Source organism: Paenibacillus sp. Marseille-P2973 (assembly GCF_018101095.1).
Taxonomy (GTDB): domain Bacteria; phylum Bacillota; class Bacilli; order Paenibacillales; family Paenibacillaceae; genus Fontibacillus; species Fontibacillus vini.
In genome coordinates this window covers 1-49,239 of sequence record NZ_JAGQEH010000024.1, presented here as the reverse complement: position 1 = coordinate 49,239, position 49,239 = coordinate 1, and the positions used below count along the sequence as shown (strand labels likewise).

Sequence of the window (49,239 nt, the reverse complement as noted above, 5' to 3'; positions counted from 1 at the left end):
CCTCTCCTTTTCGAATGGTTGCTCGACACTTCCATTTTACCAAGGATTGGTTTCTTTTTGTTTGATTTGAATGAAAAAAAAGGGGCGTCCCTCAGTCATCTAGGATGACTTTTGGGACAGCCCCTTTAAGTTGAAATTAATGCGGGATCATCAGTCGCAAACTTCCGGACGGCCCTCTTCGTTACGCATACGGAACGATTGACCGCAGCCGCAGGAAGCGATGGCGTTCGGGTTGTTGATCGTAAAGCCGCCGGACATGCCCGACTCCTGGAAGTCAATTTCAAGCCCGTTCAGATAACGGACGCTCTCCTTGTCGACCACGACCTTAATACCTTTAATATCCTGGTAAATGTCGCCTTCGCCTTCCTGATCATCAAGTCCCATGCTATATGAAAAGCCGCTGCAACCGCCGGGATTCACTCCGAGACGGAGAAACATATCCGGCGTTTCCTCTCCGGCAATCATGTCCTTAATCCGCTGTACAGCACTATCAGAGATTTCAATCATCGTAACCCCTCCTTTATATACAAAGTATACTCCACATCCTCGTTCCCCTCAAGCGAGTGTGATTTTTATAGCAGCGTCTTTCTTTTACGCCTGTTCCATGTGTTGTCCCTTTTCAAAACGGGGTTTATAATAGGAAAGTGGTTTAATATGCCTGTAACGATGGATCCGGATGGATCCTCCAAAGGAAACGGAGGTATCGTCATGTTCACGACCGCAACAACGAACATCGATAGAAGAATGGCTGAAATTGTTGAGAAAGTAAAGCAAGGGGAACGCTTGACCCTCGAGGACGGGGTATACTTATATGAGAGCGACGATTTGTTGACCATTGGACAGTTAGCCAATGAGGTCAATTTAAGAAAGAATGGGAAAAAAGTTTACTTTATCGAAAACATGAGTCTCTACTTCACCAATATTTGCGAATCGCATTGCGCGTTCTGCAATTTCCGCAAAGACCAGGGCGAAGAAGGCTCTTACACCTTATCCGGCGAGGAAATGATCGCCTACGTGGAGCAGCATATTACTCCGGGCGTACGCGAATTCCATATCGTGGGCGGACATAACCAGCACGTACCGTTCCAATACTATGTAGACTCTCTGAAGGCGCTCAACGATCGTTTCCCCGACATTACGCTCAAAGCGTATACGGCGGCGGAAATCGAATTTTTCACACGGATCAGCGGGCTTAGCACGAAGGAAGTCTTAACGGAACTGCAAAAGGCCGGGCTGAAATCCTTGACCGGAGGCGGCGCGGAGATCTTGTCCGACCAGTACCGGGAAAAGATGAAAGTGGAAAAAGCGAACGTGGACCAGTATCTGGATGTCCATCGCACAGCCCACAAGCTGGGGATGAAGACGCATACGACCATGCTCTACGGCTCGATCGAGTCCCATGAAGACCGGATCCGCCACATGATCCAGATTCGCGAGCTTCAGGACGAAACCGGCGGGTTCATGGTATTCATTCCGTTGTCGATGCAGCCGCGCAACAAAAATGCGGGGATCATGCGCCGGAACTCGGCATACGAGGATCTCAAGACGATCGCGATCAGCCGGTTGATGCTGGACAATATTCAGCATATCAAAGCTTACTTTATCAACATCGGGGTCCAGTTGACCCAGGTAGCTCTGACCTTCGGCGCTTCCGATGTGCATGGCACGATTTTGAAAGAGCAGATCAGCCACGCCGCGGGCGCACTGACGCCGGACGGATTAACCCGGAAAGAGCTTGTTTGGCTGGTTAAAGGGGCCGGACGGATTCCGGTCGAGCGCGACACCTTCTATAACGAAGTCCAGGTATATGAATAAAGCATAGCGGGCTCCCAAAGCAGCCCCTGCAGAAAGGAATACGAGGAGATGAAACAATTCGTTATTCTGGGTGGAGGCTATGGCGGAACCACCATCATTCATGAACTTTTTAAAGGACATATTCCTGCGGATATTCAAATTACACTGATCGACCGGATGCCGTTTCAAAGCCTGAAGACCGAGTACTACGCTTTAGCCGCGGGCACGGCGTCCGATCACGAGCTAAGGGTCCCTTTTCCTCATTATCATGGACTAAATATTAAGTATGGCGAGGCCGTCTCCGTCGATCTGGAGAACCGGAGGATCCATTTCTCGGAAGAGGGGGAACCCCCTCTGGAATACGATCAACTTGTCATTGCTTTGGGCTGTACCGATAATTATCACAATATTCCAGGGGCGAAGGAGTTCTCCTGCAGCATCCAATCGTTCTCGGCGGTACGCGAAACTTATATGAAGCTGAACAATGCCAAGCCTAACAGCAAAATCAACATTGTCGGCGGAGGACTCAGCGGGGTCGAGATTGCAGCCGAGCTCCGGGAGAGCCGTCCTGATTTGAACATAGCGCTCATCGACCGCGGATCTCGCCTGCTATCGGCTTTCCCGCCGAAAGTGTCCACCTATGTTACGAAATGGTTCCACGAGCACGACGTGGAGACGCTGTCCCATATCTCGATTCACTCCCTGGAGCCGGGAGTTATCCATCATGAGAACGGGAATCTGCTTTCGGATGTCACCGTATGGACGGCGGGAATCCGGCCGGTGGACCTTGTACAAAACCTGAACGTTGCCAAGGACCGTCAAGGGCGCGTGCTTCTCGATGAGTATTATCAAATCCCGGATTACCCGGAAGTTTTCGTCTGCGGAGACTGTGCCAGCCTGCCTTTTGCACCGAGCGCTCAGGCTGCCGAAGGTCAGGGGCACCAAATTGCGCATATTGTGTCCGCACAGTGGCGCGGCGAAACACCGAAGCTCCAACCTATCAAGCTCAAGGGAACCCTAGGCTCCCTCGGCAAAAAAGCCGGATTCGGCTTAATGGGCAAAGCCCAGGTTACCGGCCGGGTACCCCGCTTGCTAAAGAGCGGTGTGCTGTGGATGTCGAAGCACCATCTTGGATAAGCCGGAGCGGAATCATAGCAGGGCTATTCTAACGCCTCAATCTCCTTGATGAGTTTCAGAATGGTCTCATACAACTGTTCGGCGGTTTCTGCCGCTACCGTTTCTCCATTGACCAAGGCGTAGGGAGACATGTAGCACATGCCGCAGCCCGTAAGGCAACCGTACTCGATAACTTCGCAACCGTGCTGTTCTTTTAATCGGTTCAATATCGTATCGGTTCCAAACCCGGCATTGTTTGCACAAAATTCAATAATCGGTTTCAACCGTATCTCTCCCGTCATTGAAGCATTTAAATTTAAAGGTTTTTGTAATATAATATATAGGAAAGGAAAGGAGTTGAAAACAATGAGTGAAAACGTACAAGATAAATTGTATGACGAGGTGCTGGAAGTTTTGGACAAACTTCGTCCCTTCCTGCAACGTGACGGCGGCGACGTCGAATTGGTCGACGTGGAAGACGGAATCGTCAAATTGAGATTGATGGGTGCCTGCGGCAGCTGCCCAAGCTCCACCATCACCCTCAAAGCCGGTATCGAACGCGCACTGTTTGAAGAAGTAGAAGGCGTTCAAGAGGTCGTACAAGTATTTTAAGATATACAGCAGCACAAATAACACGGTCCTCCGGCATCGCCGGAAGGCCGTGTTTTTATTTTGTAGATCTACCGATAGTTAAGAGGGCTTGACCCATGGACGAATCGGATCGAGCCCACCGGAAATGTCCATAATGTTGCCGGTAATAAAGTCGGAATCCGTATGACAGAGGAACGAAATCACACGGGCGATGTCTTCCCCGCTCCCCGGACGGCCCAAAGGCGTTTCTCCGTCGGATAGCTCGCGCGCTTCAGCGATGGAAATCTCTTTGTTCCGGCCGCGTATATCTCCCGGGCATACCATATTCACCGTTATTCCGTAAGAGGCCTCTTCCACCGCCAAGGTTTTCGTAAATGAGACAAGCCCGGTTTTGGCTGCGGCATACACCGCGCGATGCGGCCAAGCCCGGGATTCCGACGCATGGCCGAACCCGAAATGAATAATCCGTCCCCAGCCTTTGTCCCGCATACCCGGAAGGACCAGATGATCCAGCAGCATCGTGCCTACCAGGTTGCCGTCAATCATCGCCAGAATATCTCCCTGACTGTAGTCGGTGAACAACCTGCGCTCCCGGATGAACGGCCCGGCATTGTTCACAAGGATATCGATCGTCCCGAGGCTATCCTGGACTTGATTTGCGAGCGTCTCAATTTCTTCCCGCCGAGAAATATCTGCCCGGACGGCGATGCACCGGACGCCGAGCTTTTCAATTTCGGATTGAAGAGCGTGCGCTTCCGATTCACTATGTACATAATTCAGTGCGATATGACAGCCTTGTTCCGCCAGCGTCAACGCGGTTTTCTTGCCCAAGCCTTTGGCGCTTCCCGTAATCAGGGCGACTTTTCCCACCAACGTCCTTCTCCTCCTCACCAGTACCTTCTTTTCAAGTATAAAAGATTTAAGACATTCCCACAAACGGGTTGCTGAGGAAAGACAACGACGTCCTTCTGAGACTGTTCCTGTATATAACAAATGTCCCGCTGCATAGATGCAGCGGGATGGTCAAGCGTTTAAGGCTAATTAGTTATTTATTAAAATGCCGGTACCAAAGCACCTTTATAGGTATCTTGGATAAATGTCTTAACCTCTTCGGAAGTCAACGCTTTAGCCAGCTTTTGGATCGCTTCGGAATCTTTGTTGTCCGGACGGGATACCAAAATGTTGGTGTATGGCGAATCAGCATCCTCGATGAACAGCGCATCTTCAACCGGGTTGAGGTCGGCTTCAAGCGCATAGTTCGTATTGATCAGCGCCAGGTCCACTTCTTCCAATTGACGAGGAAGCATTGCGGCATCAGCTTCGATGAATTTCAGGTTTTTCGGATTTTCGGTAACATCCGCTTTAGTAGCCATGATTCCTGCATCTTCTTTAAGCTTGATCAGGCCTTGTTTTTCAAGCAGCAGCAGAGCGCGTCCGCCGTTCGTTGCATCGTTCGGGATCGCTACTTTCGCGCCGTCAGCAATTTCGTCAGCCGATTTCAGCTTCTTGGAGTATGCACCCATCGGTTCTACGTGCACGCCGACAACGGATACCAGATCAAATTTGTTTTGAGCGTTTTGCTCGTCAAGGTATGGCTGATGTTGGAAGTAGTTTGCATCCAGTTGTTTTTCGAATACTTGAACGTTCGGCTGTACATAGTCTGTAAATTCTCTGACTTCCAGCTCTACGCCCTCTTCCTTCAGCTTCGGAGCAATAAACTTGAGAATATCCGCATGCGGTACGGTTGCGCCAACGACCAGTTTAACCGGTTCGGTTGCAGCCGGAGTATTCGCGGCATCGTTCCCTGCAGCCGGCGTATTGCCTGCCGCGGAGTTGTCGTTCTTTGCATTGTTGCCGCAAGCGGCGAGTACCAGAACCAAAGCCAGCGTCAATAACGAAAAAGTCCATTTCTTCATAACAGTATGACCTCCTAATAGTTTTTGAATAAGGATTTAATCTATATAAGGTTTCCTTATTTCCTCGTAAAATGAATCACCAGCCGGTCACCAAGCATTTGCAGCACTTGCACCAGGATGACCATGAAAATAACGGAGACAATCATAACTTCCTTCTCGTAGCGGTAATACCCGTAACGAATCGCCAAGTCGCCGAGTCCGCCGCCGCCGACCATACCCGACATCGCGGTGTAAGATACCAGGGTAACTGCGGTAATGGTCATGCCTGCGATTAGGCCGGGCAACGATTCCGGCAGCAGCACCTTGCGGATGACCTGAAAGGTCGTAGCTCCCATCGCGTGCGAAGCTTCAATGACCCCGCGATCCACCTCGCGCAGCGCCGTCTCGACGAGACGGGCAAAGAACGGAGCGGCTCCGATCACGAGCGGCGGAATGGTTCCTTCCACTCCGGAAGATACCCCCATAATCGCCCGGGTAACAGGGATTAGAGCAACGATCAGAATGATGAACGGTACGGAACGGATAATGTTGACGATGAGGGACAGAATCCGATAGACCCACCCAAGAACCGGCGAACTGGAACGGGAAAAGGTATATAAGAGCACGCCCAGCGGCAATCCGATCAGAAACGTGAACAGGGTGGCATAGCCCATCATTTGCAGCGTATCCGTAGAAGCTGTGCCCATTTCGGCCCAGTCGATTTTAGAAAAGTCCAACCCCCACATTACCCGATCACCTCCACATCAAGATCCCGTTCTCTTAACAAAGCAAGCGTCCGCTCCACTTTCTCGTCGTCTCCTTCAAAGGAAACCGTCAGTTTGCCGTACGGCACGTCCTTGATCGTTGAGATCGTCCCCTGCAGAATCGCGAAGTTTACGCCGGTTTCCCGGACCACCTGGGACAACACCGATTCATAGGTCTTGGCGCCGAGGAATGTGATCTTCACCAGTCTCGCCCATTCCGGATGAGGCACCGATGCCGCCAGCTTCAAGCCTTCTTCGCCGGCCGAGCCGGCTGCGTCACGGTTGATGAACTCCCGTGTTACGAAATGACGTGGTTTCAGGAATACCTCGGTAACCGGCCCTTCTTCCACGATGCCTCCTTCATGAATGACTGCAACGCGGTCGCAAATGCTCTGGATGACATGCATCTCATGCGTGATCAGCAGAATCGTCAGATTGAACTTCCGATTGATATCAAGCAAGAGCTTCAGAATGGAATCCGTGGTTTGCGGATCCAGGGCCGACGTAGCTTCATCGCACAGCAGCACATCTGGATCGCTGGCCAAGGCCCGTGCAATGCCTACCCGCTGCTTCTGTCCGCCGGACAGCTGAGCGGGATACTTCCCGCGGTGCTCTTCCAGCCCGACCAGAGCAAGCAGCTCATTCACCTTGGCTTGAATCTGAGCCTTGGGAGTTCCGGTCAGCGTCAGCGGAAACGCGACATTATCATACACCGTAGCCGAAGACAGCAAGTTGAAATGCTGGAATATCATTCCGATCTTCCGGCGGTGCTGTTGCAGCTCCCGCTTGCCCAGCTTGGTGAGATCCGTACCGCCGACCCAAACCTCGCCCTGGGAAGGTCTTTCCAGCAAATTGATGCAGCGGATGAGCGTGCTTTTACCCGCGCCGGAGTGGCCGATCACTCCGAAGATTTCCCCCTTGTTGACCTTTAGATTAAGCCCGGATAATGCGGTGGTCATCTTCTTTTTGCTGCCGTATATTTTAGTGAGCTGTTTGAGTTCAATCAAACTTATAGCCTCCTGTTTGCGCAATTTTCCCAAGTAAATCCAATAAAACAGAAAAGAGCCCCACAGATTCAAAGGGCTCTCTTTACGTAAAGACAATGCCTTCTCATCTGTCAAAACCTGCGATGACTGTGCAACGCGATTTTGAAGGAATTAGCACCATGACATTCGGTATCGGCATGACGGAGCCGTAGCTCCCTACCTGATTCGAATCGGTTGCTGGGCTTCATCGGGCCTTTCCCTCCGCCTCTCTCGATAAGAAAAATATGAAATTATTTCTGAAACTAGTTTAGAGTATAGGAGTTTTGCCCTGTTTTGTCAAAGGAAAAAATACGTAGCCCGATCGGAAATATATTCTATCTCCCCGAAACCTTTTTCCAGCGCTGATTTGCATAGGAAAAGGACGCTTCCAGCGTTTCGCAAACCATAAGATAACCTTGCTCCAGATCGTGCAGATGACGGTCCAGATCCTCAAGCTCTATTTTCCCGTGCAATGTCTGATGCCGCTGCCAAAGATCGTCCTTCATTTCCGAATTCATGTAGTGGATCTCCGTATTCCGGCGCTGTCTCAGGACGGCGAGCGGTTCTTTGTATTTTTCTTTAATGGCAACCAGCCGATCTCCCAGCTCCATATGTACCTTCATGTACCGGAATTGCCGAAGCACCGTGAAGTAAGAGAAATGCGCTTTTACTTTGGAGGTTTTGAGATCAAACAGCTCGTTCAACACCGTACCTAGCTTGTCCAGCGTGGCAAACACGCGAATGAATCCGTCCTTGTAAAAAAATACGTATCGCGCATAATCGCCCCGCTCGGCCGGATCCATATCCTGCTCCGAATCGTGGACAACCTTTTTCCGGAAAAAGGAGGCCGCATGCAGACACTGCTCCAATTCATCCAGCGAAGCGATCAGACCAAGCGTCCAAATTTCGAGCTTCCGAAAATCATGGGTCGGATCTTTATGGAGCTCCGTTTCTTTTTGCAGCAGCTTCGTCAATTGTACCATGGCGTCGATAGCGTCCTTCAGCAGACCTTCATTTTCTCTTGGCGGTTCGCCAAGCAAGCTTCGCAGCATATTGTTTCCTCGCTTCCGTCAATGAATCCGGGTATCCGTTCTCCCTGCCTATTGTATAACACTTCCCGAATGTCTCTAAGCTCATTCCTGCACAATGTTATTGAGCACGTCCGTCCTTGTTTCTGCTTAACTGCCAAGTTCTGACGCTCATATAACAAAGTACCCCGAACAAGGCCGCCAAAACAATGATATGGGCAAGAGAGGTAAACAAATACACTTCATAATTGTTCAGCGTGAACACAATACTTGCGCCGGTGAATACCTGCACCAATATCAGCACGGTGGCCGCTACGCCGAGTGAACGGATTTCCCGGTTCCCCGGATGTTTACGATAGGCAAAATGACCGACCGTGGCTACCAGGATTAACAGCAGCGCAGCCGCAACCCGGTGAATGAAAGCGATGCCGACACCGCCCGAAAGTTCCGGGATGAGTTCCCGGTTACAGAGCGGCCAGCCTGTACAGCCGCCGGCGGAATCGGTATGACTCACATAGGCGCCGATATATACCACGATGTATGTGTAGGCTGTAGCGAACCAGGTCAAATTACGGAATCCGCGGGAAACATACAGTTTGGTCGGCGCGGGCTGCTTCCCGTTCTCCCTGGCTTCATCTTCGCGAATGCCAAGGACGAGCATCACCGAGCTGGCAAAAGCTATCAGTGAAAAGCCGAAGTGCAGCGCCATGACGGCCGAAGACGTAGGAAATATGACCGCCATCGCGCCCATGACGGCTTGAACCATGACAAATACAAGCGCAAGAAAAGAATAAATCTGCAGATCCCGGCGTTGCTTCCGGTACATCCAAAACGCCACAAAGGCCGCCAATGACAACAAGCCCGCGGCTCCGCTGACTGCCCGGTGCGAGTATTCGATCAAGGAGGCGATCGTGTGGGCCGGTACGAATTTCCCGTGGCACAGAGGCCAATCATTGCCGCAGCCGAGGCCCGATTCGGTCTTGGTAACCACGCTTCCGCCCAGTGTTGCCAAGAACATGACTAAGCAAGAAATATAGCTAAGCCATTTCAATTGCTTCGTATTCAAAATGCTCACCCGCTATATCAGTGTAAGGAGATACAAACATCCATAAATCATAATCATTATACCTGATCGAATAGAGCTAATCATAGAGAAACTGTGACAAAATGTTCACAAATACAAACATCGCCGCCTGTACGAGCCAGGGGCGATGTGATTTTTGTCGTTTGAATAATGTGAAATACGTGTTCAAAAAGTCGGGTTTTCAGCTGGGCCGATTATCCGTCTTTTCGTTCCGGCGTATCGTGTAATGTATGGTAAACATCAAGCGCCTTGTTCAGGAAATCCTCGATCTCCTCGCGCGATTTGCGAAGCTTGTTGACGAAACGGATCAGTTCACGGCCGTCCGCATAAGCGACAAAGCTGGGGATTCCCAAAATGTTCTGTTCCTGGCTAACGTCCCCTACCTTGTCCACGTCCACCTCGATCAATGCTATTCTGTCACCGTATTTCTCTTCAATTTCAGGCATAAACGGATCGATAAATTTGCAGTCTACGCACCAGTCCGCTTTAAAGACCGCTACTACGAGATTGCTGGATTGAATACTTACATTAAATTCAGCTGCGCTTTGCACCTGTTTCATTAGCTTCATTCCTTTCTGCCTGTAGTTTATGAACTCCTTTACTTAGTCAACCAAAACCCGGAGTGGAAGTCAAATTTTTGGCCATACTTATAATGGATGTTCAAAGTAAAATACGTGATGCATAAAGTCTCTACAAAGAAAGCGGGGATACCATGAAGCAAAGCCCACGTAATCCGGACGGTCCGGCTTCGGCCCCCGGCCTCAAGGATTTTTTGCGGCGGCTGCCTTCCGTGATCGGGGAGGCGGTAAAGGGCAAAGCCGCCGGAATTGCCGAATCCAGCCGGCTGCGCGAAGAGCGGCTTTCCCTCGAATGGAATGAAGCCTCCGCCCGGACGGTGGCGACGGAGCTTGAAGATTTGCTGCGCCGGGGTCCCGCGGCCAGAGCGGCCCGGGAAGATGCCTGGAGTGAGGCGGACCGGGAGCTGGCGGAGGAAATCGCCTTGGCAACCGGCCGGGCGGGGGCAAGTAATATTACCCGCACGGAGGCTTATCTGGCATGTTATCAGGCCTACCCGGAGCTCCATTGGGCGTTCCTAGCCCATATGGTATCCAGAAATGCCGGTTGGAATATGACCGATCTGCGCGGAAGGTTGGCCGATCTCCTGGACGAGAGCGAGAAAAAGGCGTACTACCGCTTTTTGGAGCGCAGCAATGCGCTAATCTTCCAGGACGCCTATCCGCAGCTTCTTCTATATATTAAGAGCCGGGAGCTCGGGTCCAGCCGGTTTCATCTGCTCCCCTATTTCCACGTATCCGAGTTTATGCGCCCATTCTGGGAGCGCTTCTGGATCGACCGGGGGAGCGCGTTGCTGACGGTAGGGCTAATTATCAATGAGCAGAATTATATCGAGAAGCGGGTGATCCGCCATCCTTATTACCAGAAGCATATTACCGACAAGCTGCCCTTCCACCTGAACAGTCTGGCCGGACTGAATCAGGTGGTGTTCCCGCTGCTTGAGGCGGAATCTGATCATGCGGACGGGAATGAACAAGCAGTGAAGGACAAAGCCGCGGATGTATCAGGGAGTGAGGATCACGGGGGCGGAAGTGATCCTGCCTTGGTGGAGGGAGGCCGTGCCAGGTACGAAGTGCGCCGCCTGGCGGGGCGCGTCGTATCCGACTTCGGCAGCCTCCCGGATCGCATCGCGCTCGGCAAGAGCCTGTACGCGATGCTCATGGGCCTCCGCGCCGTGCGCAGCGGCGCGGAGCGCTTCGCCGTCAGCGTGCCGCACAGCGGCTCGCGCGGCGACTATTGGCCGGAATTGTTCACGGCCAATAGCAAAGAAGCACTGACCTCTGCGATGCAGGGGTCAGTGCTTCTGGAGGGCGAGACGCTGCCGCCGGGCATGCGTCTCTTCAGCCCCAAGCTGCTGGACGCTTGGGGCGACACCCCCTATGAGCCAATCTCCAGGGAGGATTGGCTCAAGGACCATAGCGCGCTGGATGGTATCAGCGCGCCGCAGCCGCCGTATTTGTGCGACATCAGTCGCGAGCATCGCGGCGGCATCCTCAAAGCCGCGCTCGCCCACGATGTCGCGGGCGATTAGGACGGCGGGCAGCCTTAGTACGCGGCCTGCCCTATTTCGCTACGCCCGATTGTCCCGAGCGCTGCAGCCGCATCAGCGGGGACAGCAATTTACGCAATGGCGCCGGATAACCGGACAGCTCGTCTTTGCGCACGACGCGCAGCAGCACGAGCATTACCGGATAGAGCGCCACAACGGCTACACCGACGATACAGCAGGTCAGGAAAAAGGCGATCCGTGCTGGCATGATCGAAACCATTTGAATTCCGGCCTGATTCAGTCCGTATCCAGCCCCCATCAACACGATGACCGTCAACAGGAAGCCGACCCAACGGTTCCCCATCAGGGAGAACGGCACGATCTTTTTCATTGTCCACAAATTCAGCAGCGTAATGACCAGGAAACACAACCCCGTAGCGGCGATGATTCCGTAAATGCCCCAAACCGGTGCAAGCGCGAAGCTGGCCGCCAGTTTTACGACGATCCCGACCATTACGTTCACCATAGACAAATAAGGCTTGCCCACTCCTAACAGGATTGAGTTGCTGGTCATCATCGTGATCTGGAAAATCGTCATTAACGTTAAAAATCCGACGATCCCGTACCCGTCAAGCGATTTGAACAATAGACCATTGACCGAGTATGCTGCGGTTCCCAGAACGATAACAAGCGGCAAGCCGGAGAGAATCGAGATCCGCATGGCAAGCGTAACCTGATTCTTCAGATGCACCTCATCCTTCTTGACGAAGGCCGCCGAAATGACCGGAATCAAAGAGGTACTAAGGGCGATCGCAAGAATCGGAGGAATCCCTGCCACCATTTGCGCTCTGGAAGTCAGAAATGCTAAAGCTTGTTCGGCCGGACCTTCCCCGATGTGGTCGATCAGCAGTGTCTTGACGATGGAGCCGTCAATAAAGTTTACCGCGGATACCGTTAGGGAGGTCAATACGATTGGAATCGACAGCTTGAAAATATCAAGATAAATCCGTTTGAACGGAAGATTGGCTCCGCCGGTTCCCGTTCCGGTACCTGTCGTGATTCCCGGTTCCAGAGTCAGTTTCCCTTCGTCCGACTTACGCATTTTCATCGCGTAATACAGCATGACTCCAAACGCCCCAATGCTGCCGAACACACTGCCGAACGAAGCACCGGCAGCCAGCCATTTATCGGAATAACCCATACCGTACATTACAAAGGCCAATCCTATGGCCGTAATAACCCGAAGAATTTGCTCCATAATTTGAGAAATCCCCGAGGCGGACATATTGCCGCGCCCCTGGAAATACCCCCTCATCATTGCAATCGTCGGGAATAGCAACAGGGCAGGCGCAATCGCCCGGATTGCCACGGAAGCCTCCGGTACCTTCGCGATGTTCGTAGCATAATAAGGAGCGACCAGGTATAGGAACACCGTAATCAGAAGTCCGGAAACAGCACCGAACATCAGCGCAGCCTGGTAGATTCTCTTGGCCTCCTCCGGTTTGTTCAAAGCGTATTTTTCCGATACCATTTTGCTGAGTGTGCTTGGAATGCCCGCCGACGCGATCGTCAGCAGCATCAGATATACGTTATTGGCAAGCCCATACGAGGCATTCCCCGTATCTCCAAATACATGCTCCAGCGGCACCCGTTGGAACAAACCCAGCAAACGGACAAGGAGCGCCGCCCCCGCAAGGATCAGCGTTCCTTTAATAAACGACTCTTTCTTAGACAAAGAAAATTCCTTCTTTCTAGACGATGATCCAAATGATGAAAACAATGATCATGGCGAATTGGAGTATCACTTTTACGACGATGCTGCTAAAAAGGCCGACAACGGAGCCAACCCCGACTTTAAAAGCTTTGGCGAGCGACTCCCCCTTGATTAACTCGCCGATCATAGCGCCGAGCAACGGACCGATAATAAGGCCGAAGGCGGGGATCACGAACGGGCCGACGATGATGCCGATCGTGCTGAGCCAAACGGACAGCTTGCTGCCGCCGAACTTTTTGACCCCCCAGGCGCCCACGGCGTAATCCGCCACTAGAAGGACCACGACGATCAAGGTCTGAATAATCCAGAAAAACCAGCCGAACGGTTCAAACGAGAAGAACCAGCCATACACGAAAAAGGCAAAGTATATCGCAAGAACCCCCGGTAAAACGGGATATACCGCTCCCGCCATCCCGATCACAAATAAAGCGATGACCAATATCCAGCCGAGCACAGCTATCACCTAGACCTCACTCTCCCGCCAAAATATAATCGCGGATGATCCGCGCAATGCCGTCATCATTGTTGGAGTCGGTTACCACGTCCGCATTCTCTTTAACCGCAATCTGAGCATTTCCCATCGCCACGCCGAGTCCGGCCGCTTGAATCGCAGCGAGGTCGTTAAGGCTGTCGCCTATAGCTACGGTCTCCGACATCTCGATGCCCAGCAATTTGCAAACGGTACGAATGCCGCTGGCCTTATTGATGCCTGCCGGATTAATCTCGAGGTTATAAGGCGACGAGTTCGTGATTTCTAGTCCCCCCATGTCCTGAAGCTGCAGCATGATCTTGTGGCGAATCTCGTCATCCTCGGTGTGATAACCGAATTTGAGCCATTGATTGCGATCCAGCAATTCCGGCTCCCAGCTGTTCTCGTTGTAGCTTCCTTCCACCGCATAGGCCCAGAACCATACATGATGCTCCTGTGCGATATCATACATCCGGGCAATGATCGTCTTGTCAAACAATTCCCGGTGGTAAAGCTCATGAGGCGATCTCCAAACCTCACTGCCGTTGACAGTGATCATGGGCGTTTCAAGGCCGAGTTGGTCTCCAAAAGGAACCGCCTCATTATAGCCTCTGCCGGTAGATAAACAAACGTGTACCCCTGCGGCGGCCGCCTTGTGGATCCACTTCTCCGTTTCGGGTGAAATTTGATGATTATCGGTCAGCAGTGTTCCGTCCATATCGAGCGCCAGTAATTTATACTTCAACAGAAAATCCTCCATTCAGCCCAGTTCGCATATTTGCTTCCTACCTTGTGAATTCATGGGTCTTCGTTAGCATAACGCCATTTTATCATAAACGCCCGAACCCAACAAAGACAGTTACCGCATTCCCCTGTCCCAATTTGTGCCTAACGAACTCAGCTATCCTTATTTAGTCAAAATACAGCAGTTTGAGATTCTTACGAACCCTGGTAACCTTATTTCGAGCTAAGAAGAACCATTGTCGCCTAAAATTACTCAATAACGCCGTTGGAGTTCCTTAGATCCGGTCAACGTCCATTTTTCTGCTAATAAGCTCTTTACGATTCGTTAGAAGTTCGCCCATGCCGGAACCGTCCATTTGTGGCTCTCCTCTCCGCACCATTAACAACCGTCCACCAATGATTAACCGCCCCTCCGGTCCTTTCCGACTCAAAAAAGCAGGCTCTCGTCCTTCCGACGAAAGCCTGCCTGAATTCCACTATTTAATTGGACCCGCCATTCGCATCATTCGCAACAGCCCATCATCTACTTCATCCGTTTAAGCCGATGCCGCCTTTAAGCTCCGGCGTTTTTGGTAACGCGCCACCAGACCGTGCAGCGGTGAAAATACAAAGGCCAAAACGAAGAGGAGGCCGGCGACGGTGATCATGGAGCCTGCTATTGAAGCGTCCAGCCATTTTGCTGCGTAATATCCGCCTGCGGAGCTGACTGCACCGATCAGCACGCTGTAAATCAGCATAACACTGAGCCGGTCGGTCAGCAGATAGGCGATAGATGCCGGAACGATCAGCATCCCGACAACCAGAATAGCGCCCACGCTTTCAAACGAAGCTACCGTCGAGAGCGATACCAGTCCCATAAGCAAGTAGTGGAACAACGCCACAGGAATGCCGACGGCTGCTGCCAGCGCGGGATCGAATGCGCACAGCTTAAACTGTTTATAGAACAACCCGATTACTACAAGGACAAGCAACAATGTCCCGCCCAACAGCCATACGGCAGCCGGTCCCATATCATAACCGTTTATGATCAGCGTATCCCACTGCACATATGCGATTTCTCCGAAGAGGACGCAATCCAGATCCAGATCGATATGAGCCGCGTTCCGGCTAATCAAAATGACTCCGATCGCAAACAGGGCGGTGAATACAATCCCTATAGAAGCGTCGGATTGCAATCCTCCGTTTTGAAGACTCTGAATCAGAAATACCGTAATCAAGCCCAAAACGGCCGCTCCCGCCAGCATTAGAATCGAATCCCTCGAGTTGCTGATTAAAAAGGCGATCGCGATGCCCGGTAAAACGGAGTGGCTGATCGCATCTCCGACCATCGCCATTTTCCGGAGAACGAGAAAGCAGCCCAACACCCCGCAAGTGGCCGCCACCAATGTACCGGTTAAAATAATCCAAAAGTCAGCCATTAATCACCACTCCTTTCCGCCGCGTGTGCCCTATTGGAGATAACGGCCCGTTCACCATCCATAACCACCGTCTCAAAGCCGCGCCTCACTTCATTCCGCTGGCGTATGCGGCGAAGCAGTTTGGACGCCAGCCCTCTGCCCGGCGCGAAAACGACGGAGACCAGAAATAAAGAGGTAGCCGCCAGCACGGTCACCGGTCCTGTCGGCAAATTCGATAACGTGCCGCTGATCAAGGTACCAGTAACACCGGACAGAGCGCCGAACACGCCAGCCAGAACGATCATCACGCCCAAGGCATCGGTCCAATAACGTGCGGCTACCGCAGGCGTGATCAGCAGGGCGGCGACAAGTACGACACCGACCGCTTGAATACCGACAACGACGGCTATGACCGTCATCAGGAGCAGCAATTGTTCGAACAGGCCGACCTTGAGCCCCATTCCCCTTGCAAACCCGGGATCAAAACTGACCAGTTTAAATTCCTTGAATAACAGGGTACAGACGGCGATCAAAATCAGAGATACGATACCGACCAGGTATACGTCGGACAACATCATGGAGGCCGCCTGCCCGAACATATATTTATCCAATCCGCTTTGATTGCCGTTGCCGCTGTGCTGAATTTTGGTCATCATCACAACCCCGATGCCAAAAAATACGGACAGCACAATTCCGAGCGCCGCGTCCTGTTTAATCCGGGAATAGCGGGTGATGGCATGAATTCCGAATGTCGCCAGCATCCCCGAGACGATCGCTCCGAGCATGAAGAGACCGATTGACTTCACCCCGCTGAGCATAAATGCGATACAAATCCCAGGCAGCGCGGCATGAGCCAGCGCGTCGCCGAGAAGGCTTTGTTTGCGCAGGAAGGTAAATGAACCGATCACTCCGCTCCCCAGTCCGAGCAGCAACGAGCCCATCAGAATCCATTGCATATTAGGATCAGTAATCCAATTTATAAATGTTAGTAGCATAGGGTCTACACCTTCCCCACTGGGACGGCCGCGAAATCTTGCAGCATGGCGATTCGGCCGCCATAAGTTTTCTGGAGATGATCCGGCGTAAATATTTCCTTCGTCGGTCCCGCTGCTACCAATTCTCCGTTCAATAGCAGGACATGGTCGAAATACTCCTGGACTGTGGACAGATCGTGGTGGACGACCAGAACGGTTTTGCCTTGCTCTTTAAGCTCGTGCAGCAGCTGGATGATCGCCTTTTCTGTAGTAGCGTCTACCCCGGCGAACGGTTCATCCATGAAGTACAGATTGGCGTTTTGAGCCAAAGCTCTAGCCAGAAATACCCGCTGCTGCTGGCCGCCCGACAATTGGCTAATTTGCCGTCCCGCATAGTCGGCCATACCGACTTTGCTCAAGCATTCTATAGCAATTTCCCGTTCCTTGCTTCCGGGCCGCCGGAACCAGCCCAGATGCCCATAACGTCCCATCATCACCACATCCAGCGCGTTCGTCGGAAAATCCCAATCCACCGATTCCCGCTGCGGCACATACCCTACGCTTTTGCGCATCTCCCGGTAGGGGCGGCCGAAAATGCTCACTTCGCCTTCCACTTTAGGAATCAGGCCGAGCACGGCTTTTAGCAACGTGGATTTCCCGGCTCCATTCGGTCCGAGCACACCGATCAGCTTTCCGGACGGAATTTGGAACGATACTGAATTCAACACCGGCTTTTTCTGATAAGCCACCGTTAAATGATTCACTTCTAAAGGATAGCTGGCCATTTGTTTTCTCCTTTTCCCGGGCTAAGCTTCACCCAGTCCTTTTATTTCAACGCTGCGGCAATGGTGTTCACGTTATGACGGACCATTTTGATATAAGTGTCTGCATCCGAACCCGGCTCTCCCATAGAGTCGGAGAACAATTCGCCGCCGATTTTGACGTCATGCCCCATTTCCTTCGCTCCGGCAATGACCGCCTCCATCGATTTCGTGGGAATGCTCGATTCTACAAATACCGCCTTGATTTGGTTCTCTACGAGAAAGTCACGTAATTTACTCACATCCTTCGAACCGTACTCCGAAGCGGTACTGATTCCCTGTAACCCCATCACCCGGATGCCATATGCGTCTCCAAAATACCCGAATGCATCATGGGCCGTTACCAGCACGCGTCCGGCTTCCGGAATTTCGGCGATTCGCTCCCTGACCTCCGCATCAAGCTCATTTAGCTCCGCAATATAAACTTCCGCATTTTGCTTATATACCGCGGCATGATCCGGATCGTATTCAACCAGTGTATCCCTGATCGTCTCGGCAGCCGATACCCAGTGCTTCACATTGAACCAAATGTGAGGATCGTATTGCGAACCGCCGGCATCCTTGCCTGAACGCAGCACGGAGGGATCGATATTCTTCGAAACGGCAACCGTCGGTTTACGCTGTTCCAGCTTCTCGAAGATTTCCTGCATCTTTCCCTCCAAATGAAGTCCGCCGTACAAAATCATATCCGCATCGTCCAGCTTCTGAATATCGCCTTGGGAAGCTTTATAAAGATGGGGGTCCACGCCAGGTCCCATCAGGCCTTGCACTTTCACCTCTTCGCCGCCGATTTCCTGAACGACATCCGTAATCATGCCGATCGTCGTCACGATGTGAATAGGGCCCTCGCCTTCCGCACGTTGCTGATGACCAGGCTCTCCCTCCACTTTGGAACAAGCCGCAATCACGATAAAGGCCAGTATGCTCAGCGTCATTTTTGCCCGCTGCAGCGGGCTTTTCTTTACCTTCAACTCATCCACTTCCATCTCTCCTCCCGCATTTTCACTTTTACCGGTTATTTGTTGTACAAGTAAACACTTGTTTCCCATAAGCTTAATTTTTAGTCGCATATAAAAATGTTTCCCTAAGGCAAATTCTAAGGTATAAACATACAAAAAAGCAAGAGGAATTTTCCTCTTGCTTAAATTAATTTACGGATTCACGGGTCAGTCCTAAAGTTATTGTCCGTTATTTCCGGAGTTTTGATTACCCGTCTGTTGATTTTGATTTGTTGCCCCCTGGCCTGTTTGTTGTTGCTTCAATGCCTTCTTCGGTACGCCATCCAGCCCATACTCCTGGTCATACGCATCGAAGATTTTGCGGGCGATCGGCGCGGCGCTCTGCGAACCAAAGCCGCCTTCGGGAACGATGACCGCAACGGCCAATTTAGGATTTTCACGCGGCGCAAAGGCGATAAACACCCCGTTATCCCGGTTCTCACCCTTCGCCCATTGCTCCGAAGTACCGGTCTTCCGGGCAAAGTCATATGGGAAACCGGCAAACGACGAGCCTACCTCGGTTTTCATTCCGCTGATGACTTCCTTCCAATGTGCATCTTTAAATTTGACTTCATTCAGCACGGTAGGTTGGAACTCTTTGATAACATTTCCGTTTTCATCGGTAATTTTGCTGACCATATGCGGCTCCATCCGCTTACCCCGAGTAGCTAGCGTTGAGACATATTGAGCCAACTGCATCGTAGTATATCCGCCTTGCTGTCCGAAGGAGGCGTATACCAAGCGCGAAAGAGCTGTTTCAGACTCGTCTTTGTAGGCCAGCGCCCCGAGGTATTCTTTCGGCAAGTCGATCCCTGTGGAAACGCCAAGACCAAATTCTTTCATGTATTTATCCCAAACGTCGATCCCTTTGGATTTATATTTCTCATAAAGCTTCTCCCCCACCATATCGACCATAAAGGTATTAGAGGATTTTTCGATGGCCCGGGACGGGTCCATGCTTCCATAAGCATGCCGGCCCGAGTTACGGACACTGGAAGAGTCGTTCTTACCGAAATAGGTGATCCCTCTGTCATTGTAAATCGTATTTGTTGTAAACAAATTCTCGTTTAATCCGATCAGGACAGACAAGGGCTTAATCGTGGAACCAAGATAGACATTCGAACCAAAATCATGACCGGAACGCCCTGAACTAAACGGCGTAATCGTGCCGTTCTGATAGTTGGTCATTATTTTGCTCCACACATCGTTAGGCATGCTTCCCGTCTGCCATAAATTCGTATCATAATCCGGCATGCTGGCCATGGCTATAATATTTCCGGTCTCCACCTCCATCGCCACCGCATATCCCGTTTTCGCGTTGGGATGTGTTTTGCCGGATACCGGATTTTTATGAACCCAGTCAATTTGATCTAGGATCGCTTGTTCTGCAACCAACTGCACATTTTTGTTCAGTGTCGTGTGGAGATCATATCCCTTTACCGGAGGGGTCACTTCCGGAATACCGGTAGCCATATTGCGAGGATCGATTGGGACGCTCTTATATCCGTTCTTCCCTCTTAGTTCCGCTTGGTAGTACATTTCAAGCCCGTCAAAGCCTACGAATTCCTCCGGTGTATATTCTAAAGCAGGATCCTTATCCTTTGCTTCTCTGATCGGATCGTACCAGGATACCGAGTCCGTGGATTTAAACTTCTTGAGGTATCCGACCGCCTGCACCGCCACGGTATCCTTGTCATAGTGACGAATACTCTCCTCCACGACCTCGATGCCCGGGAACTGATCTTTGCGTTCAAGGAAATAGGCCATTTCCTCTTTGGTCAAACCGATCTTAATTCTGCGGGCGCTAAAGCCCCCGTTAAGACGGTAGTCCAGATCCATCGCCTTGATGATATCTTCCTTGGACATCTTCTCGGCATTCGGATCGCCGTATTTGTCGAACACTTCCTTCAGCTTATCGGCCAAGGCCAGCGCTTCCGCACGGTTCTCTTTTCCACGGTCGGTCGTGGTGCTGTAATCCTTCTGCAAGGTGATATACAGCGACTGAACCGGCGTAGAGTAAGCCAGCTTCTCTCCCTTATCCGCGAAAATGGTTCCCCTGATCGGCGATAAAGGCACGTCCTTAACTCTCATAGCCGTCTCCTGCTTGGACAGGCTGGGTCCTTCTACAAACTGGAGAATGGCAAGACGAACGATAATAACCGTAAAAATAGCAAATGCGCTGAAAAAGAACATATTCAGGCGGATATTAAAATGACGCTGCATCGCGGCTTCCTGTTCGCGCGGGTCGTCGGAATATACACTTTTCATTTCCGTTTCTCCTTATTCCATCAATTCATCCCTTATATATTAACATAACGGAAATGGGCATGGCGAAGTTACATCGATTCCCAGTTTTTTTGCTCATAAAAACTCCAGCTATTTCGCGGCCATTCCCAGGAAATAACTGGAGTCTCATCGATAAGACGCTATACGATCTTATCGGGGATATGCGTCTCATTAAAAGCGGGAGGGTTGAACCAGTCTCCGCTACCGGCCCAGGTCGAGTCGAGCGGAATCCATTGCTCCTTCTCGGATAAGTACACCTCGTTCCAGGCATGCGGGCCGTATCCTCCCCGGCCGTCGTAGCCGAGTCCGGTAACCACTTTGACCTGGAGTCCCTGCGAACGGGCCATGACGGCATAAAGGCGTGAATAATCAATACATACGCCGCGCTTGGAATCATACGTCATTTGCGGCGTTTGCTCACGCCAATTCCCGTTTTTCTCGTAGTCCTCGACCTTATCATAATCGTAGGTCACCCTTGAGCCGACCCAGTCATAGAGTAGGCGTGCTTTTTCCTCGTCGCTTTGGGCCCCTTCGGTGATTTTGGCCGCGGCCTGTCCGATATCCCGTGGAATGTCGGCGTCGATTACTTCGTATCTTCGCTGCAGTATCCCGTTCAGCTCTTCTTCGACACCGCGGGTAAACACCGGAAGCTTTTCTTTGATCAAATTGCCGGACAGCGGTTCAATTACGCTGCGGGCTCCCTGCTGATAAACGGGGGAAGCTTCCACATAGCGGCTGAACCCGCTGTCCGGAAACAGCGTCACCGAAATGAATAATACAGCGATGACGAACAGGCATCTTGCCGCACCGATCACCGCGCCGATTCCCGCTCCGGCCAACCGGCTAAGCAGCGTGGCGGGACGCTCTCCTCCAAAGACCAAGCGCCCCAGCCAGGAGCTGCCGCCGAAGGCAAAGGCGGATACGAGGCCAAGCACCGTGCGGATCAGCCAATAGCTCAGCATGAACACCACGGCAACTCGCATCAGCGGAAAATCACGGATCGCCGTAAGCAACGTGTAATAGATCTGCTCCCATTTGTTCAAATCGCGCTCCGGCAGCGTGACCCCGGATAACCAGCTCTGTACCAGCGGTGCCAGCCATAACGTTAGCGGTATAGACGCCAGTATTCCCAGCACCGACAGCACGCCTCCGCTCAGCAAAGACACCAGTCTTCCGGCGCTGCGCGAGGCGCCTCGCAGTAAACCTTGCAGTATTGAGAACAGCAGGATGAACAACAACAAGGCGGTAACCCAGTTGAAGTCTCCCAAGCTATGCAACCAACTCTCCGTCATCGTCAACCTCCGTTCTGGATGTCCTGTTTCTTCTTCATCAAGAGGATCTTATTGAGAGTTCCGTTTCGCTTCTTGGATAAAAGCTTCCAGCGTATCGCTTACTTTCCATTCGCCCAAGGAAACGCCGTGAAACATCACTTTAACTTTGTCTGCGCCTTCCGAACCGCTGACCTCCAAGTTCGGGGTCGTAATGGTGAACGTACCGTCCGGATTCCGGTTCAGCTTCGCTTCGCTAGCTTCTTTTTTCATCATATTCAATGCTTCGGTTTTGCTGATATCCACCGCCTGCTCTTTAACCGCTCCCACCGCGTCGCCGATATCCTTCAGGGAAATTCCGCTATATACGATGATAAATGCGGCGATGACCAAAACAAGCGCCCATTTCACAACCGTCTTCACCAAATTTAAAATCAGGAACAGTACGACCAGAGCTATAACAATAACCAGCCAGTTCTGTTTCAGAAATTCAGTCCAGACTTGCAAATCCAAATCCAACATGACCCACGCTCCCAAAGTTCTTTAATATCAGTTCAGGCACGCATGCCTGCATGCTTTATACATTATACATGATGGCCCAGTCCAATGTCAGCTTAACCCCGTTTTTCCGCAAAAACCAAGAAATAGGACGAATCCCTCAATCCGGTAATAAGTTCGTCCTTGGAAACGTACAAGTAGATCATAAGAACTTTCCAGGGAGGCACAAGGAATGAAAATGGCATTTTGGCTTTATTTCTTTATGTTTCTCGCTTTTTTCGATCTGCACGCCCAGTATCCCATCCTGACGCCATTTGCTTTATCGCTAGGTGCGGCTCCGACTTTCATCGGCTGGATGATGGGCATTTACGCCCTGACGCATTTACCGGGCAATCTTCTGGCCGGTCAGGGCGTTGACCGGCACGGAAGCCGGGGCTACATGATTTTCAGCCTGATTGGAGCCGGGTGCATTCTATTGCTGCAAGCGCATGTCACTATGCCTTGGCAGCTCCTGGCGCTCCGGTCGATCAGCGGCTTCGTGCTGGCCTTCTTATCCCCGGCATGTCTCGCGATGCTCGCTTCCCTGTCCAAAAATTCGGTCCAGCAAGGAAAACTGATGGCCGGACATGGAGTCGTGCATACGCTCGCCTCGGTCGTTTCCCCGGCCGCCGGCGCATTTCTGGTCGCCCGGACCGGTTACTCGCTTACCTTTCAATCCTTAGGCTGGCTCTTGATTGTCACGGGCATCATCGCCATTTTTACGATTCACGAGCCGAAGAAGGAGAGGTTGGCTCCCTCTTTAAACGCAAAGCATATTCCCGTCAAAATCAACATCATCCCTTTGCGCTACTATGTGCTACCGCTAGCCGTATCCTGCTCGCAGGGGATTCTCTTCTTCGAGCTGCCGCTGCAAGCCGGAGGTACGTCGGGTATTTTGCATACCGGCCTGTATTTCTCGATCATCAGCCTCGGGGCGCTCGTCACTTTGTCCATGCTCTTCCTGAATCGCTATAGCCCGTATAACCGGGTACTGCTGGGTATTTTCGGCATTGCTCTGTCCTTTTTCGCTTTGGCGGCTCTGGATTTCATTCCGCTCCCCGTGTCGCTCTTTGCTCTTGGAATGGCCAAAGGGATTACTTTCCCTGCGATGGCCTCCATGTTCATCGACCTTAGCGGCGGCAAGCGGCTGGGCACCGTATTTTCAGTGCAATCCATAGCCATGTCCATCGGCTCGTTCATCGGACCGATCACGGCGGGCATGCTTCACGAGACCCATTCGCCATATTTTTTCGCATTTCTTCTACTGATGGTCGTCCTGATGTTTACCCCGCCCACGAAACGGCGGGATACACCGGCCCCTCCAGCTATCATTGGAACCTGACAGAACGTCTCAAAAGTTCTTACTTACCTTAACCGGAATAGTTGACTTGCTTTGTAAACAGTTTGTTTTTTGCTTCCGAAATTTAGCTGTGGCAGAGTGGGTAAGGCAGGCAGGGCCCACTGAGAAATAACTGGATTTTCTACAGTTAGTTCCCCACAAATATACCTTTTAGATAAATTAGATGTAAAACCTCCATCTATTTTCGCCGATCATGCCGGATTCGGGCCTTAAAGAACAAATTAACTGTAGTTTTTCCAGTTAATTTCGATTATCCGGCAGATTAGGGGAAATTAACTGTAGGTTTTCCAGCTAATTTCCTAGGAGCATGCACCACCCTCTGTCCATAGGTCCGAGCCCACCTCATCTAGATTATTAGGGGTCCACTGCTGCCCGAATAATTTTTCGCCCATAGGCTGGCACACAGAGCACGGGCCATTGTGCCACATAGTATATCGTGTAGTAACCGATCGAAATGAAAGTGGGGTGAACCTATGGGCTACGTTAATCCTTGCGGACCAGGACCGGGGGTAGGAGGCATATGGACATCGACAGGAGCCATCCTCGTTCTGTACATTTTGCTTGTCATCATTCTCCGCTCTCCTTTCTTCTACTAATAAGAAAACAGAGCACGGAGCTGTCTGACGTAGTCGCTGGCTACGGAGGGCAGCTTTGTTATTTTTGCATGATAAACCACACGGGGTATAAACTAAGTAGGTGCCTCCTTCTATGGACGCATGCATTAGACAGATAAGGCAGGTGATCACGTTGTCCATCAGCATCATCGTAGAGGGCAAAAACGACCGCAGCAAACTAAGGCGGCTTCTGAACGGGGAAGTGCGGATTCATTGTACCTTCGGGACGCTCAACTCGCAAAAACTGGAGTCTCTGCGCAAGAACGTTAAGGGGGACGAGCTATATCTGTTTCTAGATAATGATCCTTCAGGCAAAAGAATACGCGGTGTGCTGAGAGACACTTTTCCGGATGCGGAGCAGATCTATACCCGCCGGGGTTATGCAGGCGTAGAAGGCACCCCGGACGAATACGTTATCGCGCAATTGGAAAAGGCCGGCCTGGAGGAATTTATTGTTTATCCCCCGGCCAGCCCTTTTTGATTGATGATCACACTAAAATTAATTTATTCCTTAGCCAGATCGGCTACCGCCTTCGCAATTTCGTCGGCCGTTACTTCCGGCCGGTAAATTTCCCGCAGGTTTCCGTCCCGATCGACCAGACCGATCAAATCCATATGGACGAAATTGCCGTCCCGGTCCTGGTTAATGAGAATTTTAAACGAGTTCATCGCCAAATCCATAATTTTTTGCTGGTCCCCCCGCAAGAAATACCAGCCCGAATAATCGGCTTTAAACTTATCTCCGAAGGCCTTGATTTTCTCTCGCGTATCTCTCTCCGGATCAAAGGAGATCGAAACAATGGAGGCGTCTTTGGCAAACAACCCCTTTTCTTTCAGCACATCCTGCACTTGGCTTAACCGGAACGTAGTCACCGGGCATACGTCCGGGCAACTGGAGAAGAAGAAATAGAAAAGTCGAACCTTACCGTTCGTATCCTCCAAGGTTACGTTTTTTCCGTCCACATTTTCCAAGTTGAAGCTTTCCACCGGGCGGATGACCGGCAGCTTTGGCTTGGCAAAAGAATCCCATAATAGATACCCCGCCAAGACTACGCAGATCGCCAGCAAAATCCATGTCCATTTGTACTTTTTCAAAAGGGTCATGACGTCTCCTCCATTACAACCATACCGTATCCAAAATCATCACGATCAAAGCGATCGTCAAATAGTTGACCGAGAACAGAAATACCTTTTTGGCCCAACCTTCATCGTCAGTTGAACGAAATCCTTTGAGCGCCATGAAAAGCCAAGCTACGGACAGGATTTCTCCGATAATAAGAAACCAGATCCCCGTATAATCATAAAGATACATTAATACCGGAATCGGAATCAGTAACACGATATACGGAATCATTTGTATTTTCGTTCTAGGAATGCCTTTAACTACAGGCAGCAGCGGGAAGCCCGCAGCACGGTATTCCTCGACGCGCCGGATGCCGAGCGCCCAGAAATGGGGAGGCTGCCACAGAAATAACAGGGCGAAAATGAGCCAAGCTCCCATATCGATATTTCCCGAAGCGGCGACGTATCCGATCAATGGAGGCATCGCTCCGGAAATCGCACCGACCGACGTGCTCCAGGTGGAAGTACGCTTCAGCCAAAGCGTGTAAACAACGACGTAAACAAACATGCCGACAACCCCGAAGGCCCCGGCAAGCAGCCCTGAAAAGGCGAATAGTACGGCCAAGCCGATAATGCCCAAAGCAACGGCATACCAGAGAACGGTCTTCGGCGATAGCTTGCCCACCGGTAACGCACGGTTCTTGGTGCGGGCCATTTTAGTGTCCAGATCCCGGTCAAAGTAGTTATTGAAGACACAGGAGGACGCCATAACCAACACAGTCCCGATCAGCGTTAAAATAAGTTTTCCATATTGAAGGTCCCAATGGGAAGCCAGCCAAAACCCGGCGAATGCCGCGATCAAGTTGGAGCGGAGAATTCCCGGCTTCGTCAACGCAACAAAATCTTTCCAAGTTGCCGATTCCCCCGGGGGCGAAGGTCTTACAGAGGACAGCGTCGCCGATTCCGCAGGAGAATGGTAACTGAATTGTTTATCCACTTTTGATTGTGCCTCCTAATTTATGAGATAGAGGTTCCGTATATATAAACCACAGAAAATTCAATGATTTTCAGCCCTTGCTATAAACTTTATCATATCAAAATGCGAAAGTGTTTGACAATCATTTGATCATTGGTGTTTATTATGACAATTCAGTGACATCTATATATTGATTTAGCTATATAAGTTGAAAAATGGATAGCAAGTAAAAAATCCGGACAAATTGTCTGCCCGGATTCTCTGGATGTCACACTTCTCGCAAATTGATCTTATTCCGGCAAGAAGCCCATTAAGTTCTGCACATCGCGCAGCGTCTTCTCCGCCATTTCCGAGGCTCTCTCCGCACCTTGGCGCAGAATGTCGCGGATTTCCCCGGATTCCCGGATTTCCCGGTAACGCTGCTGGATCGGTTCCAGCGTTCCGACCACGACTTCGGCCAGATCCTTCTTGAATGGACCGTACATTTGCCCTTCATACCGCTGTTCCACTTCGGCAACCGACAGCCCGGAGCATTGGCTATAAATGGTGATCAGATTGCTGACCTCCGGCTTATTGGCTGGATCGAACTTCACTTCACGCCCGGAATCGGTCGTAGCGCGGCTGATCTTCTTGCGGATGTCAGCAGGCGAATCAAGCAGGTAAATCGCGCTTCCCGCATTCGGATTGCTCTTGCTCATTTTGTTAGACGCATCATCCAGCGACATGATCCGAGCCCCCACCTTTGGAATGTAAGGCTCAGGAATAGTGAAATATTCGCCGAAGCGATGATTAAAGCGTCCAGCCAAGTCCCGAGTCAATTCCAAATGCTGCTTCTGATCTTCTCCAACGGGAACCAAATCCGCATTATAGATCAAAATATCGGCAGCCATCAGAGCCGGATACACGAACAGGCCTGCGCCGACGGATTCCTTGCCGGCTGCTTTATCCTTGAACTGGGTCATCCGCTCAAGCTCGCCCATCGAGGTCAGGGTGGTCAGAATCCAACCGAGCTGGGAATGTTGACGCACATGAGACTGCATGTACACATTCGCCTTATTCGGATCGATTCCCGCCGCTACGAACAGCGCTGCCACCGCCTCCGATTGCTCGCGCAAGTCGGCGGGATCTTGTGCTACGGTAATTGCGTGAAGATCAACGACCATGAAGTTGCAAGTATAATCATCCTGCAGGGTCACGAAATTTTTTAAGGCTCCAATATAGTTGCCTAACGTAATTTTACCGCTAGGCTGGATGCCGGAAAGTACTCTTTTCATCTAAATCAGCCTCCAAGAAATATAGTGTAAGGTCAGGGTTTACAGAAAAAACAAAAAGGCCCCACATCCTCAAGGGACGTGAGACCGTGGTGCCACCCTTATTCGCCGGGATAATAAATTCATGACATACATCGTCATCAGGCTCCCGGCCTTATCTTCCGTAACGTGGAATCAGACGGCCGGCATACTGCGTAAGGAAGAGTCCTTTCCGGTTCTGCACGGCGCTCAAGGGTCCATTCGGCAAGGTTCTTCCTCCGGTTCGCATCAACCACCGGCTTTCTGCAGAAATGAAACTTTTGCTTACTTGTCCCTGTCATCGCATTACATTTATTCACCCATTAATATAAGCTCATCATATAGTTCTTCAAGCCGCCATGTCAAATCCATTTTTCGTCCCGGAAAAAAAGTGTTATTATAGGTCTAAGCTTAGGGTTACGATTATTATGTGGGAAAAGGAGCAACGATATGAAAAAAGTGACCAAAGGGCAATGGAATGGTTACGATACGTATATCTTACATAGCCGCGAACTTGAAGTCACACTGCTACCCCGCCTTGGCAATAATGTCATTAGCATATGGGATCACGCCCGGCAACGCGACGTGCTGCGACGTCCGGAGGAAGACGATCTTGAGTTCTATCTGCAAAAGCCGTATCATTTCGGGGTTCCGCTGTTAATTCCCCCAGGCCGTATTCGCAGAGGACATTTTACGTATGCCGGTCAGGAGTACCAATTCGACCAGAATACAGCAAATGACAATCACATCCATGGACTTCATCGCACTCAGGCATGGTGTGTCAGCGATATCGATGAGGACGAAGACGGTTGCGCGATTACCACGGAATTTATGACGAGTGATGATCCCAACTGGATGCGCCAGTTTCCGGTTCCTTTAAAACTGGAGATGACCCTTCGTTTACAGGGGTCTTCCTTGAAACAAACATTTAAAATAAGTCATTTGGGCGACCGGCCGGCACCTTTTGGTTTAGGCCTTCACACCTGGTTCCTGCTTGACGGCGAGCCTGATCAATGGAGTCTGAAACTGCCGGTAGACAGCATCTATTCATCCGATGAAGAATTAATCACTACCGGGAAAACCGCTCCATTGGGAGAACTCGCGGCATTGAACCACGGATTGAATATGAAAGGCAGAAACTTTGATACGATGTTTAAAATAGGCCAGCATCCCGTCCTTGCCGAATTGATCCGCAGCGACGGGTATGGGCTGCATTATTCCGCCGACCCGGCCTATTTCAAACACTGGGTTCTCTATACCAAAGGCGAAGCGGATCAATTTCTTTGCATCGAGCCCTACACTTGGCTGCCGGACGCTCCGAATTCCGGACTTCCGGATTCAGAAACCGGCCTGATCGATCTTCAGCCGGGCCAAACCCTGGAACTGAACGTAAACCTGGATATGATCTATCCTTCTGAAGAAGCTTAAATGCATCTTATAATTTGGAGCCATCTCCCTAACGGGGAAATGGCTCCTTATTTGTTGTTGGGAGATATGCAATAATTACCACTGCTATAGTTTGACGATAAGCCGAATATTTTGCGCTCCAGAAACCATACTAACATCACAAAGGCCAAAGGAGGTGACAAATATGGCAGGTCAAAACCAAGGCCGCGGTAGCCGCTCTAACAACCTTGTTGTTCCTCAAGCAACTGCTGCATTGCAACAGTTGAAATATGAGGCAGCTCAAGAATTGGGCGTGCAAATCCCGCAAGACGGTTACTATGGGAACTACACTTCCCGTGAAACCGGCTCCCTCGGGGGTTATATCACAAAACGTCTGGTACAATTGGCAGAGCAGCAATTGTCGGGTCGTTCGAACCTGTAATCGGTTTTCAGTTTTCCCCTATACCATATAGGGAGACAGGCGGTCTGCGCTAGCAGGTCGCCTGTCTTTTACATTATAAGTTCATTGATCAGGAAGATACGTCTGCATCTTGGTATGTATGAATATGATTCTTTCGCGGATAACGCTGAATCATCAGATTTGCCATGTTGTAATTGGATTCTAGGATGGCATCAACGACAATCATGTCCTGCCTGATTGCAAAGTCATAGCTGATTTCCCCATGGGTCCAGTATTTCTTGTATCTTAATGCTTCAATGGCCATCGTACGAAAAGAATGAAGCTGAGTCGCCGATAATCCGGCTTCCTCGTCTGCCATGCGGCCGTTCCGGCCTGCGATCGGATGATGTCGAATCCCGAATTTTCCGATCCCGTTGTTTCGGATTTGGATGAATACGGTCCCCGATGTCATTCCGCCAAGCTCTGATTCCAACTCTTTAAAGACCATATCCACTTGTCTAGCGAGTGATAGCTGATCGGTATTCAGCATATTCACCCCCCCTTCCCATGTAGTCCCCTAGCACCTTAGGGCTTACGTCTCATTATAGGACATACTTATATAAGCATCAACAATATACAACAAAAATGGTTATTTATTACTATACAAAATACGACTTTACCCCCTTTTTATTCTATGATTCAACATATTTGCCGTTCTTTCGACATACGAAAATAATCCTTCTATGTCATTTCCCTCCCCATCGCAAAAACCGGGAGATTATTTTCAACACATCCATCTGTGTAGTGAGCAGCTTCTCTCCCCAATATCCATTCATCTTTTTTACGATTTTATCTTTTTGTGAATTATCCATCTTTTCATACCACTTGCGGAGAATCAACGAATTTTGGTAACTGTCACGTATTTCTTTCGTCGTTTCGATATAGGATCCAAGACCGCATAAGTCCTCCGCCGCATAAATTCCCGACAACAGCGCAGGGAACTGGCCAAATCCGAACAGAGGCATAACCGTCCCCAGGCAATTGCCCGTAAACAATGTGTTTCCGATTCTGGGCTCATTACACTGCCCAATCATGTAGTTGTTCACTTCAAAATGATCGGTTATCTTCAAATTTTGTCCTAAATCCGAGCATACACGTTCATAAAACAGGTTCCATTTCTCATCACCGCTGTCGGGCGTGGTATACAACTCATCCGGGAAGGCGATCACGAGGTTAGCCTCTGTCTCCGAATAAGGAATCAAATATCCGTAGCCTTTCGGGGCGTAGCGGTCATCCAACCAGCACATCACGCAGTAACGCGAAAATTCACCTTCTACCGTTGCACCTTTAAGTGTAACTGTAAGATCAACCTCGAAATTTCTCATTTCGGATGCGTATTCCGCATCGCCTGTCGCCACGATAACATGGGTATATTCCCTCGCCAGCTCTTCATAGGTATGATTCGAATGATAATGAATGTTCGACTTGACCTGACGGCCAAGCTGATTTTCGAAAGAGTTCTCATGTCGGCCGCGAATATTGCTGAAACCCAGGTGTCCGCGCAACTTCGCTTGTTCATGCTCGGAGCGAATGATGAACTCGCCGATATGCCCTGTCGGATGAAGATATATTTGATATTTATCCGCCAAATAGGAGATCTCGTCCCGAACCGGCCGCGAAAAGATCGTAAGCAGCACCTCCCCGTTGACGAAACGGTCCCCGATGCTTCCCCGCTTCTCGAAAATGTCCGGAAATATACCCAACTGCTCCAGGCGAATAGCACAGGCCAACCCTGATAAACCGGCCCCCATAATCGCTACCTTCATATTTGTCTCCTCCTAAATCTGTAACTAACTTCGCCACTCCCTATCTTGCCCTCGACCTGCTTTGTCTAAGCATCAAGCAGGTATAATCTATCCGAAGCCCGGTAGAGTACCCCTTGCCAGGCACATCAAAAAAGCGGCTTGCCTCTGTCGGCAAACCGCTTTTTTGGGGATTGTCTATCAATAATACTCCGTCACCGAAGGGCGACTGGAGATAATGCCCTCGCTGTCCAGCTTCTTCTTCAGATAGGATTTGTCCGAGGATATAAGCAGGCTCGTGACGGCATCCACTACAAACAGAAATGTAATGTGATTCGACATCATCGCGCTGTTGCTGACCGACATTTTGTCCGGTACGATGATATTCGTTTCCGCGGCCTCGGTAACCGGCGAAGAATCATAACAGGTGATGGCCACCGTCTTCGCCTGGTTCATCTGCGCCGTGGAAACCGCGTCGATGATTTCCGGCGTCGCCCCGGAACGGGTAAACGCGATGACGATGTCCTCCGCCGTGGCTTGGGACGCCGCGATTTTCATCGCCCGGCTGTCGTTACTGGCCTCTGCGTTGATTCCGATCATTGTCAGACGGTTCTTCAAGGCCATAGCGGGCAAGAAGGAATCGAAGATGCCGAATATATGAATGCGTCTGGCCTTCTTCAGCATTTCCGCCACGCTCAGCAGCGCCTCCTCGGAAACCATAGCCGACGTATTGACGACCAGCTCGTTGTAATCGAGAGCCAGTCCATCGATCGGCGTGATTTCGCGGCGTTCTTTTTTTCGCGTCTGCATTTCCCGGTAGAATGTATCCTGGGCAATGGCGATCTTGAAATCGTTAAAACCCTTGAAACCGATCTTCTTGCAAAACCGGTTGATGCTTGTTTCCGATACGCCGATTTCATTGGCAAGTGCCGTAATCGTATGTTGGCTGATGAATTCGGAATTGTGAATCACAAATTGAGCGATCTGGTTTTCACCGTAAGTAAACTTTTGCTTAAGCGAAATGATCTTTGCAATCACCGCGGGTACTTGCGAAGCCATGATATGTCCTCCTGCATTTGCGGAGAAACGTCCTGTAAAAACGTTCTCACGCAATAAACGATTTACTTATTATAGCATATGGAGTCCATTCTCGCCCAAAATCATTTTCCACTTTTTCACATTTTCCGTAAACTGCTCCATTTTCATATGGCCTGTCTGCATCAGATAAATATTATCCAATAGGCTGGGTAAATAAGGCAAGCCGAGTAAACCTTTGCAGAAGGCGTGTGCTGCAATTTCGCTGCTCTGCAGAATCGTCGCCGTTCTGCGGAAGGGGCCGATTTTCAGGCACTCCACCGGCTCCAGCAGCTCATTCGTAAATTGTCCGCTGCGGTACTCCAGCAAGTGATAGTACTCATGTGCCAGATGGATGTCCACAATCCTGTCGAAGGTAACCGGACCAAGCGCTCCCTCCGCGGCCTCAGCCGCTATTTGAAGCTGGTGCATGGATTCCCGGTAAACGGTAATCTTCGGCACCTTCCCGCTCCAATCCAACTGGGCCCGAAGCGCGACCTTGAAGGCTCCCGTACCGGCTGCGGCCGCCAAGTTAAATTTCACGCCCGCTTGATCGAGCAGCTCCCGGATATCCCGGCCTTTCAACCGGTCCGCGGCCTCTCTGCCCATGTCCAAGGAACGGGACAGATAATATCCGTACTTGTCGGGCGCGATTTTATGAAAAACCGGATCCCGCTCCAGCTCGGCCAAAGCCAGCACCTCATCGCTAAGCCCCAAGCCGCGGATCTTGAAGACTTGTTCCTTATTTCGTACCCCCGTCATGGCTCCATCAGCTCCCTTCCGCTTCCGGTTATTGATACGCTACCGCAAGCCAAAATTCCTCATCACCCAGCATTTCCGTCTCCATATCCAAAATGGACAACATTTGCTCCTTTGTCTGCATTCCGGTCAGATCGAGCATTTTTTCCCGGAAAAATAAGAATACCTTCGGAATTGTCGCATTTGCATCCGAATAAATCGTGTGGTCATCCAGGAAAGCCACAAAGGCATCATGCCGCTGCTTCTTGGCAAACTGACCGTAATGAACCCCGGCCTGCTTGAACCGGACCACGCCCTCCCTGTCTACCACGCTGACGGAAGTACGCTTCTTCTTCAGCAAGCCGAAGAAGGATTTGCGAATTTCCTCGCTGGCGAACAAATGCCAGCGGCCCGTTTGGGCAGACAGGACCATCGATTCGAGCGGCGCGTCCACAGAGCTCGCCGCAATACTTCGCATTTCCTCTTCCGTCAAAGCCGCCTGTCCCAAATCCTTGGACCGGAGCTCGGTTGAACCGGTAGCGATCGCTCGCAAAATGTTCTTCTGATTATCGATCTCGATCATGATTTCAACGGTCTCTTCGCTAGCTCCGGACTGAACAATCTTATCCATCACATCGCTGCGTATCCGCTTGATATCCGCTTCGGTCGGGTTGATGACCGTCCGTTCGATCTGCTCCTTGACCATAGCTAGGGCTACCCCAATCGTCGAGATAAACGGCGCATTCTTGGCGATCTGCCATTTCATTTGTTCTTTCTCGGCCATGGCAGGTATCAGGACGGCGCCGCTGCCGCCTCCGCCGACCAGAGTGACGAAAGAACGGTCGAGCTCGTAATCGGCAATCATTTCATTAACCGTCTTCATTGTCTTCTCGATGGCGATATCCATCACCTGGCGGGCCGCCGACTCTCCGGACATTCCCAGATGCGCGCCCAAAGCGTCCCACGCCAATTCCGCGCTTTGCTTCCCGGCGTACGCATAGTCGCCTTCCGGCACGTAGCCGAGCAGGTTGGCCGCCCCCGCCAGCGTAAAGGAAAACTCCCCGCCGCTCCCCCGGACAATGGCATATTCGGCGGCGTCACCTTCGCGCGGACTGATGAACAGAACTTGTGCATCCTTCAATTCGCCCGGATCGGCGAAGCACTCATAGGCCTTCCCGGCAATATGGGCACTCCGCGGGCCGACGTCGACGATCTTGCCGCCTGACACGCGAATCATACTGCCGCCCGCTATGCCCAAGGTCCGGACATCCAGGGACTGCAGGTAGGTGCGGTGTCCCCCGACCTGCGCGTTTTGGATCATGACCTTGCCGTTTTTGATAACCGAGATATCCACGCTCGTTCCTCCGACTTCAAAAAAGATGCCGTCGGATATTTTCTCATACATCAGTGCCCCCGCGACGCCGGCGGCCAGCCCCGAGAGCATCGTCAGGATCGGACGCTTCCGCACCTCGTCGATGCTCATGACCCCGCCGTCGCAGCGCATGATCATCAGCTGCGAGGAGATGTTCGCGTTCTTGACCGACTTCTCGGTCATGTTCGCCGTCTCCATCATCTTGGGAATCAGACTGGCGTTGATTACCGCCGTTCTTGTCCGCGTCCGAAGACCGTATAACTGGGAGATTTCATGTCCGCCGGTCGCGAACACGCCGCGCCGGTTCGCCGCTTCGACGACGCGCAGTTCACTCGTCGGATCATCCACGCTGTAGGCTTCCGAAGCTACGATGACTTCGGCCCCTTGAGAAAGCAGATCCTCCAAGCCCTGCTCCACGGCTTCATCCTTCAAGTTTTTGGAGTCCTGGTACGTATGGTAGGTCTGCAGGTTTTTACCTGGCGCCAGTTCGATCTGTCCCGGATTGGACTCGCTGCGCGCGCTCAATCCGTCCATTCCCGCCCCCATGCCGAGGATGCCGACTCTGGCGACATCCCCTTCCAGCAGAGCGTTGGTCGCCTGCGTCGTCCCATGGGCGATGAAAGTTACATCCTCCGGAGCAATGCCATTACTCTCCAAGATGGTTTGCAGAATCTGTACAATTCCCTTCGCCACACCGTCCTCATCGTGATGGGTGGTCGGAATTTTCATTTTTTCGATGATCTCAAACGTTTCATTATCCAGCACGACCGCATCCGTAAACGTACCGCCGACATCAATGCCAACCCTTACTTTTCGACCCATTTCATATCTCCCTCCTATCTCTCTATATCCATGGCGTCTTTATTCTAAAAAACTACGAACGAGCCCCACACCATGGAGATCAACACGGCTGCAACCATCCAGGGCAGAGTCCGCTTCAAAATTTCGTTAATGTCACTCTTCGTAAAATCGGCCACCCAAACATTGTGGGAGTTGGTCGGATCGGAAACGGACTGCACATTGCTGACTACCCGAAGCGCCAGCATAGCAGCGATCGGCGTCATGCCCGCCCCTACGAACAGAGCGGCGATCCCGCTACCCAGGCCCCACACGTTAAGCGGACCGCGGTAAATTGCCAGCGGCGACAAAATCGTAAAGAACAGGATGTACATCCACGGGCTGTTCGGCAGCACCGATTCGATGACCGGCGAAATGATCGCCGTAACCTGAGGCGCCATAACCGCATTGACCAGCATACCGATCCCAATCATCAGCCCCAAGGCTCCGGCCACATCCTGAATCCCCTCCACCAGGGAGCTGGAAAGCACATGTACCGGACGTTTCGGCCAGGACAGCAGCAACGTGGCAACCGCACCGATGATGACGGCAGGCACGATGTCCATTTTAAAGGCAAAAACCATAATTACAGGAACCAATGGGCTGATCAGAGCGATGGTTGGCACTTTTCGACCTCCTTCAGGAGTCGGAGAAGTAGCCGGCATGGCCCATGCTTTGCGTCCGCGTCCATCGCGGCGGGCATAAAACACGATCATGATCATGCTGATTACGATAAGCGGTAAAGCGGCGATCAAAGTATAGTCAGCAACGGTGGAAACCGGCAGACCCATGACATCCACGTAAACCGCCCAGTTGGAAACGTTGAACAGTACCCCGACGCCTACGGAAGTCAGCAGAACGACGGAGGCAAGAAATTGACTAATTCCGGCGGTCAGCATAATCGGGATAATGATCGTCCCTACGAGAATAACCATTCCGAGACCGCTTGCCGCGGAAAAAATAACCGATGCCGTAACGAAGAACAGCAGGGCGATCAGCACCGGTTTGTCGCCGGCCAGCTCGGCAGCTTTACGGATAATAGCCTTGGTAATCCCGACTTTATTCAGGATCTGGCCGAACCAGGCGCCGAAAATCAGCCCGGCTATCGCCGTAGACAGCCGCATGGAACCTTGGGCAAGAATCGTCCCGCTAAGCGTGGCCGTATCGGGAGTACTGGAAGACCAAGGTACGCCCGCGATCAATGCAAACAGAATCGCCATACATGGCAGCGCCAGAATCGTCGGCAGCTTCCGGGTCATCATCAGCGCCGAAAAGATAAGAAATACGACTAAAATGCCAATTGCCTGTACCCACATCATTGAACTCATGGTTCAATCCCCTTTATCATTCAAATTAAGATACAACCTGTTTCTATCGATAATTCACTTGTCCAACTTAAAGCTCCAGGTACGCGCCTTGCTTTTTCAATTCGCTTTGTACCCGGGTTACGTCAACCTGCTGGACATCCAGGTTATGCAACGCTGCCTGCGCTGCGGCAACCCCTCCGGCATGCCCGATGGCGCCGGTCGTTGGCGTTGTTCTGACGGCGGCCTGGGCTTCGAAAGTGGCGGACAGGCAACGGCCGATAACGATAACATTTTTGATAGTCGGCGTAATCAGGCAACGGTAAGGAATGCTGTACATGCCGCCCCATTCCAGCTTTTCATGCTTCGTTCCTTCACCGTCGGGACTGTGGATATCGATCGGATAGCCGGAATGGGCAATCGTATCCTCAAACTTCGTCTGCGACAGAATATCTTGCGCCGTCAAAGTATAGAGGCCGATGATTTGTCGTGATCCGCGCACGCCGATCGCTGGGCCGGTAGATTCCACGACAGCGTTTTCAAAACCGGGAACGTATTTTTTCATAAAACGCTCCAATTCCCTGCATTGCTTGCGACCTTCCGTCTCGGCCCGGCTCAAGCTCCATGCATCCGTACCGTCATGTCCGAGAATCCGCGTCGTGTTCATGATCACCTCGCCCGGCGTATTGGTTTCGAAGAAGAGAATATCCTCCCGCGGAATGGAAATCTCGCCGTTCTCCTTCGCTTTCTTGAACAGACTGACAAAGCCGGCGGTCGACAGCCGCGGAGCTTTCTCAATGATCGAGGTGTCACCATTGTAAAGCGGAAAATCCTCCGGATGGGCATGGATATAAGCCTTCACTTTAGGAATATCGACGTTAATCATCTTCATCTTCAAGGTCATCGGCTGGGTCGCCCCATCGCTTTCGCGTCCTTTCGTGAAAGGAGCCCCCGCACGAACGGACAGGTCGCCGTCCCCCGTACCGTCGATGAAGACTTTGGCGGACAGCTTGCTCAACCCGGACTTGTTGCAAACCGTAATTCCGGTAATCCGCTGGTCCTCCGTATGCACCTCAGCCAGCATCGTGTGGTACAGAATCTGTCCCCCATTCTCCAGGATCATGGATTCCAGTTCTACCTTCATAGCCTCGGCATCGAACGGAGTCACCGAGTACGTGAACCCGACCGTATCAAAAATATGCCCCGGCGATTTGCCGATCCCTTTCAGCCTTTCGATCAATTCATCCGTAAATCCCTGAATAGCCTGCTTCTCCCCGGCATGAAAAGTCATCATCGGGCCGACTCCATTGGCGGTCAAAGTACCGCCCAGATAGCCCTGCTGCTCCACGATCAGCGTCTTTGCGCCCGACTTGGCGGCCGCCACTGCGGCCATCGTACCGGAAATGCCGCCGCCCATTACTATGACGTCAAACGACTCCATCTTGGCAATTCCTCCTCAGTATGTGGTTTGCTGTTTCTTGAGTTCTAAAGTAGCAGAATAATTCCAGCTTGTAAATGATTATGTTTATTTTTTTCTAAATATCCGTTAAATTAGAAAATTATTTTCTTTACATGTTTGTTTAATGATTTTATACTTTGAAATATCTAGTTGTATGCGCTTTATATATTTTTAAAGACTATATTTATTAAAGGAGTCAAAAGAGAATATGGAGAAAATACTGGAACAGTTGAAAGGACAACTGATCGTATCCTGTCAAGCTTATCCGGGAGAAGCGCTGTACGGAAGCCATATCATGACAGCCATGGCGATTGCCGCCAAGGACGGAGGAGCTGCGGCCATCCGGGCCAATTCGCCGCAGGATGTGGCTGCTATTAAAGAAGGCTGCGGATTGCCGGTCATCGGCATCTGGAAACGGGACTATCCCGGCTCGGACGTTTACATTACCCCGTGCCTGTCCGATGCGGAGTTGTTGTTTGCTGCGGGCGCCGATATCGTCGCCGTAGATGCTACAGAGCGGGTGCGGCCTAATGGAGAGACCTTGGAAACGTTGGTGTCCGGCGTCCGAAAGCAGCCCGGCCGGTTACTGATGGCCGATGTCTCAACCTTGGAGGAAGGAATCGCCGCCGCCGCGCTGGGATTTGATCTGATCTCAACGACCTTGTCCGGCTATACCCCTTACAGCCCGCAGAGCGAAGCCCCTGACTTCCATTTGTTGAAGGAGCTGGCCGCCGCCGTGCAGGTACCGGTCATTGCCGAGGGGCGGATTCAGAATCCGGAACAGGCCGCCGAAGCGCTGCAGGCGGGTGCCTTCGCTGTCGTCGTTGGAACGGTGATTACCCGTCCACATTCGGTGACGGAACAATTCGTCCGTACGATCCGGGGGGCCGAATCAGCAGGTAATGCCCGATGAACCGGATCAGAGGCGCCATCGGCATCGATCTCGGCGGCACCGGCATCAAATCGGCGCTAGTCGGCGCGGACGGCAGCGTCAGACACTTCCGCACTACGCCGACAGAGGCCTCGCGGGGCCGAGATGCCCTCCTTGTCAAACTGTACGACATAATCGAGGAGCACCGGCGGACCGCTGAACAGGAAGGAATGCAACTGCTCGGCATAGGCATAGGAACCGCCGGTTCGGTCGACCGCTCAGGCACGGTTTCCTATGCGACGGAGCATCTGCCCGGCTGGACAGGAACTCCACTAAGGCAACTGCTGGAGCAGGAGTCCGGGCTCCAGGTCACCGTGATGAACGATGTCCATGCCATCGCGTTGGGTGAACAATGGAAAGGAGCGGCTCAGGCCATTCCCGATTTTTCATGCGTTGCTATAGGTACGGGAATTGGAGGATGCATCGTCAAAGGCGGCACGATCGAAGGAGGAGACGACGGTTATGCCGGCGCCTTCGGTCACCATATCGTCGCCATGGGCGGCCTTCCATGCACTTGCGGCAATCGGGGCTGTTGGGAGAACTACGCTTCCGTGACCGGGCTTAAGAATCTGATGCGCAAACATGAAGCCCCGGATTCCTGGGTTCAGGATCCGAGGGAGCTGTTCGCGGCAGCCCGCGGCGGGGATGCTCGGTCACTGGATCTTATCGGCCAGTATTCGGAAATCATCGCCATCGGTCTCTCCAATCTGGCACACATTCTTAACTGCCGCCGCTTTCTCCTCGCTGGAGCTATTACCGCTCAGGGAGACTTCCTGTTGGACAGAATCGGCGAGCATTTGCGCCGCATAGTCATGCCCGTCTACTGGGGCGACGGAATTCTCCTTCATGCCGCCGTGTTAGGTGAGCATGCCGGGGTCGTCGGTGCAGCATCTTCCGTAGCGGGTATGAGAAATTAAATAGCTTCCCATGACATAAAAGCCGGCAAGGTGTATCCCTGCCGGCCTTCTGTCATATTATTTTGATTGTTCTTCTTCGTAAACTACTACGGAACCGGATTCCGCTTCCCATTTCACCTCTGCCCCCAGAGCTTCACTTACGAAACGGGCCGGGACCAGCGTGGTGCCCTTTACAGTCGTTGAGGGAACTCCCAATTGCTTTTTCTCCCCGTTGACAAGCGCCGTTTTGCTGCCGAGTATCAGCTTAATGGTGATGTCTTCCTTTGTAATCGTGATTGTTTTCGTTTTCTCGTTCCAGTTTACTTCCGCCTGGAGCGCTTCTGCAATGGTTCTGAACGGCACCAGCGTATTCCCGTCTTGCACTACCGGAGGCACCGCCAAGGCCGACTCTTCTCCGTTTACAAACAGCTTCACGCCATGTTTGCCGAGCTTTTTATAATACTTGCCAAGCTGCTTGTATCCATCGAGGTTTTTCACATTCGCTTTAATGGCTTCCTTCTGGACGTAGACCGCATCCGTTACGCTTCCTTGCTTGTCCAACAGATCTGCGGCTTCGGATAATGCAGCTTCGGCCTCGATGATCGCCTCCAGCTCGGTTCTCATTTCATCGGTCAAATGCGCGTCGTATTTACTCAGCAAAATCTCGGCAACCACCGCGCCGGCAGGCTTATCCTTAACATTTTCAATCGCGTGCAATAACCCCTTATATCCTTGAGGCCCCCGCTTGTTATCTGTATATGTCGCATCGGTAACGGTAACTTTTTCTTTTTCCTTTTCTTTTTCTTTCGCTTTCTGCTGCTTTTGATTTTCGGAATTATTGATTTTTTCCGTTTTGTCATTTACCGGTTTACCGCTAGGTTTGTTTTGCTTCGAAACCTCCTCTTTTTTGTCCGGTTTGGCTCCCTTGTTGTCGTTTTTGGCAAAGACCGGACTGCCGACCAAACTTATAGCCAGGATGCAAGTCAGAGCGATGACCCACGTTTTCTTTTTCATTAATCCGCCTCCTTAATCTGTCTTAAATTCAATATCGGCATCACGTTTATTATGTTTAGTTGAAAAATATGGTATCGGTGCAAAAAGCCCCGCCATCAGGATAATCCCTGACAGCGGGGCTGCGCTCAATTGATTTTACTTTGTCAGTTCCAGGAATAGCTTCACATCTTCCACGACTACAGACACGGCTTCACGCCAAAAATCAGGCTTTTTCAGGTCTGCATTCAGATGTTTAGCCGCCAATTCTTCAACGGTCATCCGGCCGGTATCCATCAACAGCGCGTCATATTTGTCGGCAAAACCGGCTCCTTCGCGAGCGGCAAGCGCATAGATTCCGGTACTGAACAGGTATCCGAATGTATACGGGAAGTTGTAGAACGGAACACCCGTAATATAGAAATGCAGCTTGGAAGCCCAGAAATGCGGGTGATATTCCCCTAATGCTCCGCGGAACGCTTCCCGCTGCGCTTCTTCCATTAATGTGCACAATTCCGACGCTTCCAGCAATCCCTGCTTGCGCTTCTCATAGAACCGCGTTTCAAACAGGAAGCGGGCATGGATATTCATGAAGAAGGCGATGCCGCTTTGAATTTTGTCCGCCAAAAGGCTGATTTTTTCCTTTTCACTGGCCGCATTCCGGACCAGGGCGTCCGCCACGATCATTTCCGCAAAGGTGGAAGCCGTTTCGGCTACATTCATGGCATAGTCCTGATTGAATTGCGGAAGCTCATCCATCAAATATTGATGATAAGCGTGACCAAGCTCGTGCGCCAGCGTCGCCATGTTCGAAACCGTGCCCCCGAAGGTCATGAATATCCGGGTTTCCTTGCTCACCGGCAGAGAAGTACAGAACCCGCCCGGACGTTTACCGGGACGATCCTCCGCTTCGATCCAGCCTTCGTTAAAGGCCTGCACCGCAAAATCCGCCAGCTTCGGACTGAAGTTCCGGAATTGCTTGACGATTTCGGCTGCTGCCTCGTCATAGGTGATTTTCCCCGTAACCTCGCCCAGCGGGGCATCCACATCGCTCCAATTCAGCTTTTCCAGGCCTAACAGCGTTGCCTTCCGTTCCAAATAAGAGACGAAGATCGGTTTGCTTTCCTCAATCACCTGCCACATCGTATCCAGCGTTTCACGGGACATCCGGTTAATATCAAGCGGCTCCTTCAAGACATCTTCCCAACCGCGCTTATCGTATACTTTCAACCGGAACCCGGCTAACCGGTTCAAGGTGTCCGCAGCATAATCGGCAACCCCGCCCCAAGCCTCTTCCCATTTGCGGAATGTCGTATCCCGGACGCTCCGGTCAGGATCGTCAAGCTTGTTCGCCGCTTGGCCAACAGAAAGAGTCATGGTTTCTCCATTGTCATCGGTATAGGGAACGCCTACCTTGGCGACGATCGTATCGTAATGCTGACCCCAGCCATGATAGCCATCCACGGCAAGGTCCGAGACCAAGCTCTCCAGATCAGGCGATAACTTTTCTTTTGCCGCATGCCGCTTTTCACTTAACACAAACGAGATCGGCGAAATTTCGGGACGTGCCATCCATGCTTCCCACACGGAATCTTCCGTCATCTGAAGTATATTTTGAAACAGCGTCATCACAGTTTCGTACTTCGCTCGAAGCGCGGTCACTTTGGATTCAAGATGCACTGCTTTTTTGTCATGCTGGTCCTGTGCAGTCAAACACTCCACAAAACCCGAAGCTTCCAAAATGCGACGGGAAGCGCTCTGCATGCCTTCGATCATGTCGTCGAAGCGGCCGGTATCCTCCGCATGTTTAGGAGCCTCGGCCCCTTTCAGACCTTCATTCAACGAGGAAAGATCTTCCTCCAACTGGTCAAGGAAGGACCGGAAAGCCTCTGAGGAAGAACCTCCCGTAAAAATCTTTTCAAGATCCCATGTCGGCGTAACCGGATTGCTTAATTGTTCCATCGCTATATTCATCCTTTCTTGTCCCCCGTATTGATCCCGGGCGGAATAAAAGTGTATAACTATAAGTACATATTTGCCCATTTGAGCTGTTCGACAACGGGGCGTATACTAAGTAACACATTTAGGAGGTAATTTTATTATGAAGCCATTGCAAATCTCGCCGGAAACCGCAATCAAGCTGGCTGCCGAACTGAAGGTGCCAATCGAGCATCTTATGCATATGCCGCAACATATATTACTGCAAAAAATCGCGGAGCTAGCCACGAAGGAAGCCGCTGGCCAGCAGGCCGACAAACCGGATCAGTCATCATGATTCCTTTTGAGAAGACGCTGCCCTACGACATCATCATGAAAGATGTCTATGTACTCGAATGCCCGTTCTGCGGAACAAACAATGTCCTGCTTCCCCTTAAGCCGCGCGATATTATTCAGGTCCATGAGGGAAAAAAGAAGCTGCTTGTCTTCCCATGCTGCGGAAACAAAGTCATGCTCTTGGACAGCGATAATGATTATTTGCTGACAGACACCGTTCTACGTTAAGAAATGTAAAACAGCGGGGTTACATTAACCCCGCATTTCCTCCGGCAATTCCTGCCCACCGTTCAGCATTTCCTCGCGAAGCAAAGCCCACTGTTCCCGGCAGGCCCGAATCATGGCCGCGTCCATAATCCGCTTGTCATTGATGACGCGGGAGAACCATTTCACCGCATCGTTGTTATTCCCCGTCCGGCGATGAAGCTCACCGATCAGGTACATCAGTCGGGCATCGCTGCCTTGCATATCCTCATTTTCATAAACCCGGATATAGGAGTCCAGGGAATATTTCAGAAACCGCTGCTCCTGCTCCTTGTTGTCCTGATACCTGTACAGCCAGGCAATATGATGCAGCAGGCTCGCGACGATCCGATCCTTTTCCCCGATCGTTTGAGCGCATAACAATCCCAATTTGTACGTTTCGAGGGCCGTATTCCAATCGCGATATCCGCCGAAATCACGTTGTACGAACCGTTTTCCGATGACTTCCTGGAACCGGCTCCGCTGCATATCGTTAATTTTTGGATTGAAATTTTCCGTCGATGCGAATCCGCAGGAAGGACAAATCCGCACTACATAATAATCCGGATTCTCCGCCCGGTAATATCCGCAAAAATCCGTATCCGTCCGTATAGCCCGTTTAAAGCTCTGACGCACACGTGAGGTTGAGAAAACGGCTTCGCAATGGCTGCATGTCACCTTGATCTGGTAAAGAGGTTCTAATTCCACAGGATTAACTTCCTTTCGTATCCGTCTAAAATAAGTGCGCGTTATTCCTCTGTTGTATTGACGAAATGAAAAGCTGGGCCCGACAAACGTTTAAGTACGAATTCCCGCAGCGGCTCCTCGACCCCTATCTCCTCCAGAGCATTACGCATGCATCCAAGCCAGGCCTCCGCCCGTTCCGGCGTGACCGGGAAAGGGAGATGACGAGCCCGCATCATCGGATGACCGTATGCATCGGAGTATAGGGACGGCCCCCCGAAAAATTGCGACAGAAACATATACTGCTTCTCCATCACCGGATAAATATCATCGGGAAAAAGCGGACCGAGCAGAGGATTCTCCTGCACTTTCGGATAGAACGCCTCCACCAGCCGCCGGATGGTATCAGCTCCGCCCAAATTATCGTAAATGCTTAAACTTGGATTCAATATATCTCCATCTTTCATACGAATTATTAAAAAAAGTTTATACTGTCCTTATTATACCAAACTTATGGCAAAAAAAAATAAAAGCTCCGAAACGGAGCTTCTACGTATAAGTGACCTCTTGAGCAGAGGAATGTCTAGTAACTGCGCCAATCCTCTTCACCGGAACGGACTAGAGAGGCGCGAATGACGTATACAAAGGCGCAAACGAGAACACCGGCGACAAAGCTCATCTTCAACACTCCATCCATGTTCGACTTTATAGGCACATTTTAACATAAAGAAACGAAAAATACAGCCTCTTTTTGTAATCGCTTTCTTTGTTTTTTGGTGCTGTTTGTCCCTTCGAATACATACACTTCACTAAGATCCTAGTGGAGGCGTTACTAATGAATTTAAAGCGATGGAGCACTCTATCCTTGATCGCCGCAACGCTGTTTATGGCGGTGCTTATGCTAGCGTTCCCTCGCGCTTCGTGGGAAGCCGGAATAAGAGGGCTCGCCATTTGGTGGGACGTGCTGTTTCCGTCCCTTTTTCCATTCTTCGTCATTTCTGAGGTCATGCTTGGCTTCGGAATCGTGCATTTTCTCGGCAAGCTGCTGGATCCGCTGATGAAGCCGCTGTTCCGTATTCCTGGAAGCGGCGGATTTGTGGCCGCCATGGGTTTTGCCTCCGGCTATCCCGTCAGTGCCAAGTTGGCTACCAAACTAAGAGAACAGCGGCTCGTTAGCCGTGAAGAGGGAGAGCGCCTCGTCGCTTTCACAACCTCTTCGGACCCTATTTTTTTGATCGGCGCCGTGTCGGTCGGCTTTTTTGGCAACCCTAAACTGGCCGGCATCCTAGCCATTTCCCATTATGGCAGCGCGTTGCTGCTAGGGGTGCTGATGCGCTTTTACGGGACCCAAGGCGGAGGAGGCAACCAAGAGCAGCCCTCTTCAAAGTCACCCCGCCCCTCATTCAGTCTCCGGATTGCGCTAAAGGCGATGCATGAAGCAAGGCTGCAGGACGGGCGCAGTCTTGGCGAATTGCTAAGACAAGCCGTCGGTTCTTCCCTGCAGCTCATGACCGTTGTCGGCGGATTGGTCGTCTTTTTCTCCGTCGTCCTGGAGGTATTAACGGCCTCCCATGTCATGAACGCATTGTATTCCGGCGTCCGGCTGCTGCTCCCGGCTGTTGCCCTGCCCTCCGATCTCGCAGAGCCGCTGGTCGGCGGGATGTTTGAAGTAACGCTCGGCGCCAAGGCAGCGGCGGCTCCGGCGGGAGTTCCGCTTATGTTCAAGGCTGCGGCCGCCGCCTTTATTCTGTCCTGGGGCGGACTGTCGGTCCATGCCCAGGTGGCCAGCATCTTGAACGGAGCGGATCTTCGCTATTTGCCATTCCTAATCGCCCGCCTGATTCATGCCGTTTTGTCCGCAGTTCTTCTGCTTCTGATATGGAACCCCCTGATGGGCCATCTCCCCGCCTTTTTCCCGCTAACTTCAGAAACAGGGACGATATTCTTCGGATGGGGAGGCGTTCCGAAAATGATTTCACTGATGGTGGTCCTCATCGCCTCACTCGTTATTGTCTCGCTGCTTGCCGGAATCATTCACCGGATCGTGCCGGGAATAGGGAAGCGGGCTGGAAAATGAAACGTTGTGTTCTGTTTCGGAATTGATTATGATCGTTACAAAAGGAAAAATAAAGGAGTCTGTCATCTTGAGATATTACGTTCTGGACCGCGGAGATCAGTTGTCCGTTGACTTAAGCGAATCCTTCCATAAAATGGCGTCCGAGCAAGGACTGCAACTGGATGCCGAATCTCCGGATATCGTCGTATCGATCGGCGGTGATGGCACGATGCTTCATGCCTTTCATACTTTCATCGACCGGATTCCTTCAATCGCCTTTGTAGGCGTTCATACCGGACATCTCGGCTTCTATGCCGACTGGAAAGCGGATGAAATTCCCGAATTGATCCGGATGATGAGCAGCCATAAAGATGAAGGGATGCTAAAGCCCCGGATTGTCCGTTATCCGCTCGTAGATTTGGAAATTCGCAAAAAATCGGGAACTTCATCTTATATATGCTTAAATGAGTTTACGCTCAAAAGCGTTGACGGGACCGTCGTAGCCCAGGTGGATATTAACGATCATTTGTTCGAGATGTTCCGCGGTGACGGCATTTGCGTTTCCACCCCATCCGGCAGCACGGCCTATAACAAAAGTCTGGGGGGAGCCATGATCCACCCTTCCATCGAGGCTCTGCAAATCTCGGAAATCGCTTCGATCAATAACCGGGTTTTCCGGACCATGGGATCCGCTCTGGTGCTGCCGAAGCATCATCATTGCGATATTTATTCCAGAAAAGAGCAGAACCTGCTGCTTACTGTAGACCACATTAATTTGCCTATGGATGATCTGATTTCCGTTCGCTGCCAGGTGGCCGCACAAAAAATCAGCTTCGTGCGTTATCGGCCGTTCCCTTTCTGGAACCGGGTCCGGAACGCTTTCCTGGGCTAACACTTTTTTAGCAAAGGATAATCATTTATGAAATTGAACAAGTTTTACCGCAAAGCCCTCATTCCGCTGCTGGCGATTCCGTTGCTGGGCCTTCCCCAAGCGGCGGGCGCAGCGGCGGACAGCGCAAAAGCCGCCGAAGAGGCGGGGCAAACCTCCGAGATGGAGATTATTCAAGAAGTGCTTAATTATTTGGACGCTTATAATATCGAGGGAGCAGACAGGGAGTTATTTCTCGAGAACGCGATCCGGGGAATGGTTTACACCTTGGATGATCCTTACAGCGATTATTACACCGCTGAAGAATTGGCGGAATTCGAAGACAGCGTGAATCAGGAATTCGTCGGCATTGGAGTAACACTCCGGTTTACCGGGAACAAGCTGTATATAACCGATGTGCTGCCCGGTTCCCCAGCCGGTTCCGCGGGGCTGAAGAAGGGAGATATCATTGCCAAGGTTGACGGGGAACCGGTCAAAACCGGCGAGGATATTCTTCGGATACAGGGTGAAGAGAATACGAAAGTGCTTTTGGGTATAACCCGCGGCAACCAGAACCTCTCGCTCTCCGTCAAGCGGTCCCATTTCTCGCTTCCTTCCGTTACGGGAAGCTACATTCCTTCGGGCAGGATCGGATATATCACCTTATCCTCCTTCTCCGAGAATGCGGACAAGGAATTTGCAGCCGAGCTGGACAAGCTCCGCAAGGCGGGGATGAGATCGATGGTGCTGGATCTCCGGGACAATCTTGGCGGATACGTGGATTCGGCGGCCAACATCGCCAAGTATTTTATGAAGAGCGGTACATTAATGTATACGTCCGGACAAAACGGTGAACTCGAAGCGGTGACCATTTCCGGCGGACAAGATATCGGAATGCCGGTTGTCATTTTAACTAACGAATTGACCGCCAGCGCCTCCGAGATATTAACAGGTGCCCTGCATGATAATGGGATTGCAACAGTTGTAGGGACTCAAACCTATGGAAAAGCACGAATTCAAAACGTCTTTACGCTCTCCAACGGCAGCTCCCTGAAGCTTACGGTTCAGCGGTACTTTACGCCGAAGCGGGAGGACTTCAATCATGTCGGCCTTAAGCCGGACATCGAAGTGATGAATAACGCTACAGCCCAGTTGATCACAGCCTTGAACAAGGCGGGAGCAAGAACCATTGAACTAAGCGGTAATGCTTCTTCACTAACTATTAACGGCGTGGCTTTTAGCGGTTATGTCGATACCTTGCAAAGCGGCGACAAACTCTATGTCCCTTCCCGTATTCTTGCAGCGCTGCTCAAAGGCGACGTAGCGTGGAGTGCTTCCACCCAGAAGCTGACCGTCACGAATGCCGCCGGCAGCAAGGCCGGGTTTACGATCGCGGCGAAAACCGCCAAAATGATCGATGGGGAAACCTATGTGGAAATTCATGAGTTCCAGAAGAAGTTCCCTGACATCAAATGGAGCTTCAAGCAAGGCACGCTTCACTTATCCAAATAAACTTATCGCATCGTCATCGCAATTATAAGCATCATTCTTGGAACCTGGGACCACTGGCCTCGGGTTCTTTTTATTTCCTTTTGTTCTAACTTAGAACCTTCAAAACCTTCATTCATTGCGGTGATCTAACAATCTAACATGCTAACGGACATGAGGGCCGCTAACTGCCCCAAATTTTACTTTTCTAGACGCTAACAGACATGAGAGACGCTATTAGCCACTGTTTCATTCAAAAAGTCACTTTTTCTACACTTTAACGCCCCTGGTGTCCGTTAGATTTTCAAACCGCCTGTTTGACCGCAAATAACGGCCACCATGGCCGTTAAATCTCCAGAGAGTTGTTCTGCTCCGCTGGAAATCATAACCACCCGTCCAACGGGTGGTTTGCTCTTGGGGTATAACCCCCTGTTGCCAAACTGCGCCTAAAGACGCTAGCCTGACAATAAAATTGTTCAGGCTCAGTGTTTTTGTCACTTTCACTT

At 51.3% G+C, this 49,239-nt stretch carries 50 protein-coding genes, 1 riboswitch and 1 other annotated feature; of the genes, 15 read left to right on the top strand and 35 right to left on the bottom strand.

The genetic code is table 11. The annotated features are described in order from the left end of the window. Positions 1-150: 150 nt before the first annotated feature. On the bottom strand, positions 151-507 hold the full coding sequence (locus KB559_RS24410; RefSeq protein WP_211026014.1) for a HesB/IscA family protein: 357 nt from the start codon (positions 505-507) through the stop codon (positions 151-153). Between the two features lie 201 nt (positions 508-708). On the opposite strand from KB559_RS24410, the gene mqnE reads away from it, so the two are divergent. After that, positions 709-1,815, top strand: coding sequence for an aminofutalosine synthase MqnE (gene mqnE / locus KB559_RS24405; protein WP_211026028.1), 1,107 nt, complete (start codon positions 709-711; stop codon positions 1,813-1,815). A gap of 48 nt (positions 1,816-1,863) precedes the next feature. Continuing rightward, complete coding sequence (locus KB559_RS24400) at positions 1,864-2,931, top strand: NAD(P)/FAD-dependent oxidoreductase (protein ID WP_211026012.1); 1,068 nt, start codon at positions 1,864-1,866, stop codon at positions 2,929-2,931. A 23-nt stretch (positions 2,932-2,954) separates the two neighbouring features. On the opposite strand, the gene KB559_RS24395 is transcribed toward KB559_RS24400, so the two are convergent. Continuing rightward, on the bottom strand, positions 2,955-3,194 hold the full coding sequence (locus KB559_RS24395) for a YuzB family protein (RefSeq protein ID WP_213655995.1): 240 nt from the start codon (positions 3,192-3,194) through the stop codon (positions 2,955-2,957). 82 nt (positions 3,195-3,276) lie between these two features. On the opposite strand from KB559_RS24395, the gene KB559_RS24390 reads away from it, so the two are divergent. Then, positions 3,277-3,522, top strand: coding sequence for a NifU family protein (locus tag KB559_RS24390; protein WP_211026008.1), 246 nt, complete (start codon positions 3,277-3,279; stop codon positions 3,520-3,522). Positions 3,523-3,600: 78 nt separating this feature from the next. Here KB559_RS24390 and KB559_RS24385 read toward each other — a convergent pair whose 3' ends face one another. From KB559_RS24385 to KB559_RS24355, 7 genes are all read right to left on the bottom strand, one after another. Further along, positions 3,601-4,374, bottom strand: a complete 774-nt coding sequence (locus KB559_RS24385) for an SDR family oxidoreductase (protein ID WP_211026006.1) — start codon at positions 4,372-4,374, stop codon at positions 3,601-3,603. A gap of 179 nt (positions 4,375-4,553) precedes the next feature. After that, on the bottom strand, positions 4,554-5,417 hold the full coding sequence (locus KB559_RS24380; protein WP_211026004.1) for a MetQ/NlpA family ABC transporter substrate-binding protein: 864 nt from the start codon (positions 5,415-5,417) through the stop codon (positions 4,554-4,556). A 56-nt stretch (positions 5,418-5,473) separates the two neighbouring features. Continuing rightward, positions 5,474-6,142, bottom strand: a complete 669-nt coding sequence (locus KB559_RS24375; protein WP_211026002.1) for a methionine ABC transporter permease — start codon at positions 6,140-6,142, stop codon at positions 5,474-5,476. Then, a complete protein-coding gene (locus tag KB559_RS24370; RefSeq protein ID WP_211025999.1) occupies positions 6,142-7,167 on the bottom strand; it encodes a methionine ABC transporter ATP-binding protein in 1,026 nt (341 codons plus the stop codon). The genes KB559_RS24375 and KB559_RS24370 overlap by 1 nt, the downstream gene beginning before the upstream one ends. A gap of 100 nt (positions 7,168-7,267) precedes the next feature. Then, positions 7,268-7,426: riboswitch (SAM riboswitch) on the bottom strand. Between the two features lie 94 nt (positions 7,427-7,520). Beyond that, on the bottom strand, positions 7,521-8,237 hold the full coding sequence (locus KB559_RS24365; protein ID WP_211025997.1) for a Cthe_2314 family HEPN domain-containing protein: 717 nt from the start codon (positions 8,235-8,237) through the stop codon (positions 7,521-7,523). Positions 8,238-8,334: 97 nt separating this feature from the next. Then, positions 8,335-9,279, bottom strand: coding sequence for a COX15/CtaA family protein (locus KB559_RS24360; RefSeq protein ID WP_211025995.1), 945 nt, complete (start codon positions 9,277-9,279; stop codon positions 8,335-8,337). A gap of 212 nt (positions 9,280-9,491) precedes the next feature. Then, the gene (locus KB559_RS24355; protein WP_211025993.1) at positions 9,492-9,857 is read right to left on the bottom strand and encodes a thioredoxin family protein; all 366 of its coding nucleotides are present in this window, start codon (positions 9,855-9,857) and stop codon (positions 9,492-9,494) included. Positions 9,858-10,009: 152 nt separating this feature from the next. On the opposite strand from KB559_RS24355, the gene KB559_RS24350 reads away from it, so the two are divergent. After that, positions 10,010-11,404 carry a DUF2515 family protein gene (locus tag KB559_RS24350; protein WP_211025991.1) on the top strand — a complete coding sequence of 465 codons (1,395 nt, stop codon included), beginning with the start codon at positions 10,010-10,012 and terminating at the stop codon, positions 11,402-11,404. Between the two features lie 31 nt (positions 11,405-11,435). Here the strand turns inward: KB559_RS24350 and KB559_RS24345 are convergent, their stop codons facing one another. From KB559_RS24345 to KB559_RS24295, 11 genes are all read right to left on the bottom strand, one after another. After that, positions 11,436-13,097 (bottom strand): putative polysaccharide biosynthesis protein, encoded by a 1,662-nt coding sequence (locus KB559_RS24345; RefSeq protein WP_211025989.1) that lies wholly within the window; start codon positions 13,095-13,097, stop codon positions 11,436-11,438. Between the two features lie 16 nt (positions 13,098-13,113). Then, entirely contained in the window at positions 13,114-13,596 is a 483-nt protein-coding gene (locus KB559_RS24340; RefSeq protein WP_211026026.1) for a DUF456 domain-containing protein, read from the bottom strand. A 10-nt stretch (positions 13,597-13,606) separates the two neighbouring features. Next, positions 13,607-14,365 (bottom strand): Cof-type HAD-IIB family hydrolase, encoded by a 759-nt coding sequence (locus KB559_RS24335; protein WP_211025987.1) that lies wholly within the window; start codon positions 14,363-14,365, stop codon positions 13,607-13,609. A gap of 259 nt (positions 14,366-14,624) precedes the next feature. Beyond that, on the bottom strand, positions 14,625-14,780 hold the full coding sequence (locus KB559_RS24330; RefSeq protein ID WP_211025985.1) for a hypothetical protein: 156 nt from the start codon (positions 14,778-14,780) through the stop codon (positions 14,625-14,627). Between the two features lie 105 nt (positions 14,781-14,885). After that, the gene (locus KB559_RS24325) at positions 14,886-15,767 is read right to left on the bottom strand and encodes a metal ABC transporter permease (RefSeq protein ID WP_211025983.1); all 882 of its coding nucleotides are present in this window, start codon (positions 15,765-15,767) and stop codon (positions 14,886-14,888) included. Then, positions 15,767-16,741 (bottom strand): metal ABC transporter permease, encoded by a 975-nt coding sequence (locus KB559_RS24320; protein ID WP_211025981.1) that lies wholly within the window; start codon positions 16,739-16,741, stop codon positions 15,767-15,769. The genes KB559_RS24325 and KB559_RS24320 overlap by 1 nt, the downstream gene beginning before the upstream one ends. Before the next feature lie 5 nt (positions 16,742-16,746). Next, on the bottom strand, positions 16,747-17,505 hold the full coding sequence (locus KB559_RS24315; RefSeq protein ID WP_211025978.1) for a metal ABC transporter ATP-binding protein: 759 nt from the start codon (positions 17,503-17,505) through the stop codon (positions 16,747-16,749). Positions 17,506-17,546: 41 nt separating this feature from the next. Next, complete coding sequence (locus KB559_RS24310) at positions 17,547-18,527, bottom strand: metal ABC transporter solute-binding protein, Zn/Mn family (RefSeq protein WP_211025976.1); 981 nt, start codon at positions 18,525-18,527, stop codon at positions 17,547-17,549. Positions 18,528-18,719: 192 nt separating this feature from the next. Continuing rightward, positions 18,720-20,807: a peptidoglycan D,D-transpeptidase FtsI family protein gene (locus KB559_RS24305; protein ID WP_211025974.1), complete on the bottom strand. Its 2,088-nt coding sequence runs from the start codon at positions 20,805-20,807 to the stop codon at positions 18,720-18,722. 158 nt (positions 20,808-20,965) lie between these two features. Continuing rightward, positions 20,966-22,117, bottom strand: coding sequence for a transglutaminase domain-containing protein (locus KB559_RS24300; protein ID WP_211025971.1), 1,152 nt, complete (start codon positions 22,115-22,117; stop codon positions 20,966-20,968). 48 nt (positions 22,118-22,165) lie between these two features. Then, complete coding sequence (locus KB559_RS24295; protein WP_211026023.1) at positions 22,166-22,606, bottom strand: hypothetical protein; 441 nt, start codon at positions 22,604-22,606, stop codon at positions 22,166-22,168. A 217-nt stretch (positions 22,607-22,823) separates the two neighbouring features. Between KB559_RS24295 and KB559_RS24290 the strand changes: the two genes are divergently transcribed. After that, positions 22,824-23,972 carry an MFS transporter gene (locus KB559_RS24290; RefSeq protein ID WP_211025969.1) on the top strand — a complete coding sequence of 383 codons (1,149 nt, stop codon included), beginning with the start codon at positions 22,824-22,826 and terminating at the stop codon, positions 23,970-23,972. A gap of 765 nt (positions 23,973-24,737) precedes the next feature. Beyond that, entirely contained in the window at positions 24,738-25,085 is a 348-nt protein-coding gene (locus tag KB559_RS24285) for a toprim domain-containing protein (protein ID WP_211026020.1), read from the top strand. A 23-nt stretch (positions 25,086-25,108) separates the two neighbouring features. On the opposite strand, the gene KB559_RS24280 is transcribed toward KB559_RS24285, so the two are convergent. The 3 genes from KB559_RS24280 to trpS all read right to left on the bottom strand — a co-directional run bounded on the left by KB559_RS24280 (position 25,109) and on the right by trpS (position 27,916). Then, entirely contained in the window at positions 25,109-25,708 is a 600-nt protein-coding gene (locus tag KB559_RS24280; protein ID WP_211025967.1) for an SCO family protein, read from the bottom strand. 13 nt (positions 25,709-25,721) lie between these two features. Then, positions 25,722-26,663: a heme o synthase gene (cyoE, locus tag KB559_RS24275; protein ID WP_211025965.1), complete on the bottom strand. Its 942-nt coding sequence runs from the start codon at positions 26,661-26,663 to the stop codon at positions 25,722-25,724. Between the two features lie 269 nt (positions 26,664-26,932). Beyond that, a complete protein-coding gene (gene trpS / locus KB559_RS24270; protein ID WP_211025964.1) occupies positions 26,933-27,916 on the bottom strand; it encodes a tryptophan--tRNA ligase in 984 nt (327 codons plus the stop codon). A 69-nt stretch (positions 27,917-27,985) separates the two neighbouring features. Then, positions 27,986-28,242: a binding site (T-box leader), on the bottom strand. A gap of 139 nt (positions 28,243-28,381) precedes the next feature. Between trpS and KB559_RS24265 the strand changes: the two genes are divergently transcribed. Then, positions 28,382-29,359, top strand: a complete 978-nt coding sequence (locus KB559_RS24265) for an aldose 1-epimerase (RefSeq protein ID WP_211025962.1) — start codon at positions 28,382-28,384, stop codon at positions 29,357-29,359. Positions 29,360-29,522: 163 nt separating this feature from the next. Then, positions 29,523-29,759 (top strand): alpha/beta-type small acid-soluble spore protein, encoded by a 237-nt coding sequence (locus tag KB559_RS24260; protein WP_211025960.1) that lies wholly within the window; start codon positions 29,523-29,525, stop codon positions 29,757-29,759. An 88-nt stretch (positions 29,760-29,847) separates the two neighbouring features. On the opposite strand, the gene KB559_RS24255 is transcribed toward KB559_RS24260, so the two are convergent. The 7 genes from KB559_RS24255 to KB559_RS24225 all read right to left on the bottom strand — a co-directional run bounded on the left by KB559_RS24255 (position 29,848) and on the right by KB559_RS24225 (position 38,285). Then, complete coding sequence (locus KB559_RS24255; protein WP_211025958.1) at positions 29,848-30,267, bottom strand: O-methyltransferase; 420 nt, start codon at positions 30,265-30,267, stop codon at positions 29,848-29,850. A 196-nt stretch (positions 30,268-30,463) separates the two neighbouring features. Beyond that, positions 30,464-31,543, bottom strand: a complete 1,080-nt coding sequence (locus KB559_RS24250; RefSeq protein WP_211025956.1) for an NAD(P)/FAD-dependent oxidoreductase — start codon at positions 31,541-31,543, stop codon at positions 30,464-30,466. Between the two features lie 177 nt (positions 31,544-31,720). Then, a complete protein-coding gene (locus KB559_RS24245) occupies positions 31,721-32,578 on the bottom strand; it encodes a MurR/RpiR family transcriptional regulator (RefSeq protein ID WP_211025954.1) in 858 nt (285 codons plus the stop codon). Between the two features lie 69 nt (positions 32,579-32,647). Continuing rightward, a complete protein-coding gene (locus KB559_RS24240; RefSeq protein ID WP_211025952.1) occupies positions 32,648-33,355 on the bottom strand; it encodes a hypothetical protein in 708 nt (235 codons plus the stop codon). Positions 33,356-33,383: 28 nt separating this feature from the next. Further along, positions 33,384-35,525 carry a hydantoinase/oxoprolinase family protein gene (locus KB559_RS24235; protein ID WP_211025950.1) on the bottom strand — a complete coding sequence of 714 codons (2,142 nt, stop codon included), beginning with the start codon at positions 35,523-35,525 and terminating at the stop codon, positions 33,384-33,386. A 44-nt stretch (positions 35,526-35,569) separates the two neighbouring features. Next, positions 35,570-36,868 carry a citrate transporter gene (locus KB559_RS24230; RefSeq protein WP_211025948.1) on the bottom strand — a complete coding sequence of 433 codons (1,299 nt, stop codon included), beginning with the start codon at positions 36,866-36,868 and terminating at the stop codon, positions 35,570-35,572. A 67-nt stretch (positions 36,869-36,935) separates the two neighbouring features. Beyond that, positions 36,936-38,285, bottom strand: a complete 1,350-nt coding sequence (locus KB559_RS24225; RefSeq protein WP_211025945.1) for an FAD-dependent oxidoreductase — start codon at positions 38,283-38,285, stop codon at positions 36,936-36,938. Between the two features lie 226 nt (positions 38,286-38,511). Here KB559_RS24225 and KB559_RS24220 point away from each other — a divergent pair, with 226 nt between their 5' ends. Both KB559_RS24220 and KB559_RS24215 read left to right on the top strand, forming a co-directional pair. Further along, positions 38,512-39,216, top strand: coding sequence for an N-acetylmannosamine-6-phosphate 2-epimerase (locus KB559_RS24220; protein ID WP_211025943.1), 705 nt, complete (start codon positions 38,512-38,514; stop codon positions 39,214-39,216). After that, on the top strand, positions 39,213-40,151 hold the full coding sequence (locus tag KB559_RS24215) for an ROK family protein (protein ID WP_211025941.1): 939 nt from the start codon (positions 39,213-39,215) through the stop codon (positions 40,149-40,151). Before KB559_RS24220 ends, KB559_RS24215 begins: the two co-directional genes overlap by 4 nt. Positions 40,152-40,208: 57 nt before the next feature. Here the strand turns inward: KB559_RS24215 and KB559_RS24210 are convergent, their stop codons facing one another. Together KB559_RS24210 and KB559_RS24205 are read right to left on the bottom strand one after the other, a co-directional pair. After that, positions 40,209-41,144 (bottom strand): copper amine oxidase N-terminal domain-containing protein, encoded by a 936-nt coding sequence (locus tag KB559_RS24210; protein ID WP_211025938.1) that lies wholly within the window; start codon positions 41,142-41,144, stop codon positions 40,209-40,211. Between the two features lie 135 nt (positions 41,145-41,279). Further along, the gene (locus tag KB559_RS24205; RefSeq protein ID WP_247682067.1) at positions 41,280-43,094 is read right to left on the bottom strand and encodes a M3 family oligoendopeptidase; all 1,815 of its coding nucleotides are present in this window, start codon (positions 43,092-43,094) and stop codon (positions 41,280-41,282) included. Between the two features lie 127 nt (positions 43,095-43,221). Here KB559_RS24205 and KB559_RS24200 point away from each other — a divergent pair, with 127 nt between their 5' ends. Both KB559_RS24200 and KB559_RS24195 read left to right on the top strand, forming a co-directional pair. Further along, positions 43,222-43,395: a YycC family protein gene (locus KB559_RS24200; protein WP_211025936.1), complete on the top strand. Its 174-nt coding sequence runs from the start codon at positions 43,222-43,224 to the stop codon at positions 43,393-43,395. Beyond that, the gene (locus tag KB559_RS24195) at positions 43,392-43,622 is read left to right on the top strand and encodes a hypothetical protein (RefSeq protein WP_211025934.1); all 231 of its coding nucleotides are present in this window, start codon (positions 43,392-43,394) and stop codon (positions 43,620-43,622) included. The genes KB559_RS24200 and KB559_RS24195 overlap by 4 nt, the downstream gene beginning before the upstream one ends. 24 nt (positions 43,623-43,646) lie before the next feature. On the opposite strand, the gene KB559_RS24190 is transcribed toward KB559_RS24195, so the two are convergent. Beyond that, positions 43,647-44,345 carry a DUF2225 domain-containing protein gene (locus tag KB559_RS24190; protein WP_211025932.1) on the bottom strand — a complete coding sequence of 233 codons (699 nt, stop codon included), beginning with the start codon at positions 44,343-44,345 and terminating at the stop codon, positions 43,647-43,649. A 41-nt stretch (positions 44,346-44,386) separates the two neighbouring features. Then, a complete protein-coding gene (locus tag KB559_RS24185) occupies positions 44,387-44,770 on the bottom strand; it encodes a globin domain-containing protein (RefSeq protein WP_211026016.1) in 384 nt (127 codons plus the stop codon). A 386-nt stretch (positions 44,771-45,156) separates the two neighbouring features. On the opposite strand from KB559_RS24185, the gene ylbJ reads away from it, so the two are divergent. The 3 genes from ylbJ (at position 45,157) to KB559_RS24170 (ending at position 48,757) form a co-directional block, all read left to right on the top strand. Then, positions 45,157-46,398, top strand: coding sequence for a sporulation integral membrane protein YlbJ (gene ylbJ, locus KB559_RS24180; RefSeq protein ID WP_211025930.1), 1,242 nt, complete (start codon positions 45,157-45,159; stop codon positions 46,396-46,398). A gap of 67 nt (positions 46,399-46,465) precedes the next feature. Continuing rightward, a complete protein-coding gene (locus tag KB559_RS24175) occupies positions 46,466-47,269 on the top strand; it encodes an NAD kinase (RefSeq protein ID WP_211025928.1) in 804 nt (267 codons plus the stop codon). A gap of 27 nt (positions 47,270-47,296) precedes the next feature. After that, a complete protein-coding gene (locus tag KB559_RS24170) occupies positions 47,297-48,757 on the top strand; it encodes a S41 family peptidase (RefSeq protein WP_211025926.1) in 1,461 nt (486 codons plus the stop codon). Between the two features lie 246 nt (positions 48,758-49,003). Here KB559_RS24170 and KB559_RS24165 read toward each other — a convergent pair. Further along, positions 49,004-49,239: hypothetical protein (locus tag KB559_RS24165; RefSeq protein ID WP_211025924.1), on the bottom strand; the 236-nt coding region annotated here is incomplete at its 5' end.

Coding starts and splice junctions, on each gene's coding strand:
- KB559_RS24375 (WP_211026002.1), bottom strand. CDS start 6,142: ATGTGGGGGTTGGACTTTTCTAAAATCGACTGGGCCGAAATGGGCACA.
- KB559_RS24320 (WP_211025981.1), bottom strand. CDS start 16,741: ATGCTACTAACATTTATAAATTGGATTACTGATCCTAATATGCAATGG.
- mqnE (WP_211026028.1), top strand. CDS start 709: ATGTTCACGACCGCAACAACGAACATCGATAGAAGAATGGCTGAAATT.
- KB559_RS24240 (WP_211025952.1), bottom strand. CDS start 33,355: ATGACGGGGGTACGAAATAAGGAACAAGTCTTCAAGATCCGCGGCTTG.
- KB559_RS24325 (WP_211025983.1), bottom strand. CDS start 15,767: ATGGCTGACTTTTGGATTATTTTAACCGGTACATTGGTGGCGGCCACT.
- KB559_RS24380 (WP_211026004.1), bottom strand. CDS start 5,417: ATGAAGAAATGGACTTTTTCGTTATTGACGCTGGCTTTGGTTCTGGTA.
- KB559_RS24195 (WP_211025934.1), top strand. CDS start 43,392: ATGATTCCTTTTGAGAAGACGCTGCCCTACGACATCATCATGAAAGAT.
- KB559_RS24300 (WP_211025971.1), bottom strand. CDS start 22,117: ATGACGGAGAGTTGGTTGCATAGCTTGGGAGACTTCAACTGGGTTACC.
- KB559_RS24310 (WP_211025976.1), bottom strand. CDS start 18,527: ATGGAAGTGGATGAGTTGAAGGTAAAGAAAAGCCCGCTGCAGCGGGCA.
- KB559_RS24315 (WP_211025978.1), bottom strand. CDS start 17,505: ATGGCCAGCTATCCTTTAGAAGTGAATCATTTAACGGTGGCTTATCAG.
- KB559_RS24305 (WP_211025974.1), bottom strand. CDS start 20,807: ATGAAAAGTGTATATTCCGACGACCCGCGCGAACAGGAAGCCGCGATG.
- KB559_RS24200 (WP_211025936.1), top strand. CDS start 43,222: ATGAAGCCATTGCAAATCTCGCCGGAAACCGCAATCAAGCTGGCTGCC.
- KB559_RS24265 (WP_211025962.1), top strand. CDS start 28,382: ATGAAAAAAGTGACCAAAGGGCAATGGAATGGTTACGATACGTATATC.
- KB559_RS24290 (WP_211025969.1), top strand. CDS start 22,824: ATGAAAATGGCATTTTGGCTTTATTTCTTTATGTTTCTCGCTTTTTTC.
- KB559_RS24365 (WP_211025997.1), bottom strand. CDS start 8,237: ATGCTGCGAAGCTTGCTTGGCGAACCGCCAAGAGAAAATGAAGGTCTG.
- KB559_RS24235 (WP_211025950.1), bottom strand. CDS start 35,525: ATGGGTCGAAAAGTAAGGGTTGGCATTGATGTCGGCGGTACGTTTACG.
- KB559_RS24210 (WP_211025938.1), bottom strand. CDS start 41,144: ATGAAAAAGAAAACGTGGGTCATCGCTCTGACTTGCATCCTGGCTATA.
- KB559_RS24205 (WP_247682067.1), bottom strand. CDS start 43,094: ATGAATATAGCGATGGAACAATTAAGCAATCCGGTTACGCCGACATGG.
- KB559_RS24230 (WP_211025948.1), bottom strand. CDS start 36,868: ATGAGTTCAATGATGTGGGTACAGGCAATTGGCATTTTAGTCGTATTT.
- KB559_RS24250 (WP_211025956.1), bottom strand. CDS start 31,543: ATGAAGGTAGCGATTATGGGGGCCGGTTTATCAGGGTTGGCCTGTGCT.
- KB559_RS24410 (WP_211026014.1), bottom strand. CDS start 507: ATGATTGAAATCTCTGATAGTGCTGTACAGCGGATTAAGGACATGATT.
- KB559_RS24170 (WP_211025926.1), top strand. CDS start 47,297: ATGAAATTGAACAAGTTTTACCGCAAAGCCCTCATTCCGCTGCTGGCG.
- KB559_RS24350 (WP_211025991.1), top strand. CDS start 10,010: ATGAAGCAAAGCCCACGTAATCCGGACGGTCCGGCTTCGGCCCCCGGC.
- KB559_RS24225 (WP_211025945.1), bottom strand. CDS start 38,285: ATGGAGTCGTTTGACGTCATAGTAATGGGCGGCGGCATTTCCGGTACG.
- KB559_RS24215 (WP_211025941.1), top strand. CDS start 39,213: ATGAACCGGATCAGAGGCGCCATCGGCATCGATCTCGGCGGCACCGGC.
- KB559_RS24280 (WP_211025967.1), bottom strand. CDS start 25,708: ATGACCCTTTTGAAAAAGTACAAATGGACATGGATTTTGCTGGCGATC.
- KB559_RS24220 (WP_211025943.1), top strand. CDS start 38,512: ATGGAGAAAATACTGGAACAGTTGAAAGGACAACTGATCGTATCCTGT.
- KB559_RS24400 (WP_211026012.1), top strand. CDS start 1,864: ATGAAACAATTCGTTATTCTGGGTGGAGGCTATGGCGGAACCACCATC.
- KB559_RS24390 (WP_211026008.1), top strand. CDS start 3,277: ATGAGTGAAAACGTACAAGATAAATTGTATGACGAGGTGCTGGAAGTT.
- trpS (WP_211025964.1), bottom strand. CDS start 27,916: ATGAAAAGAGTACTTTCCGGCATCCAGCCTAGCGGTAAAATTACGTTA.
- KB559_RS24355 (WP_211025993.1), bottom strand. CDS start 9,857: ATGAAACAGGTGCAAAGCGCAGCTGAATTTAATGTAAGTATTCAATCC.
- KB559_RS24255 (WP_211025958.1), bottom strand. CDS start 30,267: ATGCTGAATACCGATCAGCTATCACTCGCTAGACAAGTGGATATGGTC.
- ylbJ (WP_211025930.1), top strand. CDS start 45,157: ATGAATTTAAAGCGATGGAGCACTCTATCCTTGATCGCCGCAACGCTG.
- KB559_RS24260 (WP_211025960.1), top strand. CDS start 29,523: ATGGCAGGTCAAAACCAAGGCCGCGGTAGCCGCTCTAACAACCTTGTT.
- KB559_RS24335 (WP_211025987.1), bottom strand. CDS start 14,365: ATGGAGGATTTTCTGTTGAAGTATAAATTACTGGCGCTCGATATGGAC.
- KB559_RS24245 (WP_211025954.1), bottom strand. CDS start 32,578: ATGGCTTCGCAAGTACCCGCGGTGATTGCAAAGATCATTTCGCTTAAG.